This window comes from Mycobacterium sp. E3339 (assembly GCF_001666915.1).
Taxonomy (GTDB): Bacteria; Actinomycetota; Actinomycetes; order Mycobacteriales; family Mycobacteriaceae; genus Mycobacterium.
In genome coordinates this window covers 1-57671 of record NZ_LZIZ01000253.1, presented here as the reverse complement: position 1 = coordinate 57671, position 57671 = coordinate 1, and the positions used below count along the sequence as shown (strand labels likewise).

At 65.8% G+C, this 57671-nt stretch carries 53 protein-coding genes and 1 pseudogene (1 of these 54 running past the window's edge); 39 read left to right on the top strand and 15 right to left on the bottom strand.

Annotated features, from left to right (window positions below):
* Both msrA and tal read left to right on the top strand, forming a co-directional pair.
* A protein-coding gene (gene msrA, locus A5702_RS24620) for a peptide-methionine (S)-S-oxide reductase MsrA (RefSeq protein ID WP_067824252.1) crosses the window boundary here: on the top strand, nt 1-111 show its 3' end. The gene continues 438 nt to the left of window position 1, outside the view; only the last 111 of its 549 coding nucleotides appear in the window; the start codon falls outside the window, past its left edge; its stop codon occupies nt 109-111.
* A gap of 156 nt (nt 112-267) precedes the next feature.
* On the top strand, nt 268-1356 hold the full coding sequence (gene tal, locus A5702_RS24615; RefSeq protein ID WP_068224601.1) for a transaldolase: 1089 nt from the start codon (nt 268-270) through the stop codon (nt 1354-1356).
* 67 nt (nt 1357-1423) lie between these two features.
* Here tal and A5702_RS24610 read toward each other — a convergent pair whose 3' ends face one another.
* Nucleotides 1424-2023, bottom strand: coding sequence for a sigma-70 family RNA polymerase sigma factor (locus A5702_RS24610; protein ID WP_067824247.1), 600 nt, complete (start codon nt 2021-2023; stop codon nt 1424-1426).
* A gap of 447 nt (nt 2024-2470) precedes the next feature.
* Between A5702_RS24610 and A5702_RS24605 the strand changes: the two genes are divergently transcribed.
* The 8 genes from A5702_RS24605 (at nt 2471) to A5702_RS26035 (ending at nt 8913) form a co-directional block, all read left to right on the top strand.
* Nucleotides 2471-2896: a DUF5709 domain-containing protein gene (locus tag A5702_RS24605; RefSeq protein ID WP_369817976.1), complete on the top strand. Its 426-nt coding sequence runs from the start codon at nt 2471-2473 to the stop codon at nt 2894-2896.
* Nucleotides 2897-2948: 52 nt separating this feature from the next.
* Nucleotides 2949-4364 carry an NAD(P)H-quinone dehydrogenase gene (locus tag A5702_RS24600; protein WP_068224596.1) on the top strand — a complete coding sequence of 472 codons (1416 nt, stop codon included), beginning with the start codon at nt 2949-2951 and terminating at the stop codon, nt 4362-4364.
* Nucleotides 4365-4659: 295 nt separating this feature from the next.
* Nucleotides 4660-6027 (top strand): NAD(P)/FAD-dependent oxidoreductase, encoded by a 1368-nt coding sequence (locus tag A5702_RS24595; RefSeq protein ID WP_067824235.1) that lies wholly within the window; start codon nt 4660-4662, stop codon nt 6025-6027.
* A 28-nt stretch (nt 6028-6055) separates the two neighbouring features.
* Nucleotides 6056-6655 carry a sulfite oxidase-like oxidoreductase gene (locus A5702_RS24590; protein WP_067275623.1) on the top strand — a complete coding sequence of 200 codons (600 nt, stop codon included), beginning with the start codon at nt 6056-6058 and terminating at the stop codon, nt 6653-6655.
* Nucleotides 6656-6663: 8 nt separating this feature from the next.
* Nucleotides 6664-7425 (top strand): ferredoxin reductase, encoded by a 762-nt coding sequence (locus tag A5702_RS24585; protein ID WP_068224592.1) that lies wholly within the window; start codon nt 6664-6666, stop codon nt 7423-7425.
* Complete coding sequence (locus A5702_RS27100) at nt 7419-7694, top strand: DUF6510 family protein (RefSeq protein WP_082956190.1); 276 nt, start codon at nt 7419-7421, stop codon at nt 7692-7694. The genes A5702_RS24585 and A5702_RS27100 overlap by 7 nt, the downstream gene beginning before the upstream one ends.
* Before the next feature lie 252 nt (nt 7695-7946).
* A complete protein-coding gene (locus tag A5702_RS24580) occupies nt 7947-8375 on the top strand; it encodes a Rid family hydrolase (RefSeq protein WP_067824228.1) in 429 nt (142 codons plus the stop codon).
* Between the two features lie 34 nt (nt 8376-8409).
* On the top strand, nt 8410-8913 hold the full coding sequence (locus A5702_RS26035) for a DUF421 domain-containing protein (protein WP_067784451.1): 504 nt from the start codon (nt 8410-8412) through the stop codon (nt 8911-8913).
* A gap of 143 nt (nt 8914-9056) precedes the next feature.
* Here the strand turns inward: A5702_RS26035 and lpdA are convergent, their stop codons facing one another.
* The 10 genes from lpdA to A5702_RS24530 form a co-directional block, all read right to left on the bottom strand.
* On the bottom strand, nt 9057-10466 hold the full coding sequence (gene lpdA / locus A5702_RS24575) for a dihydrolipoyl dehydrogenase (protein WP_067309096.1): 1410 nt from the start codon (nt 10464-10466) through the stop codon (nt 9057-9059).
* Between the two features lie 449 nt (nt 10467-10915).
* Complete coding sequence (locus A5702_RS24570; RefSeq protein ID WP_068016956.1) at nt 10916-12157, bottom strand: thiolase family protein; 1242 nt, start codon at nt 12155-12157, stop codon at nt 10916-10918.
* A gap of 119 nt (nt 12158-12276) precedes the next feature.
* A complete protein-coding gene (locus tag A5702_RS24565; protein WP_231965200.1) occupies nt 12277-12654 on the bottom strand; it encodes a tryptophanase in 378 nt (125 codons plus the stop codon).
* 265 nt (nt 12655-12919) lie between these two features.
* Entirely contained in the window at nt 12920-13264 is a 345-nt protein-coding gene (locus A5702_RS24560) for a hypothetical protein (protein ID WP_197506687.1), read from the bottom strand.
* 157 nt (nt 13265-13421) lie between these two features.
* The gene (locus tag A5702_RS24555; protein WP_067309102.1) at nt 13422-13952 is read right to left on the bottom strand and encodes a YkgB family protein; all 531 of its coding nucleotides are present in this window, start codon (nt 13950-13952) and stop codon (nt 13422-13424) included.
* A gap of 323 nt (nt 13953-14275) precedes the next feature.
* On the bottom strand, nt 14276-16552 hold the full coding sequence (locus A5702_RS24550) for a LuxR C-terminal-related transcriptional regulator (RefSeq protein WP_068224586.1): 2277 nt from the start codon (nt 16550-16552) through the stop codon (nt 14276-14278).
* A 1015-nt stretch (nt 16553-17567) separates the two neighbouring features.
* Complete coding sequence (locus A5702_RS24545; protein WP_255378695.1) at nt 17568-18584, bottom strand: alpha/beta fold hydrolase; 1017 nt, start codon at nt 18582-18584, stop codon at nt 17568-17570.
* Between the two features lie 277 nt (nt 18585-18861).
* Nucleotides 18862-21666: an AAA family ATPase gene (locus tag A5702_RS24540; RefSeq protein ID WP_156669739.1), complete on the bottom strand. Its 2805-nt coding sequence runs from the start codon at nt 21664-21666 to the stop codon at nt 18862-18864.
* Nucleotides 21667-21729: 63 nt separating this feature from the next.
* A complete protein-coding gene (locus A5702_RS24535) occupies nt 21730-24537 on the bottom strand; it encodes a LuxR family transcriptional regulator (RefSeq protein ID WP_067824202.1) in 2808 nt (935 codons plus the stop codon).
* Between the two features lie 91 nt (nt 24538-24628).
* Nucleotides 24629-27427: a LuxR family transcriptional regulator gene (locus tag A5702_RS24530; protein ID WP_068224583.1), complete on the bottom strand. Its 2799-nt coding sequence runs from the start codon at nt 27425-27427 to the stop codon at nt 24629-24631.
* Nucleotides 27428-27883: 456 nt separating this feature from the next.
* On the opposite strand from A5702_RS24530, the gene A5702_RS24525 reads away from it, so the two are divergent.
* From A5702_RS24525 to A5702_RS24440, 19 genes are all read left to right on the top strand, one after another.
* Nucleotides 27884-28264: a phage holin family protein gene (locus A5702_RS24525; RefSeq protein ID WP_067824197.1), complete on the top strand. Its 381-nt coding sequence runs from the start codon at nt 27884-27886 to the stop codon at nt 28262-28264.
* A 115-nt stretch (nt 28265-28379) separates the two neighbouring features.
* Nucleotides 28380-28691: a protein UsfY gene (usfY, locus tag A5702_RS24520; protein ID WP_067275576.1), complete on the top strand. Its 312-nt coding sequence runs from the start codon at nt 28380-28382 to the stop codon at nt 28689-28691.
* A gap of 630 nt (nt 28692-29321) precedes the next feature.
* Nucleotides 29322-29537: a hypothetical protein gene (locus A5702_RS27095; protein ID WP_231965198.1), complete on the top strand. Its 216-nt coding sequence runs from the start codon at nt 29322-29324 to the stop codon at nt 29535-29537.
* A complete protein-coding gene (locus A5702_RS24510) occupies nt 29534-29749 on the top strand; it encodes a hypothetical protein (RefSeq protein WP_068077068.1) in 216 nt (71 codons plus the stop codon). The genes A5702_RS27095 and A5702_RS24510 overlap by 4 nt, the downstream gene beginning before the upstream one ends.
* Nucleotides 29750-30300: 551 nt before the next feature.
* Nucleotides 30301-30732, top strand: coding sequence for a cupin domain-containing protein (locus tag A5702_RS24505; protein ID WP_067275569.1), 432 nt, complete (start codon nt 30301-30303; stop codon nt 30730-30732).
* Between the two features lie 56 nt (nt 30733-30788).
* A complete protein-coding gene (locus A5702_RS27090; RefSeq protein ID WP_231965205.1) occupies nt 30789-31304 on the top strand; it encodes a hypothetical protein in 516 nt (171 codons plus the stop codon).
* Nucleotides 31294-32772, top strand: a complete 1479-nt coding sequence (locus tag A5702_RS24500; RefSeq protein WP_067824193.1) for an NAD(P)/FAD-dependent oxidoreductase — start codon at nt 31294-31296, stop codon at nt 32770-32772. The genes A5702_RS27090 and A5702_RS24500 overlap by 11 nt, the downstream gene beginning before the upstream one ends.
* Before the next feature lie 76 nt (nt 32773-32848).
* Nucleotides 32849-33790 carry an NADP-dependent oxidoreductase gene (locus tag A5702_RS24495; protein ID WP_231965203.1) on the top strand — a complete coding sequence of 314 codons (942 nt, stop codon included), beginning with the start codon at nt 32849-32851 and terminating at the stop codon, nt 33788-33790.
* Nucleotides 33791-33822: 32 nt separating this feature from the next.
* Nucleotides 33823-34209, top strand: coding sequence for a Rid family hydrolase (locus A5702_RS24490; protein WP_067309132.1), 387 nt, complete (start codon nt 33823-33825; stop codon nt 34207-34209).
* Nucleotides 34206-34871, top strand: coding sequence for a nitroreductase family protein (locus A5702_RS24485; protein WP_067309135.1), 666 nt, complete (start codon nt 34206-34208; stop codon nt 34869-34871). The genes A5702_RS24490 and A5702_RS24485 overlap by 4 nt, the downstream gene beginning before the upstream one ends.
* Nucleotides 34872-34937: 66 nt before the next feature.
* On the top strand, nt 34938-35141 hold the full coding sequence (locus A5702_RS24480) for a hypothetical protein (protein ID WP_067824190.1): 204 nt from the start codon (nt 34938-34940) through the stop codon (nt 35139-35141).
* 70 nt (nt 35142-35211) lie between these two features.
* The gene (locus tag A5702_RS24475) at nt 35212-36681 is read left to right on the top strand and encodes an MFS transporter (protein WP_156669738.1); all 1470 of its coding nucleotides are present in this window, start codon (nt 35212-35214) and stop codon (nt 36679-36681) included.
* Between the two features lie 186 nt (nt 36682-36867).
* Nucleotides 36868-37248 (top strand): nuclear transport factor 2 family protein, encoded by a 381-nt coding sequence (locus A5702_RS24470; protein WP_067275559.1) that lies wholly within the window; start codon nt 36868-36870, stop codon nt 37246-37248.
* A 62-nt stretch (nt 37249-37310) separates the two neighbouring features.
* Nucleotides 37311-38228, top strand: a complete 918-nt coding sequence (locus tag A5702_RS24465; RefSeq protein WP_067824187.1) for an LLM class F420-dependent oxidoreductase — start codon at nt 37311-37313, stop codon at nt 38226-38228.
* Between the two features lie 290 nt (nt 38229-38518).
* The gene (locus A5702_RS24460) at nt 38519-39286 is read left to right on the top strand and encodes an SDR family NAD(P)-dependent oxidoreductase (RefSeq protein WP_067824184.1); all 768 of its coding nucleotides are present in this window, start codon (nt 38519-38521) and stop codon (nt 39284-39286) included.
* Nucleotides 39287-39313: 27 nt separating this feature from the next.
* Nucleotides 39314-39844, top strand: coding sequence for a cupin domain-containing protein (locus A5702_RS24455; protein ID WP_231965196.1), 531 nt, complete (start codon nt 39314-39316; stop codon nt 39842-39844).
* 70 nt (nt 39845-39914) lie between these two features.
* The gene (locus A5702_RS24450; RefSeq protein ID WP_067779848.1) at nt 39915-40223 is read left to right on the top strand and encodes a hypothetical protein; all 309 of its coding nucleotides are present in this window, start codon (nt 39915-39917) and stop codon (nt 40221-40223) included.
* A gap of 242 nt (nt 40224-40465) precedes the next feature.
* Entirely contained in the window at nt 40466-41224 is a 759-nt protein-coding gene (locus A5702_RS24445) for an SDR family oxidoreductase (protein WP_068224580.1), read from the top strand.
* A 3-nt stretch (nt 41225-41227) separates the two neighbouring features.
* Entirely contained in the window at nt 41228-41638 is a 411-nt protein-coding gene (locus A5702_RS24440) for a cupin (protein ID WP_067275543.1), read from the top strand.
* 82 nt (nt 41639-41720) lie between these two features.
* On the opposite strand, the gene A5702_RS24435 is transcribed toward A5702_RS24440, so the two are convergent.
* Together A5702_RS24435 and A5702_RS24430 are read right to left on the bottom strand one after the other, a co-directional pair.
* Nucleotides 41721-42446, bottom strand: a complete 726-nt coding sequence (locus A5702_RS24435; protein ID WP_231965194.1) for a DUF5666 domain-containing protein — start codon at nt 42444-42446, stop codon at nt 41721-41723.
* A gap of 123 nt (nt 42447-42569) precedes the next feature.
* Nucleotides 42570-44396 carry an acyl-CoA dehydrogenase gene (locus tag A5702_RS24430; protein ID WP_067824180.1) on the bottom strand — a complete coding sequence of 609 codons (1827 nt, stop codon included), beginning with the start codon at nt 44394-44396 and terminating at the stop codon, nt 42570-42572.
* Between the two features lie 209 nt (nt 44397-44605).
* Here A5702_RS24430 and trxA point away from each other — a divergent pair, with 209 nt between their 5' ends.
* The 4 genes from trxA to A5702_RS24410 all read left to right on the top strand — a co-directional run bounded on the left by trxA (nt 44606) and on the right by A5702_RS24410 (nt 47776).
* The gene (gene trxA, locus A5702_RS24425; protein WP_055404991.1) at nt 44606-44959 is read left to right on the top strand and encodes a thioredoxin; all 354 of its coding nucleotides are present in this window, start codon (nt 44606-44608) and stop codon (nt 44957-44959) included.
* 55 nt (nt 44960-45014) lie between these two features.
* A complete protein-coding gene (locus A5702_RS24420) occupies nt 45015-45824 on the top strand; it encodes an enoyl-CoA hydratase (RefSeq protein ID WP_055404990.1) in 810 nt (269 codons plus the stop codon).
* A 24-nt stretch (nt 45825-45848) separates the two neighbouring features.
* The gene (locus A5702_RS24415) at nt 45849-47486 is read left to right on the top strand and encodes an ABC-F family ATP-binding cassette domain-containing protein (RefSeq protein WP_067824176.1); all 1638 of its coding nucleotides are present in this window, start codon (nt 45849-45851) and stop codon (nt 47484-47486) included.
* Nucleotides 47487-47569: 83 nt separating this feature from the next.
* Nucleotides 47570-47776 (top strand): helix-turn-helix domain-containing protein, encoded by a 207-nt coding sequence (locus A5702_RS24410; RefSeq protein WP_369808555.1) that lies wholly within the window; start codon nt 47570-47572, stop codon nt 47774-47776.
* A gap of 7 nt (nt 47777-47783) precedes the next feature.
* Here A5702_RS24410 and A5702_RS24405 read toward each other — a convergent pair whose 3' ends face one another.
* Together A5702_RS24405 and A5702_RS24400 are read right to left on the bottom strand one after the other, a co-directional pair.
* Nucleotides 47784-48359, bottom strand: a complete 576-nt coding sequence (locus A5702_RS24405; protein ID WP_068224576.1) for a TetR/AcrR family transcriptional regulator — start codon at nt 48357-48359, stop codon at nt 47784-47786.
* Nucleotides 48360-48371: 12 nt separating this feature from the next.
* The gene (locus A5702_RS24400; protein ID WP_197506685.1) at nt 48372-51188 is read right to left on the bottom strand and encodes an aconitate hydratase; all 2817 of its coding nucleotides are present in this window, start codon (nt 51186-51188) and stop codon (nt 48372-48374) included.
* Nucleotides 51189-51417: 229 nt separating this feature from the next.
* Between A5702_RS24400 and A5702_RS24395 the strand changes: the two genes are divergently transcribed.
* The 6 genes and pseudogenes from A5702_RS24395 to A5702_RS24370 all read left to right on the top strand — a co-directional run bounded on the left by A5702_RS24395 (nt 51418) and on the right by A5702_RS24370 (nt 57614).
* Nucleotides 51418-51966 (top strand): DUF6676 family protein, encoded by a 549-nt coding sequence (locus tag A5702_RS24395; protein WP_068224605.1) that lies wholly within the window; start codon nt 51418-51420, stop codon nt 51964-51966.
* Nucleotides 51967-52206: 240 nt separating this feature from the next.
* A pseudogene (gene ripA, locus A5702_RS24390) lies at nt 52207-53642 on the top strand (NlpC/P60 family peptidoglycan endopeptidase RipA).
* 25 nt (nt 53643-53667) lie between these two features.
* The gene (gene ripB, locus A5702_RS24385) at nt 53668-54402 is read left to right on the top strand and encodes an NlpC/P60 family peptidoglycan endopeptidase RipB (protein ID WP_068224570.1); all 735 of its coding nucleotides are present in this window, start codon (nt 53668-53670) and stop codon (nt 54400-54402) included.
* Between the two features lie 127 nt (nt 54403-54529).
* Entirely contained in the window at nt 54530-55663 is a 1134-nt protein-coding gene (locus tag A5702_RS24380; protein ID WP_055404984.1) for a MoxR family ATPase, read from the top strand.
* Entirely contained in the window at nt 55660-56610 is a 951-nt protein-coding gene (locus A5702_RS24375) for a DUF58 domain-containing protein (RefSeq protein ID WP_055404983.1), read from the top strand. The genes A5702_RS24380 and A5702_RS24375 overlap by 4 nt, the downstream gene beginning before the upstream one ends.
* On the top strand, nt 56607-57614 hold the full coding sequence (locus A5702_RS24370) for a VWA domain-containing protein (protein WP_055405819.1): 1008 nt from the start codon (nt 56607-56609) through the stop codon (nt 57612-57614). Before A5702_RS24375 ends, A5702_RS24370 begins: the two co-directional genes overlap by 4 nt.
* Nucleotides 57615-57671 lie beyond the last annotated feature (57 nt).

The following is a 57671-nucleotide window of genomic DNA, read 5'->3' as shown; positions in this document are numbered from 1 at the left end:
CAGCGCTACCCATCGGGCTACACCTGCCACTACGTCCGCCCCGATTGGACGGTACCCAACCGCGGTGACGGGGCAAAGGCCGCGGCGGCTGGACGCGACAAGCCGGCTTAGCAACGACATGGGCTCGGTAACACAAGACAGGGCGACAGCCCCGCCGCATTGGCAGGTGCTGTTGAGCGCGTACGCGCCGCTGGTGCGTTCTGGCACAGCATGCGCCGTGGGGTGGGTTCTACCGCGGCCCAGCGATGGGCGAGCGGCGGCGACGGGATGACTCAGAACCCGAACCTGGCCGCGTTGTCGGCGGCGGGAGTGTCGGTTTGGCTGGACGACTTGTCCCGCGGTCTGCTGCAATCCGGCAAGCTGCGACAGCTTATCGACACGAGAAGCGTTGTCGGCGTGACCACTAACCCGTCCACCTTTGAGCATGCACTTGCAAACGGCCGCGCCTACGATGGCCAGATCGCCGAGCTGACGGCCCGCGGCACGGACATCGACACCGCGGTCCGCACGGCGATCACCGACGACGTCCGGGCGGCCTGCGATGTCCTGCGTCCACAATGGGAAGGTTCCGGCGGCGTCGACGGAAGAGTGTCCATTGAAGTCGACCCGTCGCTCGCGCACGACACCGATGCGACAGTCACGCAGGCGGTCGAGCTGGCCAAGATTGTCGACCGGCCCAACGTGCTAATCAAAATACCGGCCACCGCCGCCGGTCTGCCCGCAATCACCGCGGCGTTGGCCAAGGGTGTTTGTGTCAACGTGACGCTGATCTTTTCCGTCCAACGCTACCGGGCGGTCATGAACGCTTATCTGGCCGGCATCGAAACCGCCCGGCACGCGGGCACCGACCTATCCCAAATCCATTCGGTAGCATCATTATTCGTATCCCGGGTGGACACCGAAGTCGACAAGCGACTCGAGGCAATCGGGACCGATGAGGCGCTCGCGCTGCGGGGACAGGCGGGCATCGCCAACGCCCGATTGGCCTACGCCGCCTATCAGCAGGTCTTCGAAGCCGAGCCGCGCTACGCGGCGTTGCGCGCCGCGGGTGCTCGCCTGCAACGACCACTGTGGGCCTCCACCGGAGTGAAAAACCCCGCCTACCCCGACACGATGTACGTCACCGGACTGGTGGCGCCCAACACCGTCAGCACGATTCCAGAGCCCACGCTGGAGGCGGTCGCCGATCACGGCGTCGTCGTCGGTGACATCGTGACCGGCAAGGCGGCGCAGGCCCAGGAGGTGTTCGACCGGCTGACCGCCCTCGGCATCGACCTGCACGATGTGTTCGCTCTCCTGGAACGCGACGGGGTGTCCAAGTTCGCTGCCTCCTGGTCGCGGTCGGTTCAACGCTAACCATGCTTGCCGTGTGCTGAGCGCTTGTTGTGTTCATCGGGCCAGCTGATCTACCGGTCGAGCAGCATCAACTCGCTACCCTCGCCTCGTGATTAGTTGGCGAGCTGGATAGCAAATCGCGCAACTGTTTTCGGCCGCGATTGAGCCTGGAACTTACGGTTCCTGGTCCGGTGTCCGTCAGGACGGCGATCTCTTTATACGTGTATCCCGCAATGTCGGCGAAATACACCGCGATGCGAAACTGCTCAGGCAAGAGCATCATTGCAGCCTTGAGGTAGGGGTCTGGCAGCATCTCGAGCGCCTGGTCCTCGGCCGACCGTAGGAACCGATGGGTGCAGGGGGCATTGACCACGAGCTGTTGATCGGTGATCTCACCAGCCGGATGCTGGGCGGGACGGCGCTTTTGCCGCCGATAACTGCTGATATGAGTGTTGGTCATGATCTGCCGCAGCCATGCCTTGAGGTTCGTCCCGGGCTCGAATGACCCGAGACCGGCATACGCGTTGAGCAGCGTTTCTTGCACCAGATCCTCCGCATCCGCTCGATTGGAGGTCATTCGAAGAGCGTGCCGATACAGCGGCTCAAGGAGCGGGGTGATGGCGCTTTCAAACTGAGCGTTCAGCGCGCCGGCTGGCGCCTTCGTCGATTCGGCTCGTACGTAACCCACGTTATTCTCCCGCTATCGCGAAATGTAGTGGCGTGGAGCGTGGCTCGCCCTCGCGCGCACCAGCCAAGCAGGCCGCGGGCGCGAGGCAAGGCCTGTCCTGCTCGACGGGCCGGCGTCTCACGGACTGCGCCAACCAAGTGCGTGAGCCGCTAGCTGCACGTGCGCCTGTCATCGCATCTAACCTCCACAGCACCTGCGCTTGCCAACCTGGTGCCAGCATCGATCACCGCGGGGTGAGCAGTCATCACCCACCGGGACATTTCATCCGGATGAGCGCCCGCGCCGCTGCCAGGTCAAGTTGGCCGCCAGATCACCCGGGTGATCGACCGAGGTGGACGACGACAGCTCACCCTTCTGCGCGCCATGATCACGACGTCGATGGCTGTGCAGCTGTGTGTTGTTGTCGAAACCTTTGCAGTTACGGAACGGAGACGGTGCCGGGTGGGGATTTCTGAATTCGATGATGTGCAGGCCCATCTGCTCGAGCCAGAAGAAAGCTTGGACTCAGAACAGACGGGCATCGACCTCGACGAAGGTTACTCGCCTCCGGAACGCCCCCGCGAACTGCGAGCGTGGGGACTGACCGCGAGGGAAGCGCGCACCCATGAAAGTCTTGCGCGCCGACTGGCCCGTGAGGTGCCCGACGTGACCGACCAGTGGGATGGCGACGGGATTGGTGATAGCGCCGACAGCGACGGTGAGCCCATCGACGATCAGGTCGGCGATATGCGCGCAGGCCGGCTTGTCGCCTTCGACGTCGATCCAGCTGATCCGGGTGCGGATTACCTTGCCCACGACGTCGGCATCGACGGCGGCGCCGCCTCGGCGGAGGAAGCCGCCATGCATATCGTCGTCGACGACGAGCGCGGGTGAGGTATGGCGTCTCCGATGACCTACCGTGCGGCCAGTGGGTGAAATCTGAGCCGTGGTAACCCGCATTGTGATCCTTGGCGGTGGCCCGGCCGGTTATGAGGCAGCGCTAGTAGCGGCGGCACGAGGTCCTGCCGTAACGCGCGTCACCGTTGTCGATTCCGACGGGGTCGGCGGTGCCGCGGTGTTGTGTGACTGCGTGCCGTCGAAGACCTTTATCACCTCGACGGGGCTGCGCACCGAACTGCGGCGGGCGACCAGGCTGGGTTTTGACGCCCACGTCGACGACGCCAAGATTTGTTTGGCAGAAGTCCACCAGCGGATCAAGGCGCTCGCCGCTGAGCAATCGGTGGATATCACGGCCCAGCTGCTGGCTGTGGACGTTGAGTTGATCGCCGGCCGCGGCGAATTGGTGGATGCGGCTCCCGGTCTGGCGCGCCACCGCGTCAAAGTCACCGCGCGTGACGGCAGTACGACGGTGCGCGATGCCGATGTCGTGTTGATCGCCACCGGCGCCAGCCCCCGGATCCTGCCGTCGGCACACCCCGACGGCGAGCGGATCTTGACCTGGCGCCAGCTTTATGACCTGGACTCGCTGCCCGACCACCTTATCGTGGTGGGTTGCGGGGTGACTGGTATCGAATTCGCCAATGCCTACACCGAGTTGGGTGTGGCGGTAACGCTGGTAGCGAGCCGCGACCGGGTTTTGCCGCACGAGGACGCCGACGCCGCACAGGTGCTCGAGGAATCTTTCGCCCAACGTGGCGTCGAAGTAATCAAGGGCGCCCGGGCAAAATCCGTGAGGCGCACCGACGGCGGGGTGCTCGTGACAATGGCCGACGGGCGAACGGTCGAAGGCACCCACGCGTTGATGACACTCGGGTCAGTCCCCAACACCGGCCGGCTAGGCCTACAGCGTGTGGGCATCGGATCAGGGCCCGGCGACTACATTGCAGTCGATCGCGTATCGCGCACATCGGTCGCGGGCATCTACGCGGCGGGGGACTGCACCGGTCTTTTGCCGTTGGCCTCCGTTGCAGCCATGCAGGGCCGCATCGCGATGTATCACGCGCTCGGTGAGGCCGTGAATCCGCTGCGATTGCGTACCGTTGCGGCGACGGTGTTCACCCACCCGGAGGTCGCGGCGGTCGGTGTCTCGCAGGCCGCGATCGACCAGGGGTCCATTCAGGCCCGCATCATTATGCTGCCGTTGAAAACCAATGCGCGGGCGAAAATGTCGGAGCTGCATCAGGGATTCGTCAAGCTATTTTGCCGACAGGACAGCGGCGTGATAATCGGCGGCGTGGTGGTCGCGCCGATCGCTTCCGAGTTGATACTACCGATCGCGATCGCTGTTCAAAACCGCATTACCGTCGATGATTTGGCGCAGACGCTTGCGGTATATCCGTCGCTGTCCGGTTCGATCACCGAGGTGGCCCGCCGGCTCGTAGCCCGCTCCGAGCTCGACTGATGCACGAATTCACCAGGTCGACGAGGTGCGCCGCTCGCACTCCCTCGAAGCACGCGTCACTCAGCCCGCACGAGCAGTCGATTCGGTGTAGCCGGATTCCGGATTGAGCATTATCACCCGGGTGAATCGGCCTGAGGAGTGATGACAGATCGTTGGCGTCGGGCGATGCTCGTGCTGGATATCTCCACAGCTGTCTACCGCGCCGCAGTCGCGTGGTCACCGAGGAGCACGACAACGTCGTGCGATCGATCGTCAACACCACGTCGCCACCCAGATGCCAAACAGGAGAAGAGATATGAAGCCGGTCTCGGACCGCCGTCAACCGCAGAAGGCGCCACCGACCACCTCGGTTGTGATCGTCGGCAGCGGCTTCGCCGGTTTCGAGTGCGCGCGGCGACTGGCCCGACGGCTTGATAAGGCGCGCGCCTCGGATGTGAGGGTGACCATCGTTTCGGCGGTCGATTATCTGCAGTACACGCCGTTGCTGGCGGATGTGGCCGGTGGGCTGGTGGACCCCCGGTTTGTCTGTGTCCCGCTGGCCGGAACGCTGACGGGCGTGCGGGCGGTGCGTGGATTGGTCGATAGCGTTGACTTCGATCGGCGTCTACTGTCGTTCACCGATCCGGAGGGTCGGCGAGGGACGCTGTCGTGGGATCGGCTGGTCTTAACACCGGGCTCGGTGACCCGGCTTTTGGATACGCCGGGTTTGGCCAAATACGCGCACGGTCTGAAGTCGACGGCCGAGGCGCTGTATCTTCGTGATCGTGTGATCGAGCAGTTGGAACTGGCTCAGGTCGACGAAAACGAGGCACGCGCCGCAGCGCGCCGCGCGATTGTCGTTGTCGGTGCGTCGTATTCCGGTTCCGAATTGACGGCGCAGCTGCGCGCGCTCGCCGACGCAGCGGCGAAGCAAATGGGTTTCGATGGGGCCTCTGTGCGGTTTGTGCTGCTCGACTTGGCGGACCGAGTCATGCCCGAGCTGGGGCAGAAGCTCGGCGACGCGGCGATGCGTGTGCTGCGCTCTCGCGGGGTCGACGTGCGGCTGGGGACGACCATCAAGGAGGTCCACGCCGATCATGTTGTGCTCAGCGATGATTCACGCATCGACACTTACACCGTGGCGTGGGTGGCCGGCGTGACCCCGTCACCGCTGATCGCCACACTGGGCTTGGAGACGGAACGGGGCCGGCTGAAAGTGCAGGCCGACTTGCAGGTACCAGGTCATCCCGAGGTCTTTGCCGCGGGCGACGCCGCCGCGGTCCCGGACCTTACCCAGCCGGGCAAGATCGCCCCGCCCACCGCCCAGCATGCGAGTCGGCAAGGTAAGACGTTGGCCCGCAACGTCGCCGCCAGCCTCGGCTACGGTGTGCGGAAGGATTACCGCCACAGCGATCAGGGCATGGTGGTCGACTTGGGTCCACGCTACGCCGTCGCCAACCCGCTGGGCATCCACCTATCGGGCTATGCCGCGAAGTTTGTCGCCCGCGCCTACCACCTTTATGCGCTTCCCCGGCTCGTCAACCGCTGGGCAGTCGCGCTGGCGTACCTCACCGACGTCTTCTTCCCCCGCACCGTGTTGTCGATGGGATTCGATCCGGGCACTGACGCCGAATACACGGCCGGCGCAGTCGTCCAGCTACCGAAGGCGGCCGGCGCGGAATGACATTCAGCAAGCAGCGTGGTGAACACCAATGACCATCGTCAACAAGGGCTTTCGCGGACGACGCGGCGAGTCGGTGCGTGAGCTCCCGCCCGGGCAGCATTTGACCGTGGACTTCCCTGTCCTGCAAGCGGGACCCACTCCGCGGATCGATCTTGATGACTGGCGATTCACCATTCGCGACGAGCGCGGCGCTGAACACTCGTGGACCTGGGCCCAGCTCAAACTCCTGCCCAGTGAGCGGCTCACCGTGGACATTCACTGCGTTACCACCTGGTCCAAGCTGGATACCGAGTGGGAAGGCGTCTCCCTGGACACGCTCTTCGAATCGATCGACACCACCGCCAGATTCGCACTGGTCGGTTCCTACGGCGGATACACCACCAATCTTCCGTTGGGCGACCTTCTCGGCGGGAAGGCTTGGATCGTCTATGTCTACCAGGGCGCACCGCTTAGCGCGGTGCACGGCGGGCCGGCACGACTGTTGGTGCCGCACCTGTACTTCTGGAAGTCCGCGAAGTGGGTGAGATCCATCGAGCTGCGCGACCGCGACATACCGGGATTCTGGGAGGGGTTGGGCTACCACAACTACGGCGACCCGTGGCAAGAACAACGCTACGCCGGGGATTGACGACGGTTGTGGATGGTCACCTGAGACCGAAGTTACGGTGGCGAGTCGCGCGTGTGGTGGACTCTGAGCCCGAGACGGAGTCTGCGCACACGATAGAGCTGACCGTGCCGGGCTGGGGCGGCCACTTGGCGGGGCAGCACATTGATCTCAAGCTGACCGCCGCAGACGGGTACACCGCGCAACGCAGCTATTCGCTGAGCAAACCACCCGACGGTGAGCGCATCGAGCTCACCGTGCAGCAGATTCCCGATGGGGAAGTCTCACCCTACCTCGTCGGGCTTGTCGCCGGAGACGAGGTCGAACTCCGAGGACCCATCGGCGGCTGGTTCGTCTGGCAGCCTGACGACGACGCCGCTCGGGTTCTGCTCATCGGCGGCGGATCGGGAATCGTGCCGTTGATGGCTATGCTTCGACAGCGGGTAGTGGCGGGCAGCGCCGACTTTCGGCTGGTCTATTCGGTGCGCAGTCCCGGCGACGTGTACTACGCCCAAGAGCTGAGCCGGCTCGAGCGCGAATGCGGCTGGCTGCAGGTTGGGCTGGTCTACACCCGCGTGGCCCCAGCGGAGGCGACTCGGCCGCCGGGGCGGGTCCGTATCGCTGACATGGCATCCGAGTGGGCGTCAATCGTCGGCACACGCGTATACGTCTGCGGTCCAACGGGATTCGTAGAATCGGTCACCGCGATGCTGATCGAGCAGGGGCATCAACCGTCAGCGATCCGGACCGAGCGGTTCGGGCCGAGCAGCCAATCCGAAAGCGAGAAGTGGTGACCGAACCAACGCACGTCGACGGTAACGCGGCCGCGGGCGTCTTCGCAGAAGTACTGGGATTCGACGTCACCACCGCGACGTTGACTTGTGGGAAATGCGGTTGCGCCAGGGCCTTCGCCGAATGTCACGTCTATCAACGCGGACCCGGCATCGTGGTGCGTTGTCCATGCTGCGGAGACGTCCTTGCCCGCCTGGTGCGAACGCCCACCGAAGTGTGGCTCGACTTCCGCGGTGCCCAGTCTTGGCGTGTCCCGATCCCGGCCCCCTGATGGAGTCCCTCGACGCACTTGCCCGCCGCGTGGGTACCGCCGACATCGTGGATGCGATGGGGCGACTGCGGCGGCGTCCACGCCATGCGCCGGTTTCCACCCGGGTGAATTACCCAGCCGGATGAGGACACCTCACCCCACGCCGACGGATAGTTGTCGTTGGATCCGGGTTGTGGGCCCCGGACCGACCGTCCTGTTCGGACAAGCAGATCGGTCGCAAGGCAACAATCGACGAGGAGAAGAGGCCGAAGCATGGCTGAACTCGAGTTCTTCGACACCCCCGGGTACGGCGAGCTAGCCCGCACTCGAAACCACTACCGCCAAGCTCTTCGCATCGGTGATCGCATCGAGATCTCCGGCCAAGGTGGCTGGGACGCGGACTTCGCCATGCCGGCCACACCCCTGGAGGAGGAGATAGTCCGGGCGTGCGACAACGTTGAAAAGACGCTCGCTGAGGCCGGCGCCAGCTGGCGCGACGTCGTGAACGTCCACTCCTACCATGTCCCCACGACCCCTGATTCCATTGGGACTGAACATATGGCGGTGATGGTGGACCAGTTCCGCAAGCGATTCGGCGCGAGTATGCCGCTGTGGACCGCGCTAGGCGTTGAAGCGCTCGCATTGCCCGGCCAGCGTGTCGAGATCGAGGTCGTCGCGATCGTCGACTCGGGCAGGAAGTAGACGTCTGCACTCAGTCGCGAGGTCGGAGGCACGGGTGGACCGAATATTTCATTCCCTGATTGGTGACCCGCCCGGCGCGGTCGATGCGGCCGTCAAAGCCTCGGCGCTATTCCTCACCGCTGCAATCCTCTTTCGTTTCATGGAGCGCCGGACCCTCGCCGAATTTGCGCCATTCGACTGGATCGCTGCGGTGGCGGCCGGAGCCATCGTCGGTCGGGCTGCAACCGCCAGCGATAGCTCATGGCTGAACGCAACCTCGGCGCTCATCAGTCTTCTCGTCGCCCACGCTGTACTAGCGAGATTGCGCTTCATTCCGGCGATTCGACGTGTCATCGATCCGCCTCTCAAAGTGCTGATCCGCAACGGACACGTCGACCGACGCAACCTTCGTCGATGCGGAATGACCACTGCCGATCTCGAGGCTGTGCTACGACAGCACGGACACGAGAGCTCCGATCGTATTCACCTGGCAATCTTCGAAGCCAAGGGCGCAATCTCAATTTTGTTGACGGATGTAAAGGGGAAACCGGCCGGATGAACCGGACAGCTACGTCCGGCTTCATGAAGAGAGATCTATCGAAGCGCTTTTCACTACGGCGTATTTCGCTGGCGACGTCGCGGACGGACACAGTTCAGGACAGATGAAGAGGAGGGATTCGATGAGCACCGTGAGCAACGGCCTCATAGGTTGATGGCGTGTCCGGTGAGTGCATGGAAGCACTCCTGTAGTCCCTCACCCAGAGTGGGATGGGTGTGCACGTTGCGGGCCAGCTCGGTGGCGGTCAGGTCCCAGAGCTGGGCTGCGGTGAGCTCGGGCAGTAGCTCGCTGACTTCGGCACCGACGAGGTGGGCTCCGAGTAGCTCGCCGTGCGCGGCGTCGGCGATGAGTTTGATGAAGCCCGCCCGTTCGCCGAGGCCGTGCGCCTTTGCGCTGGCCTGCATGGGAAACGTGGCGACGCGAATATCGCGGCCGGTGGCGCGGGCCTGGTCTTCGGTGTAACCGAAGCTGGCAACTTGGGGTTGGCAGAACGTCACTCGTGGCATCATGCGGTAGTCCAAGGGCATGGTCGGCGCGCCGGCGATGGTCTCGGCGGCGACGATTCCCTGGGCCGAAGCGACATGGGCCAGTTGCACTTTGGCGGTGACGTCGCCGATCGCGAAGATGTGGGGAGCCGAGGTGCGCATGTAGTCGTCGATGTCGATTGCCCCGCTCGTCGTGAGGTGCACGCCGAGCCTGTCGAGGCCGAGGTTCTCGACGTTGGGGCAGAATCCGATGCAGATGAACGCGCGGGCGGCGTCGACTGAGGTGGTGTGGCCGCTGCCGTCGGTGTGGGTAACGGTGACGCGGTCGCCTTGGTCGATCACCGCGTCCACCCGGGTATTGGTGTGGATGGGGATGCCGCGGCGTCGGTACTGGCGGGTCAGTTCCTTGGAGACGTCGGTGTCTTCGTTGGGGAGTGCGCGGTCAGCGTACTCGAGAATTTGGACGTCGACGCCGTAGCTGTCGAGGATGTAGGCGAATTCCATGCCGATTCCGCCGGCGCCGATGATGATGATGGACTCGGGTGTCGTCGCATCGAGGATCTGCTGTTCGTAGGTCACGATGTTCTCGCTCAGGGTGATCCCGGGCAGCGTCCGCACTCGTGAGCCAGTGGCGATGATGGCGTTGTCAAAGCGGAGGGTGCTCGTGCCGCCGTCACGCAGCTCGACGTCGAGTGTGTGGGCTCCGGTGAAGCGGCCGCGCCCGTCGATTTCGGTGATCTTGTTTTTGCGCATGAGGAAGTGCACGCCACGCACCCGGGCGTCGGCGACTTCGCGGCTGCGTGACACGGCACGGGCGTAGTCGAGGTGGATGTTGCCGCGGATGCCGAACTCGTCTGCCTGGTGCTTCAGGATGGAGGCGATCTCGGCGTTGCGCAGCAAGGCTTTTGACGGCACGCAGCCGGTGTTGAGGCAGACCCCGCCCCAGTAGCGTTCTTCGATGATGGCGACGGCCAAGCCGAGTTGGGCTGCGCGGATGCCAGCGACGTATCCGCCCGAGCCGGCGCCGACGACCACCAGGTCATATTCCGGGGGTACTGGTGCACTCATCGCGAGGTGCCTTCCTTGGGTGATAAGTAGATCGTCGGTCGCCGGCGCCGAAACCTTCCCAGGCACATCGGCATCCGACTCGGCTGTTCGTCCCACTCAATCGGCTGGGACCGCCACGAAATGTTCGATGGCGATGACATTGCGCGCGACCTGACTGGTGAGACGATGGCGCGGCAACGCTCTATCGCAAAGTCGCAGTGCTGTTCTGGGGTTCACCGGTTAGTGCCCCTTCTTTTTCGTCCGACATGCTTGCGGTTTGGCCGCGGTGTCAGTGCGAACCATCGGTGAGACACGGCGGCTTGCCCGAGAGCCGCGACCTGCGTAGAAGCATCCGCAACTCTTTATCGACCAGAGTGTCGCCGAGCCGGGCGAGATGTCATCGCCCTCGTCACCGATTCACCCGGGTGAGGGTGACCGGCGGGCGCGGCCGTTCGGTCGTTCGCGCGTTGTTACTCCGCGGCAGCAACGCTTTCCAAGACCACCGCTACTCCCTGGCCCGAGCCAATGCAGACCCCAATCACCCCGTAACGGGCGCCTCTTTCAGCCAATTCGATCGCCAACGTCAGCAGATAGCGAGCTCCGGTAGCCCCGAAGGGGTGTCCGATCGCCACCGCGCCACCATTGGGTGTCAGCTTGTCATCGGGAACCACGAAACCGTCCAGCTGGTTTGGTAATTCCCGCAACACGCCGAGTGCCTGGGCGCTGAACGCCTCATGCACCTCCCACACGTCGATCTGCTCGGGGACAAGCCCGGCCCGGCGGATCGCGGCCGGAATCGCCCATGCGGGGGCCACCCCCATAATGAGGGGATCGATGCCATAGACCGCGCTCGATATCACTCGGGCTAACGGCTCGATGCCGAGTTCGCTGGCTCGCTCTCCGGAAGCGATGACGACGGCACTGGCGCCATCACTCAAAGGCGAGGAGTTGGCCGCGGTCATTTGAGTCGTTCCGGGCTGGGCCGGTAAAGCCGCCAGCACCTCAGCGGTGGTGTCATCGCGGATGAACTCGTCATGTTCTGCTAGGCGGGCGGGCGCCTTCTTTGTCGCTGGGATCGTCACGGTCATAATCTCTTTGGCCAGTCGACCTCGATCACGAGCGGCCTTGGCGCGTCGCTGGGATCGCAGCGCAAAGGCGTCGATCTCCTCGCGGTTCAGCGAGTAGCGGTCGGCGACATTTTGCGCGGTCTCGATCATGCTGATGTAAGCGTTGCGGGCCAGTAGTACCGCATTGGGCGGTCCTCCAGCACCGCTCCACATGGTGTCGAGCATGACAACCGGACCTCGGGGGCTGAACGCGGCTTCGCCCTTCATCAACGCCCACCCCGACCGCGACATCGACTCGACGCCACAGGCGATACCTAGCCCGAGGTCGCCGGCCTTGATCGCATGGCTGATCGTCACCGCCGCGCTGAGCGATGATCCGCAAAATCTGTTCACGGTGGCCCCGGCCGCGGTGTCAGGAAACCCCGCGGCCAACGCCGCCCAGCGGGCGATGTCGCCCATGCCCTCGTGAGCCGGGTTCACGCACCCCGCCACGATGTCCTCGACGGCATCGAGCGGCACACCCAGCCGGTCACACGCGCCCTTCATCGTCATGCCCAGCAGGTCGTCGGCCCGAATACCCGACAGCGTGCCGCCATAGCGGGTGAACGGGGTCCGTACACCCCCCAACACATAGGCCTCAGTCATCGTCGTACTTTTCGAATGCATCGGGTCCGCAAGGCCTCGTGTGGGTGAGGTGAGCCATCCCGCCGGCTCACCCGGCCACGCTTCCCGAGATTATTCGAGGCGATTCTGACGCACACCACCTAAACCGCCTTGAACTGCTGCAGTCGAATGACGTCAAGCATCATGCGCAGTTGTGATTCCTCTGGGTTGCCGGCGTAGCTATTCAGCCAGACCGCCAGCTTCGAGAATATCGATACCGGCAACGGGATCGGGTTTGACAAGAGCGTGGTGAGGATGCGCTTGATCGCGAGATAGCCTTCCCCGCATCCCAACTCGACGAAGACAAGCGTGCGTTCGTAGCCGGTCAGACCCGACGTCACCGCATCGGCCAGTAGCCACGCCATGTCTTCATCGGAGATGGTCGGCCCGGAATTCGTGGGACGCGATTGCGCACGCGAAATGCAACTCGCCGGGTGAAGAGTCGTCGACGACGCCAATCGGGCCAGGGCACGTTTCATGTCAGAAACCACCTGGGTCGATAGTCTCTTTGGTCTCAAAACCTGTGCCCACGTGTTGGTTTCCTTCCCGGGCTCCGCCGGCGGCGGCTGGACGACTCGTTTTTGGCTATGCTTCCGGTCCAGTCGCCACCTACGTGGGCCTAGGCTGCGCCCCGCTGTGTGGCCATGAACCCGGCGACATCTGCTCTTCGATAAGCATGTCCGCACGCGGGGTGAATCGTCATCACCCAGCTATCTGCTCGCCCGGGTGATTCGTGCGATGCGTTCAGACGGAACGGAACCGGCGCAGCGGCATTCGTCTGGTGACCACTGGTGATTGTGCGGTGAGGCAGACCCCTCCGACATCATGATGAAATGTCAAGGTGCGCGGTGTGAATCGGTCTTCGGCCTCGAACCGCAGGGACACCGCGAGCTCAGTGCGTTCGGCGATACCGGTGTAGCGGATAACCACCGTCGGATCACCGCTGATCGTATCCAATCGGATCGGGGCCGTGACCATCTCATACCTGCGTTGAGCGAACCGGGAGCCGGAGGGGGTGGCCCCGATGATATCGACGCAACACTTGGCGATCAGAAGATCGATCTCGGCTAACACCTTCGCGGTGACCATGATCGACGCGCTGCCCGTCGGACGCGTCCCGCGCGCCGCGGCGCTCACTAGTGCGCACGCGCCCGTCAATACGACACCCTCACCCATCGTTAATCACGCCCTGGATTCGGCTTTTACCGGTACAGCCGCCAGCGGTAACACCGAGTGAGCGGCAACCTCATCCGCAGAATGTGTCAGTCCGTTTGACCGGCTCCGCCTGTCCGCGGGTGGCGTCGATCGAGTCCGCAAGCAGCCAGAGCGCCAAGCCGATGAGCGCAATGTCCTTCATCAAGAATTCCCCGTCGGCGGACAGAACGGGAAAGCCGCCAGCAGACGCCTCGCCGACTCCGGGAGTGGTGATCATGAAACTCAGCGTGATCACGAAGAACAGTGAGGCGAATAGGCCGCCCACCACGGACGCCTTCGGGAACCACGGCTTGACGGCAAGCAATGCTGCGGTGATCAATTCTATTGATCCGTTCAAGCGACCAAAGGCGTCGATCGACATGATTTCGTACACCCAACTCAGGAGCGGGCTATTGGCCACCCAATGTGAAATGCCGTGGGATTCATAGTAAGTGAACTTCATGGCGCCGAACCAGGCCAGGACTATCACCAGACCGTATCGTGCGGCCACGGGCGCCATGTGAATCGCTCGAAGCCTTGCCCGGCCGCCGGTCAACGTGGTGGTGGCCTCATTGTGTGACATGCGGTCTCCCGTCCTGACTGTGTCATTTCACCGCATGGCCGGTGCCGAACTGACCGCCTTGGTTGGCGGCGCAGTTGGTCGAGACGTTGATCCAGGCGGTTATCAGTGACCACTATCTCTGCGCAGTGGGCGAGCTGTCTTCATCCGCGCGCACAATTCACCCGGGTGAGACGCCGACGAGGAAACCTCCTGCGGCACGGATTCTCTTCGATCGCCCGGGTGCACCATCCGTCGGCTCGCCGAGGTGATCACTGGAGGCGTTCTCGGATGAGATGATTCCCGGCCGGCCGGCCGGCCGGTCCGGTTTGGGGCGGGAAGGCGGATTACAGCAGGCCGAGTTCTCGCGCCCGGCCGACCGCCGAGCTGCGTTGCTCGACGCCAAGCTTGCGGTAGATGGCGCGCTGGTGGGTCTTCACGGTATTGAGCGAGACGTATAGCCGCTCGCCGATTTCACGTCGCGATAACCGGGTTGCGAGCAGGCGAAGAACCTCGAACTCTTTGGGGGTCAGCTCCTCAGTGACCGGGCACCGCTCATGGCGCGACGTCACCGCGACGCCCGCCCTTCGCTCTGCCGGAGCCAGCAGTGTCGAGGCGATGCCGGTGTCCGTGCAATCGCGCACCAGTGTGCCGACCTCCTCGAGGATTGCCCTGGCGGTCTCGCGGTCGCCGAGATGCTCGATGATCTCCGCTTTGATCGACAGCGCCTTGATCACCTCGGGGATTGCTCCTCCTTGGCGCGCGGACATGACGGCCATGTCGGCGGCGGCGAGTGCTGCAGCCGCGTCACCGCGCACCCGGAGGAGTTTGGCCGTGGCGAGAGACACCATCACGTCGACGAGGTGTTCCGGATCCGCCAGGTCCCGGGCGCTGCCAGAGGCCCGGCGGATCTGACGTTCGGCGTCCGCCAGCTGGCCATCTTCGGCCGAAATCAGTGCCAAATGGCCCAACGCGTATGTGCGGACGCGACGATCGCCCACCTTCTCGGCCAGGTGTGCGGCCCGCCGGAAGGCGGCTTGCGCCTCACGGGTGCTGCCAGAGAAGTACAGCGCGGCTCCATATAAGCAGTAGGCGCTGGATTGGCCCAGCGGTCCTTCGGCGAGATCGAGGGTGATAGCCCGCCGAGCGGTGTTCAGCGCCGCGCCGACGTCCGCCGTCTTCAGCGAGTGAATCGCGCGCAACACGACGACCTGAGCGCAGATAGCGCTGTCATCCGCGCCGTCGGCCGGCTGTCGGCCTTCAATGGTCCGGATCCACTCGGCCGCGCCGTCGAGTTCACCAACGCTGAGGGCGATCCACGCGCGGGCCACGCTCAGCCTCGGATCCTGTCGAACGGTTTCTTCGGGCAGCAGATCAAGCATGCCCGAGACGGTCGAGACGCCGCCCCCGTTGAATTCGTCGACCCAGTCCGCGGCGATCAGGTCTGCGCTTCGCGCGATATCACCGCCGGCGACCAGGTGGCGGACCGCCTCGTCGATGAGGCCCTCGCTCTCAAACCAGGTTGCGGCTCGTCGGTGCAGATCGGCGACGAGGTCGGGCTCGCTGCGACGCAGTTCGGTGCGCAGCAACTCTCCGAACAGCTGGTGGTAGCGATACCAGTTACGCGAGCTGTCCAGTGGCACCAGAAACAGGTTTTCACGTTCGATCTGCTGCAACACCAATGCTGAGCCAGACGTTTGCAGCAACGCATCGCACAGCGCAGCGCTCAGCCGTCCCAAGATCGACGTGCGTAACAGAAAGCTGCGCAGCTGGGGTGGCTGACCGTCGAGCACCTCGGCCATCAAGTAGTCGACGATATGGCGATTGTCGCCGGCGAACGTCCGGATGAACGCGGCGGCATCAGCGCGTCCGGCAAGCGAGAGAGCGGCGAGGTAGAGGCCGGCAGCCCAACCCTCGGTGCGTTGGTGCAACAGTTGAATATCTGCGTGGTCTAAGTCCAGTCCGAGCACGTCATTCATCAGATGGGTCGCCTCGATAGCCCCGAACCGCAAATCGTCGGTGCGGATCTCAGCAAGCTCACCGCTCGCCCTGAGTCGCGCCAACGGCAACGCCGGATCCGATCGGGTGGCCAATACCAAGTGCAGATTCGCCGGCATCCGGCTGATAAAGAACGCAAGCTGTTCATGGACTGCTCGATTTGCCACCAAGTGGTAGTCATCGAGGATGAGCGCCGTCGGGCTTTCGATCGTGTCCAGATCATTCAGCAGCGTAGGCAGAACCACCTGCACTGGGTCGGCGCCCAACGCGAGGAGTTCGACCGCGCGAATCCCCACCCCGGGATTGGTCTTCTGCAGCGCGGCGACCACGTACATCCAAAACCATACTGGGTCGCTGTCAGCGGGATCGAGTGACAGCCAGCCAAATCGCCTGTCCTCACCCGCAGCCAGGGCCCACTGCGCCAGCAATGTCGTCTTGCCCCATCCCGCCGGCGCGCTCAGTAGGGTCAGCTTGCAGCGGCGCCCCGCCGACAGTGCGTCGAGCAAGGCGGTGCGGTGAACGAGCTTGGCCGCAATGGCCGGGACGTGCAGTTTGGTGCCGAGGAGAATCGTGCGGGCGGCGGCTTCTCCGACCCCGTTGTCGCTGTCGTTAGCTGACCCAGTCATGTCCGAACTCCGCGAATGCGTTGAATCCACCAGCCGGGGTGGAAAACTCGGTGTTGAGGCCTCCGGAGTGGGCGCTCGCGTCTCGGTATCCCAGTTTGTCCCGGCGGGGGCGGCCAGGCTCGTCGTGACCGGCAGTAGCCGTGAACCCGTTGAGTCAGATGCGTTCCCCGTGATGACCTCCGGCGTGCGTCGCCGGTGGCCGTTTGGGCCGGCGGGCCCTCGTCCCACCACCGGCACAACGGTTTTCTCGCGAGCCACGCTAATGCTGTGTCCGCTCACCGCAATTTCCCTCTTCTCGCATCGATGCGATGACTCCGCGTCTCGACATGGGGTGACCGAGGTCTCAACATGAAACGCCGTGAGAGCGCCGGGGTGCTCATGGTCGTCGGGTAACCAACACGTATCCACCGACGCCGAATACGACTGGCAACATCATCAGCATCCCCAACAGTGTGCTCATCATCGTTTTCTCGATTCCGCTGTGTCGTTTGCTCTCGGCGCCACTTCCCGGTTGAGCGGCCGCGGTCACGGCGTTCCAAGAGTCCAATGACTACGTTGGCAGCGGGGGAGCGCGGTCACCATCGCCCAGCGGGTGATGTTTAGAACCGGGTCGGTGTATACGTAGTGGCTTCGATATTTGACAGCCCTGTCAATCCGACCGCCGCATGAAGGTGAATCACGCCCGACCCCGTCGGCCTAAGTGTGCGTGCAGACGGACAAAGAACCCCATTCGAGACAGCGATGTGGGGACATCCGAGCAACTCTGTGAGACGAAGGCCTGACGCGATCAAAGTCATTGCTGGGAAATGGTTCTCGTTCTTCAGGGCGATCCGTGCGGCGAACAACTGCGGCGATGCGATCGGCCGGCCGCGGCGGGTCGTGATGTTGGGTACTTTGCATGGTGGTCGGCGGGCTGAGACGCGCTTGCCGCAGCCCCAGCCCGCCGAACGGTCAGCATGAGGATCGCGTAATCCCCAGTGAATCGTGTGCGCAAAGGGGAACCGGACCAACCGGGTCACGACACTCGCTCCTCACCTGCCACGGGTGATGTATTACGCGCCGAAGTGGCATGGCTCATAGGAAAGTCATCGTCTGGCGGCGGGTCTGACGCCGCGCATGCGCCTGCTTCATCGGCCCTGAAATGGTGATAGTCGGCGGCGACGCTGGAGCTGATCGCTTCGGTGACCACCTGCGGGACTTCATGCAAGAGCGTGTGCCCGGCGGCGTGCCGGTGAATGAGAGTCGCCGCCGGGATACCGTCGGCCAACTTGCGGGCATGCCACATCGGCGTGAGCTTGTCCGCTCCTCCGCTGATGATGGTTGTCTTGGCCGTGATGGAGCTCAGGGTCTGAGAGCAGTCGTACTCCCTCAGACCGAGCAGGAAGCCGACTTTGGTCGCCGACGGGGTCGCGTTGACGGCGGCCGCGGACATAGCCACCAACGATTTCGGTGCGGATTCACCGTATCCGCCGTGCCTGGTCAGTGCCGCGCACACCGGACGGGCGAGCAATTGAACAACCTGATCGGTCCCCGCGCGCGGCATGCGGTGTACGAGGTTGTAGATCATGCTTGTCGCCGGGGTGTTCAGCAGCCGACCGAGGCCGTGTGAACCAAGGCTCCCCGCGGCGGTCGCGACGAGAACGAGGCTTTCCGGCTCAACGGGACGCGAGCTGGCTGGCCGGCGTAGATAGGCCAAGGCTGTCATTCCGCCCATCGAGTGTCCCGCCAGGGTGAGAGGGCCTGTAACGCGAAGCGCCACCAGCACCTCGGCGAGGTCGTCAGCGAGTCGGTCGATCCGGTACGTGTGCATTGGCGCATCGCCGGAGTCGCCGTGGCCGCGATGATCGTAACTGATGATCCGGATATTGTTGCCCCAGAGGCGAATTAGCTGCGTCATCTGGATATTCCACGACTCTTTGTTCAGGCAAAAACCATGAAGGAGCACGACCGTATGGCCGGCGGCGTGAGATCCCCAGTCCCGAACGGACAGCGAGACGCCATCGCTCGTGGTAACCGTGCGGTTGCAGGCCAGTGATCGGCGTGTGCCCAGCGTTCGCCTCCGGCCGCGCCGCGGTGCCTGCGTGTGGGACCGTCGCTGCACTCCAAGCGTCGTGTTCAACATTGTCTCGGTCTTTCGCTTGTGTGCTCACCGGCACGGTGTCTGGCCTAGCTGGACCGCCGGGCCGGCGGAGTACGTGATCAGGGTCGACTACTACGGTCGTCGTGCGGCCAGCGCAAAACCATCGCCCGGAGGTTGATGTTTAGGCCCGGATGGATGCAGTACTAGGCGGTCCCGTATTTGGCGCCGGTCAATCGGAGCCGCGCATCAGCTGCGCCAACTCGCCACGGGAGGCAATTCCCAATTTGGCAAACGCGTTGTGCACGTGTGTCTTCACCGTATGCGGGGAAAGATGCAGTTGCTGCGCGACGGAGCGGTTGGTCGCGCCCTGGGCGATGAGGTTGACTACCGTAAGCTCGGAGTCGGTGAGGCTGTCCCAGCCCCTTTTCGCCCGCGGCTGGGCGACGATGCGCCGTTCCACGCCTAATCGGCGCAACTCGCGGCCGACCCGACGGGCATCTGCAACCGCTTCGCATTGCACAAAGGTGTCGAACGCCTTGTTGAGGCCCTCGATCGCCTCCGCATCGCGTCCGGCGCGCACGAGTTCACCAGCGGCGTCTTCGAGGGCACCGGCGTGGAGAAGCGGACGCCGCGTACTAAGCGCGCCGGCAGCCTCCAAAAGCGCATCGGCGTCACTTTCCAGGATTCCGCGGGCCTGCTGGGCGACCGCCGCGAACAACGCCACACCGGGCCGCTCGCGTTCCAGCACCTCGATGCTCTGCAGCACTCGCGCGCGCAGCCCGGCGTCCCCGGCTGCCGAAGCCACCCGCGCTGTCAGCGTCAGCTGATCGAACACGTTAGGCCACAGCGGTGTGATGACACGCGCGTTCTTGCCGCCGAGCCAGCGCGCCGCGTCGCCAACGTCGCCGCGGTCCCACGCGGCAAGGGCGACCACATAAGCCGCGCCGCCGGACAGCAAGGGCGAGGTGCTGGAATACAGGGCTGTCGACTCAGACACCAAGTCTTGCAATAACTTTCGGTCACCTGTTCGCGTCGCTACCTCAGCCAGAACAAGAATGCGCTCAACGTTGACCTCGGTACCGTTGGCCCATTCACGCCGAGGCAGCGCCTCGATGGTGTCGCGCGCCGCGGCCAAGCGACCCGCCGCCGCATGAACCATCCCGCCGAGATGGGTCCAGCCGGGAAGCGCCATCGCGTTGCGTTCGCGACGGGCCTTCTCGGTGCCCTCGGCGACCTGCACGCTGGCCTCCTCCAAGCTGCCCACGCAAACAATCAGGCCTGCGCGCCGCTTGGCGGCATATATGCCGCCGAGGCTTGCCTTGCCCCCGCGCGTCAATACATCGACCTCGTCCATGCGCCGAAGTGCGCGCACCGCATAACCGTCCTGGTAGTCGTTCAGGGCAACCGCGGTAGCGCTGACGATCCGGGCTTCCACATCACCGGTCGCGGCGGCTTCGGCCGCGGCCGCTTCCGCGGCCGAAGCGTCCGCATGCAGGCCGTTGACCACCTCGAAGTAGGCCACCCATGCCTGATGGCGCGCCCTGATGATGTCGTTGATGCCGACCAACTGCAGCGCGCGACGTAACTCGGCAATGCGTTGCGCCGGATCCTCGGTGCCCGCGGCGATGCCCAGCCGAATCTCGGCTTCGTCGTCTTGGGACAGCTGCGTTGCGAGCGCGCTGTCGGCAAGCGCCTGAGCCTCGTCATAACGGGTCGCTCGATTCAGTAACTCCACCGTTTCGGCGACCAGTGGGCCGTGCTCAGCGTCGTTGGCGGGCAGTAGCTCTAGTGCGCGCTTGCTCAAGTCCGCGGCCCCGCTGGCATCGCCGCGGCCGACCGATTGGGCGGCTAGGCGCAGGGCGTCGATCGCCTCGCGGTCTCCGGGTTCGGCGCTGCGTGCCAGCTGGGTGGCGACCTCGGCTGGGGCCGCGCCCATCCCGAGCATGACCGAGGCGGCTTGGCGCTCCATGGCCCGCCGCAGGGACTGCGGCAACGACTGGCGGGTGGCCTCGCGCAGCAAGTCGTGCCGAAACCTCAACCGCTCGCCGTCTTCGATGAAAAGATCCGCGCGCACCGCCTCCTCGAGCGCCGACAGCAACGAGGCGGGTGAGCGTTCCAGCATCGCGGCCAGCAAGCCAGCCGAGAACCGGTCGGGCAGCACCGCGGCCACCCGCACCACTTCCGAGGCGCCATTGGAGAGCAGGTCAAGTCGCTGCTGCATACCGGCGCCCAGCCGCCGCGGCAACCCCTGTCCGGTGACCATCGCGCGCCCGCCGGAGAGATTGAGCCTGCCCTCCTCGCCGAGCCCCCCGACAAGCTCGCTGACCAAAAACGGGTTCCCGTGCGCCTTGGCGGCCAGATTCAGCAGCGACGCATCCGCCCGCGCCCGCACCGCGTCTTGAACCATGTCGGCGACCGCATCCGGCGTCATGGCCCCTAATCGCAAGAATGTGGCATTCGCGCGTTGCAGCACCGACAACGTCTGCTGCACCGCCGGCCGACTGGCCCCGGTGCGGGCCGTCAATACCCACAACACAGCGACATCGGGCCGCATCGCGGCCAGCGACCGCAGCGCCAACAGAGTGGCGCTGTCGGCCCAGTGAATGTCCTCCAGGACGATGACCAGCGGCGTTTTCGCGGCCGCCGCATGAATGGCTTCGGCCAAATCGTGGACCACCCAGTAGCGGAGATCCGCCGAGGTGCCCAAGCGACGCAACGCCTCCGCATCACCGACCGGGGGCTCCGCGCGCAGGGTTGCCATGAACAGCGAGAAAAACGGCACCGTCTGCTGATATTCGAACGCCTCACCGAACAGTGCCCGAACACCGGCCTTCTCGGCAAGCAACAAGACCTCGGTGAGCAACCGGCTCTTGCCGATGCCTGGTGGGCCCTCGATGACGAGCACACCCCCGCGCCCCCGGGCCACCGCATTGACCCGCGCGCCAACCGTTTTCAGCTCGTCTGCCCGCCCTCGAATCGGCGGGGTGATCAAGCGTTGGCCGCCGACATCAAATAGGCCGGTTGAAGACCCCACGGGAATCCCTGTCTTCCATCTACCGGACTGCCACTGCAGTGCACACCATTCTAGGTGTGCACGTCACCCAGGGTCGCGCATGAGCCGCGCCAGTTGGGAACGGGAAGTGATGCCCAACTTGGCGAAAGCGTTGTGTACGTGGGTTTTCACGGTGTGGGGGGAGAGATGCAGCTGCGTGGCGACGTCGCGGTTGGTCGCGCCCTGTGCGATGAGGTTGATGATCTTGAGTTCGGAATCGGTGAGGCTGTCCCAGCCGGTTTTTGACCGCGGGTGAGCCACGATGCGCCGTTCCACGCCTAATCGGCGCAATGTGCGGCCGACCCGGCGGGCATCGGCAATCGCCTCACACTCGATGTAGGTGTCGAACGCCGCGTTCAGTTCGTCGATCGCCTCGGCGTCGCGCCGTGCGCGAGCCAGCTCGCCGCCGGCGTCCTCGGCAGCACTGGCGTACAGCAGCGGCCGCGGAAACCCGCGAAGCGACTCCGCAACGGCCACCAAGGTTTGGGCATCGTGTTCGAGGATGCCACGGGCATAGGCGGCCACCGCCGCGAACAGCGGCAGCGCGGGCCGTTCACGTTCCAGCACTTCGGTGGCCTGCAGAACCCGCGCGCGCAAGCCGGCGTCACCGGCGGCCGAGGCCACCTTCGCACCCAGGATCAACCGAACCAACGCATGGGGAAAAAACGGCGTCGCCAGCAGGATGACGTCGCCGAGCCAGCGCATTGCGTCATGAACATCGTCCCGCTGCCACGCCGCCCGCGCGAGCACATACGCCGACCCTCGACGTATGCCGGCGGAGCCCGTGGAGTGGGCGGCACGGGCGTCATTCACCATCTGCTGCAGCAAGTTTCGGTCATCGGTGTGTGCCGCCACCTCGGCGAGGATCACCATGCGAAGTACGTCGTGCTCGGTTGCCCCCGTCGGCTGGGGCGGCGGAAGGCGCTCCGTCGCATCGCGAGCGGCTGACAGCCGGCCCGCGGCGAGGTGGACAAGCCCGCTAAAGACGGCCCACATGGCGAGAGCCATCGCGTTGCCTTCCCGGCGGGCTTGCTCTGTTCCGTCGGCGATGCGGGCCGTCGCGTCGTCCAACCGGCCGACGACTGCCAGGAGGTTTGCGTTGTACATTCCGGCATACGCATGCGCCAACGCTGTTTCATTCGTGTAAGCAAGCGGGCGGAGCTCCTCGAAACGGCGTAGCGCGCGGGACGCGTACCCCTCACCAGCATCGAGCAAAGCGTGGGTGAGGCCGGCCATGATCGTGGCCTCGATATCACCGGTGACTTTCGCGGCTGCGGCCGCCTCGTCGGCGGCCGCGCGTCGTTGGCCGCCTTCGTCGAATATCAGGTTGTACGCCAGCCAGGCCAGGTGCCGGACCCGGGTGACCTCGCTGATGCCGCTCAACTCAAGCGCCCGTCGATTCTCTTCCACCCGCCGCTGGTCGGTGTGCTTGGTGTGCACCGGGAGCCGAAGACGGATCTCGGCCTCTACTTCCGGCGATGCCGCCTCCGCGAGCGCCGAGTCGGCCAATTCTTCGGCCTCGCCGTAGCGGCTGGCCCGGTTGAGCCACCCCACCGTTTCCGCGACCAACGATCCATATTCGGTGTCGCCGGCGGGCAGTAGTTGCAGTGCGCGCTTGCTCAAGTCCGCGGCCGCGCTGGCATCGCCGCGGCCAACCGCTTGCGCGGCCTGGCGCAGTGCGTCAATCGCCTCTCGATCTCCCGGCTCGGCGCTGCGCGCCAGCTGGGTAGCCACCTCGGCCGGGGCGGCCCCCAGGCCAAGCATGGCCGATGCCGACTGACGCTCCATCGCCCGCCGCAAGGACTGCGGCAACGACTGCCGGGTGGCCTCGCGCAGCAGGTCGTGCCGAAACCTGAGGCGCTCACCGTCTTCGACCAATAAATCCGAGCGCACCGCCTCCTCCAGCGCCGAGAGCAACGACGTCGGTGGCCGGTCTAGCATCGCTGCCAAGAGCTCGGCCGAGAACCGGTCCGGCAGGACCGCCGCCACCCGCACCACCTCCGACGCACTACCGGAGAGCAGATCCAGTCGCTGCTGCATGCCGACTCCCAGACGGCGAGGCAGCCCGTGTCCGGTGGCCACCGCCCGGCCGCCCCTGACGTTCAGTCGGTTCTCCTCATCCAGGCCGCCGACAAGCTCGCTGACCAAGAACGGGTTCCCATGCGCCTTGGCGGCCAGATTCAGCAGTGACACATCGGCTTCCGCACGCACTGCGTCTCGGACCATGTCGGCGACCGCATCAGGTGTCATGGCCCCCACTCGCAGAAATATGGCATCCGCGCGTTGCAGCACCGACAACGTCTCTTGCACCGCAAAGCCGCCCGCCCCGGTGCGGGCAGTCAATACCCACAACACCGCCGCATCCGGCCGCGCGGTGGCGAGCGACCGGAGCGCCAACAGCGTCCCGTTGTCGGCCCAGTGGATGTCCTCCAACAGAATCGCCAGCGGGGTCCGAGCGGCCGCGGCATTAATCGCGTCGGCCAAATCGTGCACCACCCAATACCGCAGATCGGCCGAGCCACCTAGCTGGCGCAACGCCTCTGCGTCTCCGACCGGGGGATCGGCGTTGAGGGTGGCCATGAACAGCGAGAAAAACGGCACCGTCTGCTGGTATTCGAACGCCTCCCCGAACAGCGCGCGCACGCCGCACTTCTCGGCCAGCACTAACACCTCGGTCAGCAACCGACTCTTTCCGATGCCGGGTGGCCCTTCGATGACCAGCACGCCGCCGCGGCCCTGCGCCACCGCGGTAACCAGTGCGCCGATCTTTTTCAGCTCGTCCGCCCGTCCTCGAATCGGAGGTGTGACCAGGCGTTGGCCGCCGGTGTCGGATAGGCCGGCTGGAGGCCCCATCGGGTGTCCTGTCTAGCGTTTGATTACCGGACTGCCATTGCAGTGCACGTCATTGTAGGCCGTGCACGGCATCAACGAGATTTGCTGTCGATCAATCGGCGCTGCGGATGCGCTGGCTCAGTTGGGCTCGGGAAGTGATCCCGAGCTTGGCAAAGGCATTGTGCACGTGTGTCTTCACGGTGTGCGGGGAGAGATGCAATTGCTGCGCGACTGAGCGGTTGGTCGCGCCCTGTGCGATGAGGTTGATGACCCTGAGTTCGGAATCGGTGAGGCTGTCCCAGCCCGTTGCCGCCCTCGGGTGCGTGACGATGCGGCGCTCCACCCCTAGTCGGCGCAACATCCGGCCGACCCGGCGGGCATCGGCAACCGCTTCGCACGCGACGTAAGTGTCGAAAGCCGCGTTCAGGTGGTCGATGGCCTCAAGGTCGCGCTCTGCGCGAATCAGCTCGGCGCCGGCATCCTCGGCAGCGCCGGCGTAGAGAAGCGGCCGCGCCGACGAGTGAAGCAACTCCGCGGCAGCCACCAATGCTATGGCGTCACGCCCGAGTATGCCGCGGGCATATCCGGCAACCCCTGAAAACAGCGGGACCGCGGGCTGCTCGCACTCCAGCACCTCGGTGGCCTGCAGGACCCGTGCGCGCAAGCCGGCGTCACCGGCGGCCGAGGCCACCCGCGCACTCAAGATCAGCCGATCGAAGGCATAGACCTGTAGCGGTGTTCCGAGCAGGGCGATGTCGCCACCGAGCCAGCGCACCGCTTCATGGACGTCGTCGCGCTGCCAGGCCGCCAGCGCGAGCACATACGCCGCTCCTCGACGGATCGCAGGTGAGCCGGTGAAGTAAGCTTTTTGTGCCTCATTGGCCATCTGCTGCAACACGTTTCGGTCATCCGTGTGCACACCCACCGAGGCCATCACCACGATGCGGAGCAGGTCCGGCTCGCTCACGCCCGTCGGCTGTGGGGGCGGCAGGGACTCAGCCGCATCGCGAGCGGCCGACAGCCGGCCCGCAGCGAGGTGAACGATCGCACCAATGACAGTCCACATATTGAAGACCATCGCGTTGCCTTCGCGGCGGGCCTGCCCAATGCCGTCGGCAATCCGGCCCGCCGCGTCGTCCAACCGCCCGAACACTGCCAGCAGGATGGCGTAGTACATCGCCGCATAGTGATGCGCCAAGGCCGCATCATTCGTGTAGCCGAGCGAATGAAGCTGTTCGAGGCGGCCTAGAGCGCGGACCCTGTGCCCCTCGCCAATGTCGAGCAAAGCGAGGGTGACCTCGGCCATGATTGTGGCCTCGAGATCACCGGTGGCCGTCGCGGCGGCGGCAGCCTCGTCGGCTGCCGCGCGCTGTTGCCCTCTCTTGTCCTGCAACACAAGGTTGTAGGCCAGCCACGCCAGATGCCGTGTACGGGTGAGCTCGCTGATGTCGCCCAACTCGAGCGCTCTGCGATTTTCCTCCGCCCGCCGTTGGGTGCTGTGTTTGGTGTGCGCCGGGAGCCGGAGGCGGATCTCGGCCTCAACTTCGGGCGAGACCGCCTCCGAGAGCGCCACGACGGCCATTTCTTCGGCCTCGCCGTGGCGGCCGGCCCGGTTGAGCCACTCCACCGTTTCCGCGACCAGGGATCCACGCTCAGCATCTTCGGCCGGCAACAGCTCCAGCGCGCGCTTGGTCAAGTCCGCGGCCGCACTCGCGTCGCTGCGGCCAACCGATTGCGCGGCTTGCCGTAATGCCTCGATCGCCTCCCGATCTCCGGGTTCGGCGCAGCGTGCCAGCTGGGTGGCCACCTCGATTGGGGCCGCGCCGATACTCAGCATGACCGACGCCGACTGGCGTTCCATCGCCCGCCGCAGCGACTGCGGCAATGACTGGCGAGTGGCCTCGCGCAACAAGTCGTGCCTAAACCTCAGCTGCTCACCGTCTTCGACGAATAGATCCGCGCGGACCGCCTCCTCCAGCGCCGAGAGCAATGAGACCGGCTGACGGCCCAGCATCGCGGCCAGCAAGCCTGCCGAAAACCGGTCCGGCAGCACTCCGGCGACCCGCACCACCTCCGAAGCAGTGTCGGAGAGCAGGTCGAGTCGCTGCTGCATACCCACGCCCAACCGTCGCGGCAGCGCATTTCCGGTGGCCATGACTCGCCCGCCGCTTGCGTCCAGCCGATCTTCCTCGGCCAGGCCCTGCACAAGCTCGCTGACCAGGAACGGATTTCCGTGCGCTTTGGCAGCCAGATTCAATAGGGACTCATCCGCCGGCGCCCGCACCGCGTCGCAGACCATTTCGGCGACCGAGTCCGGCGTCATGGCCCCCAATCGCAAAAATGTGGCATTCGCGCGTTGCAGCACCGACAGCGTTTCTTGCACCGCCGGCCCACCGGCGCCGGTCCGGGCGGTAAGCACCCACAGCACCGCGGCATCGGGCCGCGTAGCGGCCAGCGACCGCAACGCCAGCAAGGTCGCGTTATCGGCCCAGTGCACGTCCTCGAGAACGATCGCCAACGGTTTTCGGGATGCGGCGGCGTATATGGCGGCCTGCAGGTCGCGCACCACCCAGTAGCTGAGATCGGCCGACGTTCCCAGGCGGCGCAACGCCTCCGCATCACCGACAGGAGGATCCGCACGCAGGGTCGCCATGAACAGTGAGAAAAATGGCACCGCCTGCTGGTACTCGAACGCCTCGCCGAACAGCGCCCGAACACCGGCCTTGTCGGCCAGCGCCAAAACCTCGGTCAACAATCGGCTCTTCCCGATGCCCGGCGGCCCCTCGATCACCAGCACGCCGCCGCGCCCCTGAGTGACCGCGGCGATCAGCTCGGCGATCTCCTTCAGCTCGTCCGCCCGCCCCCGAATCGGCGGTATGCGGAGCTTCCCCGATGGCCTTGCGATGCTCACGCGAACCGGCGCCCCCCGACGTGCAGTAGGCGGGCTGTAGGCCTCTCAGTCGTGTCGTCCACAGATTCTCGCAACCGCTAGCGCTGGTAGTTAGTGTATGCGAATAGCCAGGACACCGATCGGGCCGTACGTGCCCACCCTCGATGCTGGGCGCCCAGCGACGCCGACACCGCGCTACTCAGCACCGCGATTGGCGATGGGCCCAGCGTGCGCGTTCGGGGAGCCTAGTCATTTCCTCACCCGGGTGATTGATGCCGCGGGGTGAAGACAGCTCACCCGCAGGGCGCCCAAGCTTGACTCCGGCAGGACCTACGCCCCAATGGCCGGGCGAATGCCAGACACGCAGCACGCCCCAGCAGTAGGTGATTCGGGAAAGGACTAAGCGATGTGCGCTGAGTCAGCCGGCAACAACATCGGATTGGGCGGCGGACCCGGCTCGGCGACCTACACCTCGGCATGAGGCAAATCCTGCGGTTCGCCAGCGTGCTCCTGACATCGTGGGGGATCGGACTACTGGTTGCGGCGTGGATTGTTCCCGGAGTCGTGGTCTCGATACCGGGATATGTCGTCGGAGTGCTGGCGTTCACCATAATGCAAGCAAGCCTGTCCTTTTCGATCATGCAGATGTCACGCGAGTACGCGTCATTGCTGCTTGGAGGCGCGGGCTTGGCATTGACGATCGTCGCGTTGACCCTCGCTTCGCAATTGACGCACGGGCTCACCATCGATGGCGCGCCATCCTGGCTGGCGACGACGGTGGTGGTGTGGCTCGTGACCACCATTGGGGCGATTACGCTGCCCGAGCTGCGCAACCGGGCCGGGGCAGGCTCGACCTGAATCGCGCATCCAAGCGGTCGCACGCCCCGGTGGTCCGCATAGAGGTCGGGCATTTCGTGCGGGTCCGCCATGGATGGATTGTTGGTCACCGGCGAGACGACGAAGGGGAGTGCTAATGGGAGACACGCATGATGATCCGACGGATCACTGCCGCACCACGCAACCCCACGCGGGTATCGCCGTGAAGGACAACTTCTTCTGGCCGGGTTTGGTTCTGCTGGCCGTGGCCACGTGCGGGCTGATCAGCTCGGCAGCAGAAGCCGCCTATGGGCGCTACGAATGGCTCTGCACCTCGGTGCTCGTTGCCGTTCTCGCCACCGTCGCCGCGACGCTGTGGCTCACCATAGAGCTTCGTCGCGTCACGCGCATCGATGCGCGGTGGGACGCTGCGCACACAGGGAGTCGTAGACCTCCGCCCATACGCTGATCACCACTTGCGAGCATCCCGGCGACATTGACGGGCAGGGGCGTCCTATCCCGCCGTCATTGTGTCATGTTGCGCAACAACACAAATAGCTCGTCCCTGTCTTGGGTCAAGAAGTTCGCGTGCGCTCGTGACACGAGCAGCACTCATCAAATCGCCCGGGTGAATGAGCCGACCGGGTGATGACCACTCGTCCCGGGTCGATAAATGCTCGCATGACAGATCGCGAGCGGACGTACGTGGAATCGGCCAAATGCCGACCCCAAGGGCCGCATCAGCGAGCAGCGGGTCGCGATGACGGGACGCGCTGCTGCGTGATCGCGCGGAACTCCATAGCCACGAATTGGAGAAGACCAGATGAAGCGCCGCCCATCCCAACGATCACCTGCCGAATACGGCCCGGGTACCGGCCGGTCATCGCGGCTGCTGCAACGAATCTGGGACGCCGCCGCCCTTGCCCGACGGTGGGCGCACCGGAACGGAGATGACGCGGTGGACGCCGCCCTCGGAATCGAGCAGCAGCTGAACACGTTGCGGCCCATTTGTACTGCCCAAGGGCTGTCGAGCGGCGAAACATGCGGCGCGCCCGCAGTAGCGGTCGCCGAGATACATGCTGTCGACGGATGTGACCAGGTGGGGCTAAACACGGACGGCGACCTCGTTGAGGTGCTGTGTGAGGTCTGCTTGGAGATGGTCCGATGGGCGATGGCGACCTACGTGGACGACAAACGAGAGATGGCTTCCCGACGAGGCGCCAGCCCGGTGTGTGCGACCTGCGGACGTCCCACTGGATACCTGCGCAGCATCCTCGCTGTGCGTCCGATCGGGGCGGAGTGGCTGGCGTTGTGAATCGCCTACGCAACGCTTTCCTGTTCGTTGCTGTGGTCTCCGGTGACTACGCCGTTCTCACGTTGATCGACGGTCAGCCAATCGATTTCGGTGTCACCGCCGCGGGCTGCGCGGGAGCCGTGGCCACGGCGAGGTTGATCGCCCTCGCCGACAGCCGGCGCCGCCGAGCGGTGGCGCGAGGACGCACGGCCGGCTGGCTGCACCGTGGCTAGCGGCTCAGGAGTGGCGCCGACAGGCATGGCCCGTCATGCCGGGGCACACACAACAACGTGCACGACCAGATTCGCTGAGTGCCGGGCGCGCCAGGAATCGGCTCCGGCCCGTGCTTCAGGTCCGGCCGTTGGCAGCCGTTCACAGACGCCGGCCATGGCGTCTCCGCGCTCACCCGGGTGAATCGGCCCGCCGGGTGATGACGACTCACCCCCCGTCAGTGAAGCCTTAGTCAGGAGCTGACGAGCGGAGGCTAAGTGCGGTCGACGATGTATCGGATCTGCATTCGAGGCCGCCTGACGGAGCGCCTCGGGTCCGCTTTAGAAGGGATGCGCCTCCAGCCCGGTGTGCACGAAAGCATGTTCACAGGTGAAATCCGCGACCAATCACAGCTTTACGGGCTTCTCGACCGGGTCCGTGATCTCGGCCTTGAGCTCGTCAGCGTACAGCCCGAGCCCGGGGCTTCCCCGACAACCAAAACCCGTACCGGCAAGCGCGTCACTGGCAACACGATCTTGCGTGTAGCGGAAGACGAAAAAGGGAGGCAACCAAGATGTTTCTGAAAGCAGCACTTGCCGCGCTGACAATCGCTATGACGCTCGCACCCGGGGCCCAGGCCGAGCCGGATCCGGAGAACTTGGATCAAAAACCGGTTGTCCGAACAGTTTTCAACCAACCTACCAATGTCCCGGGCAAATCACTGCAAGCAGTGACCGTCAGCTACCCGCCCGGAGCCAAAAGCGGAGCGCACCACCACGCGAAATCGGCGTTCATCATGGCCTACGTCATCTCCGGGGCGATCCGCAGCCAAGTCGAGGGCGAGCCTGCTCGCGTCTATCACGCCGGTGAGACGTGGCGTGAAGCTCCCGGCGCGCACCACACCATCAGTGAAAACGCCAGTGCCACCGAACCCGCCGAATTGCTAGCAGTTTTCCTGTTAGACACCGGAGACGGACCGCTCACGACCGACGACAACGCAGAATGAACTTGCCGGGGCGAACCGCCATGAAACCGTTTGGAATGATCCGCTCTTGGCCAATCATGCCCATACATGATCCGATTCGCATTGTCCGAATCGCGCTACGCTTTTCGCTGGCAACGGCCTTCCTGTCGGCCGTAGCCGATCGATTCGGTTGGTGGAAGCCGTTCGGGCAGGGTAGCTGGGGGAGCATGGGCTCCTTCGCCGACTACACCCACCAACTTATTCCGTTTGCTTCTCGTCGTTTACTGACCGTCATTGTGTGGGCTGCCACCGTAACCGAGGCGACGCTGGGACTCTTGCTCCTGACCGGGTGGCGGCCGAAGCTTGTCGGTGCAGCGACTTCCCTGGTACTCACAATATTTGGCATCGCGATGGCTGCATCGCTCGGCGTGGAAGCGCCGCTTAGCTACAGTGTCTTCTCCGCGGCCAGCGCCGCAGCGGCTTACGCGGTCCTCGGCACGTTGAGCCGGTTTGGGAGTGCGTGCCCCGACGCGAGCCACCTCTGTCAGACGGGCGAATCAGCGAAACGCGACCGGACGTACCCATCTTCGGAAATGAGGCGAGATGAAGGCTAGTAAGCAATTTGACGTGATCGTCATAGGCGGCGGGGTGGGCGGTGTGGCCGCCGTGCGGAAGCTGGCTTCGGTTGGCCTTTCGGTAGCCCTCGTCGAGGATCGCCTCGTCGGCGGCGAGTGTCATTACTGGGGCTGCAACCCGAGCAAAACCCTACTTCGCCCAATCGAGGTGTTCAACCTCGCGAAGTCGGTTCCTGGTGTGCGAGAAGCTTTCTCGGGAACGAAATTAGATCTTACGGCCGTCTTCTCGAAACGAGACGAACTCATCGAGCACCTCTCGGACCAAGAGCGGACGGCATCATTGCAGCAAGCTGGTGTAGCAGTGTTTCACGGGTTCGGCCGGTTGAGCGGCGAACGAACGGTGCGCGTGGCCTACGCCCTCGGAGATACCACCGAAGTCGTCTTGACTGCACGCCACGCGGTCGTGCTGGCCACTGGCACGCGTCCGTACGTGCCGGGGATACCTGGTCTGGCGCAAGTGCGTGCGTGGACCAATCGGGAGTTGACGACCATGACACGGGTGCCACCACGCGCTCTGGTGGTGGGTGGCGGCCCCGTCGCCGTCGAGTTCGCGACCATCCTGAGCGGGTTGGGGTCATCGGTAACGCTTGTGGTGCGCGAGGACACGCTGCTGTGCAACTGCGAACCCGAAGCTCGCGATCTGGTCGCGCAGTCACTGCGCAGCAGTGGCGTCAAGATTCATTTGGAGACACAGTTGTCGGCGGTGGCCCGACCCGTGGCGGGCGGACCCGTCACCGCGACTTTCAACGGCCGCACCATCGAGATAGACGAGGTCGTCTTGGCCGCCGGACGACGCAACAACACCGACGGCATCGGACTGGAAACCATCGGCCTGACGGGCGGCGAAAGCGTTTGCGTCAACGACCATCTCCAGGCGGTCGGTGTCACGGGCGACTGGCTATACGCTCTCGGAGATACCACTGGGCGTGCGCGGTTGTCTCACATCTCCACCTACCACGGACGTCTCGTGGCCGAAATCATCGTCGCGCGGGCCGCGGGACGGGAGCTGGCCGACAACGAATTGGCCGCCCGTGATGCCGGCAGCCTGGCGCAGGTTATCCACACTGACCCTCAGGTCGCCTGGGTGGGCCGCACCGAAGGTCAAGCCCGGGCAGAAGGGTTCGCGGTACGGACGCGAACGGCCCGCTACCCCGGCGCCGTGTCATTCCTCGCCTTATACCGTGATGGGTTTCAAGGCTGGGCGAAACTGGTCATCAACGACGAGACCAACACACTGCTCGGAGCGACATTTGTCGGCCCACAATTCTCCGAACTGGTTCAAGCGGCCACGCTGGCCGTCGTCGCGAAAATCCCGGTCACTCTCCTGCGCCATGCGGTCGCGCCGCATCCGACGGTCAATCAGGTTTGGGATCCGCTACTCGCGGAAGAGTCGGAACTTTCGGCGTTGCTGAGCACCGCGGCGCAGAAAGCGCAGAAAACCGCTTAGGCGCATCAACCCGTCAATCTCGGTGTTCGAGAGGAACCACGATGACCTACAACTGGCCGGTCGTCTGACCGTGACCATGCTGGTAGCGGGGGTCCGCACCCCCGGCGGCAATGTGGAGACGTTCGAAGTGGCCGACCCGCGACCTTTGGCGTCCGACGAGGTTCTGATCGCAACTCGTGGCGCCGGGGTTGGGAACTGGGACAACATCGTTCGCTACGGCGGTTGGGACGTCGGCAGGCCTCCCCCGCTGGCGCTCGGCGTCGAGGCCGCCGGCGTCATCGAGGCCGTCGGTGACAATCGCCAGAACGGATTCAGCGTGGGCGATGCAGTGCTGTGTCACCCCGTGCCGCTGCGCGATCAAGGCACTTGGGCGCCGCTTCTGATCGCGCCGGTGGGCTCGCTCGCCCGCAAACCGCGCGAGATTCCGTGGGGGACCGCAGCGATCTTTCCGGTGCCGGCGTTGACCGCCGACCAGGTGGTCGGCGAGGCATTGGGCCTGCACCGCGGAGAAACGTTGCTCGTTCATGGCGCGGGCGGAATCACCGGCGGCCTCATCGTCCAGCTGGCGGCCATGCGCGGGGTCGACGTGCTCGCCACCGCCGGCCCGAGCAGCGCCGACCGAGTCCGACGGCATGGCGCCCGCGAAGTGCTCGATTATCGCGATCCGCTGTGGCCACAGCACGCGAAGGCGTTGGCGAAGGACTCGATCGACGCCGTCGCCAACGCCGCCCCCGGCGGTGCTGCTGCGGCGATGACCGCGCTTGCCGGCGGCGGCCGGCTGGCGACCATCACCCCCGACCTACCCGCATCGACCCGCGGGATCGGCGTGACGGCGGTTTACGTCCGCTCGGATGGGCCCCAACTCGACCGCCTCACCGCGCTTCTCGCGTCGGGCAGGTTGACCATGCCCACCCCGCGGTCTTGCGGCCTGGATCAGGCCGCCGCCGCCTTGGCGCATGTTGTGGCGGGCCACGAGCCCAGCGGAGTCGTCCTCACGACAGACAACCCCGGAAGCTAACCGAAAATCGCACAGCAACAAGGAGTCTCAAGATGACAACTATTACCCCGATCCTAACCGGAGTGGCGGCACACATCGGACACTACGCCGACGCCATCGCGGTATCCGGCGGGACACAGATCTTCGTTTCCGGAACACCAGGGGTGCGTGAAGACGGCACACTGCCCGAGGACTTCACCGACGAGGCCCGGCAGTGCTGGATCAATGTGGAAAACGCGCTCGGCAAGGCCGGCGCCAAGCTCACCGACATCGTCTACATGCGCCAATGGGTCACCAGCCGTGCGTATGCGTCCGCCTACCTGGCGGTGAGCAAGGAGATCATCCGCCACCAACCCGCCGCCATGTTCAGCATCATCGACGGGCTGGTGTGGCCCAACATCCGCGTGGAAGTCGAAGTCACCGCCATCCTGCCGGCATGACCGATTACCCCGTCGTCGAGTTGTCGATCGACGAGTTGCTGACCACGACCCGCTCGGTGCGCAGACGCCTCGATCTGACCAAACCCGTGCCCATCGGGCTGATCCGGGAATGCCTGGAGATCGCGGTGCAGGCACCGACGTCGGCCAACGTGCAGAACTGGAGTTTCATCGTCGTCACCGACGAAAGACAGCGACGCGCGATCGCCGACGTGTATCGGCGCACATGGGAGCTGATCGTCGCTTCGCCTTTCGCGGTCGCCGATCGGTTCAAGGACGACCCTGTGCGCAACCGCGAGCAGCGCAAGGTGTCCGACAGCGCGGCGTATCTCGCCGAGCACATCGGCGAGGTCCCTGTTTTGATGATCCCGTGCGTCGAGGTCATCGACGGTGACGGCGTGCTGACGGCCGAAAACGCCAACCAGTATTGGAGTTCGATCATGCCCGCCACGTGGAGCTACATGCTCGCCGCGCGGTCCCGGGGCTTGGGAACGACGTGGACCGGGGTGACCATCATGGCCGACGGCGACATGCGGGCGATTCTCGGACTACCCGACAACGTCTACCACGCGACGACTGTTCCCACCGCGTACTACACCGGCACCACATTCCGGCGCGCCAAACGGATACCGCTCGACGATGTGCTGCATTTCGACCGGTGGTGAGCACAGCACCGGAATCAAGCCGCGGGACTACCGCCCGTTCGGAAGCGAAATTCCAAGGAGGACAATGTGGAAGGCGACTGCGGCGGTCGAAGCCCCGGCAACCCCCAAAGCTCCAAGCGATCCGTCGGTTCCGGTGACATCGGCGCCAACGAGGTCGAGGCGACCATCCCCGTCGACGACCACAGCGCGCAAACCAACCGGCACAAGGGGATCACCAGGAGCGACATCGATGCGTTGGCGCAGCTGAAGAGTCTGAGAAAGGCGCTCTGAAACCGCCGATGACCCTCGCAAGCAAGGGATCTGGCGCACCGCCATCGTCACCCGCGGGACGGCCCCGGCGGTGAGCTTGCGCGACGCGGCGCCGACCAGCCGCGCGATGGCGGTCGCGGTGATGGTGTCAATGGTCGCGTTCCTCGACTCCACCGTCATCAACCTGGCGTTGCCTGCCACCGAGCGTGACCTCGGCGGTGGCCTAGCGCTGCAGCAATGGGTCATCGAGGGCTACCTGCTGGCGATGGCGACCGTGATTCTTCCCGCCGGGTCCATCTCGGATCTGTTCGGACGCGTTCCGGTAATGCGGTTTGGGCTGATGACTTTCGGGGCGGGCTCGGTTCTGGCGGCGGTTGCCAATTCACCGGGGATGCTTATCGCCGGGCGCATAATCCAGGGCCTGGGTGCGGCGTTCCTCGTGCCGGGCTCACTGGCGCTGATCAATACGGTGTTCGACAAGGCGCACCAGTCCGCTGCGATCGGCGTCTGGACCGGGTGGACCGGAACCGCCTTCGCGTTGGGCCCCCTGCTGGGTGGATTGTGCGTCGATTTGCTTGGCTGGCGCTGGATTTTCGTGTTGTCGGCGATCCCCATCGCGGCCGGGTTTGCGCTGACATTCTGGCTGTGCCCGATGTCTCGACGGGTCGCAGGCGCACGCGTCGATGTCGCGGGGGTGGGCCTATCGGCGGTCGGGCTGGCCGGGACCGTGTATGCGTTGATCGGATCGCAACACGACGGCTGGACCGAACCGCGGGTCATCGCGCCGCTGGTGATTGGGGTGGCCGCGCTGGCAGCCTTCGTAAGCTGGCAGCGCCGCAGCAGGAATGCGATGGTTCCGTTGCCGCTGTTCACCTTTCGTAATTTCGGCGCCGCCAATCTCGTCACCGCATTCATCTATGCCGGGTTGACGCTGGCTTCGCTGGCCATCGCCCTCTACACCCAAGAAATCGGCGGCTACTCAGCAACCGCGGCCGGATTGACCACCCTGCCGATTCCGGCGCTGTCGTTGGTGTTCGCCCGCCATGTCGGCCGGATTGCCGCACGGGTGGGCCCGCGCACATTCCTGATCGGCGGGCCCGCCTTGGCGGGCATCGGGCTGCTGCTGATCCGTCCGAAAGCCCAGGATTTCCATGCGATCACCGACGTAATTCCGGGAATAACCGTGCTGGCCATCGGGCTGGTTGCGACTGTCACGCCACTGACATCGCTGACGCTGGCATCGGTGCCGTCAGAGCACAGCGGTCTGGCGTCGGCGATCAACAACGCCGTCTCGCGGCTGGGCGCGCTGATGTCGATTGGGTCCATGGGGCTGATCAGCGTTGGCGCGGCGAGCGCCACCGGATTCGCCCACGTGTTTCAGGTGAGCGCAGCGCTATTCACCATCGGCGCGTTGTGCGCCGCCGTGTTGATCACCAATCCGCCCGACGGATGCCAGCCCGTGCCGGGCGCGATTGCCGCACTGTGCCGCGACCGGCCCGGTGTGCAACCGGCCCTGGCCAGCAGCGCTTCGGCCGCAACCGATCCATCGTCTCCGCGCTAACCGTGCACCGCTCGGTCGCCAGACGTCTGGGCGCGAATTCGTCTTGATGGCAGGTCTGTTCACCCGGGTGAATGCACGTTTCGGGTGATGACAGCTCCTCAAGGCGCTCCAAGGATGCAATTTGGGACCAAGCCCGTCTCGACGACGCCGCCGTCGAGCTGACACCGCACGGAGAGGGAACAGAAGATGCACCATGCCGAGCAACCGGCCGAAGATTTGGCGATCCTCGCGCAGCTCAACAACGACTACGTCCACTCCGACCAGTTCAACGACGTCCGGCGCTTCCGCGAGTTCCTTGCTGAAGACTTCATCGTGCAGACGCCGGGCGTAACCCGAAACCGCGAAGAGTTCCTCGAATACATCGCTGAGCCGCGTCCCTTCAAGGATCTCGCTGTCCACGACGTCAACATCCGCATCCTCAGTGACGTCGCTCTGATCCACGCGCGCGCCACCTACACCATGCTCGCCGATGGCGCGGAGCAGGAAGCTCTGTACACGGACACATATCAAAAGCGTGATGGCACCTGGGTCTGTGTCGCGGCCTGCGCGATCGCCCCGGGCGCTTAACACCACCCGGGATCGATCCGAACAGATCGAAGAGGTCAGTTCAGCCTGCGATTGGATCCACCATGCCGACCGGAATCGTGTTGTTCCCCAATCCTCAAGCAATCAACGTCGTCGATGACGTGGTTGCGCAGGCCGGCCGTGCGCGTTCGCTCGGCGTCCGGCAGGTCTGGCTGGGCCAGCAATTCGACCTTGATGCGATTGCCCTCGCCGCGTTGGTGGGTGCGGCCGTACCGGGGCTCGGGGTCGGTACGGCGGTGGTGCCGATCAACCCGCGTCATCCACTGATCGTCGCGTCGCTGGCGCAGACGGCGCAGGCCGCATCGCACGGCGCCTTTAGTCTTGGTCTCGGGTTGGGTGCGCACGAGCCGGAGCGACAGGCCTTCCGGACGTCGTGGCCCAACACGATCACACGCCTTCGTGAGCACCTGACGGTGCTGAAGTCCATCTTCGACACCGGCGCGGTGGACTTCAGCGGCAACGAGATCAGCGCGCATCCTGGATGGCCGGTGCGGGTCGCCGGGGGCACGCCCATTCCGGTGTATGTGGCAGCGATGGGCCCGAAGGCGTTGCGGGTCGCCGGCGAGCTGGCCGACGGCACTCTGACATATCTCGCCGGTCCGCGGACAATCGCAGAGTTCATCGAACCGGCCATCGCGAAGTCAGCCGCCGCCGCTGGACGGCCGAAACCCAGGATCATCGCGCAGGTGCCAACACTGGTGTCCGACAACGTCAATTCAGCAAGGAATTTCGCGGCCCAGCAATTAAGCTTCTACGAGACCATTCCGTCTTATCGGAAGGTGATCGCCCGCGAAGGTGTTCGCGATGCGGCAGACCTCGCAGTGGTGGGTTCAGCGAAAACACTCAGGCGTCAGCTTCGGAGTTATCTGGATGCGGGTGCGACCGATGTGGTGCTGAGCGGACTGGGCTGGGCGGACGCTCCGGTGGCCGAAGAGCTATGGGCTGTCGCGGCCTCGTTGTGACGGACCAGTGGCGGCGAAATCTGGCGAGTGTCTCCGGAGCCGCAATGATCAACCCAGGCCGGGAAACGAAACAAACTCGTGCACAGAAAGTTTCAGCTAGCCGGGGCTTTCCAAAGCACGATTCGCGCTTAGCGTCGCGCAGTCTCACCCGGGTGAACAGGTGGTGGGGGTGATGACAGCTCACCTCGCTCGACAGCAGTCTCGGTACGACCAGTCCGGTGGAACGCGTTACAGCCGTCGTCACCACGAAGCGGTCCAGCACAGCCGCAACGAGAACCAGGAAGGCGCACATGCATTTTGAGGGCAAGAAGGTTGTTGTCATCGGCGGCAGTGCCGGCATGGGTCGGCAGGTTGCGATCGACATCGTCGATCATGGCGGGAGCGCGGTGATCGTGGGTCTGTCGAAGAACCGCGTCGACGAAACCGTCGCCGAGCTGAGCCGGCGTGGCCATGCTTGGGGTATCTCCGCCGAGCTGACGGATCGCGACGCGGTCGCCGATGTGCAGCGGACGCTTTCTGAGGAGCACGGCCAGGCGACACTGTTGGTCAACGCGGCCGGATTCTTCATCCCCAAGCCTTTTCTCGAGTACGAAGCGCAGGACTACGACTCGTACATGGACCTCAATTACGCCCTGTTCTTCCTGACCCAGACCGTTGTCGCGGGCATGATCGCCCGCGGTGAGGGCGGGGCCATTGTCAACATCGGCAGCATGTGGGCGCATCAGGCGATCGGTGTGACCCCGTCGTGCGGGCACTCCATGCAAAAAGCCGGCCTCCATGCGCTGACCCATAACCTGGCCATCGAGCTTGCCGGGCACAAGATTCGGGTGAACGCCGTGGCACCGGCCGCCGTCAAAACCCCGGCACTCGAGCGCTGGGTACCCAAGGACGAGATCGATTCGACGCTCGACACTTTCGCGCCCTTTCACCCTTTGGGGCGAGTCGGCACACCAGCCGACGTGGCCAATGCCGTGACATATCTGCTGTCGGATCAGGCCAGCTGGGTCACCGGCGCGATTCTCAATGTCGATGGCGGCGTCATGGCCGGCCGCAATTAGACAGAAAGCCTCAAAGGAGAGATTGCAGTGACAATAAACATCTTCAGGCCCGGCGGGCCGCCGGCCAAGTCTGTCGGGCGCACCGAAGGCAAGTCCGTCTTCAATGGGACCGTCGGTGTGCGCCACATCCTGGATAGATTTGGGGCTGACGGTCGCTTCTCCGTCCTCGAGCATCCCATGTCACCCCGGGCGCTTGCCGCACCCCTTCATCGCCATCACAACGAAGATGAATACAGCTGGATCATCGAGGGGCGCGTGGGCGCCTTGCTCGGCGATGAGGTGCTCTACGGCGGGCCCGGCGACTTCATCTTCAAGCCTCGAGGCCAATGGCATACGTTCTGGAACGCGGGCGACGAGCCTGCCCGCATCCTCGAGATCATTTCCCCCGCGGGATTCGAGCAGTTCTTCGACGAGCTTGCTGATCTCGGCGGTATCGCGACGATATCGCCCGAAGTCCTGGATGAGCTCTGTGCGCGCTACGAACTCGAGATGGATGTCGACAGCGTCGCCGAACTCTGCAAACGCTTCGACTTGAAATTCCCAGGTGAACCTCTTTGAGGACGCGGCGGGTTCGCAAATCGCGTGCGTAGGGCGCGCTCGGGCTGAGACCCGCGTGGAGGCGAGGAATATGATCAGCGACGGCGACTACGACGACACCCGGCCCGATGGCACATTAGGGCCCAGCGAGTCGTTGGACTCCGACGAAGTACGCAATGACGATGGCGACATCGTGGTCGATGCGCCGTTGCGCTGGATCTCTGCCGACGAGCACCTGACGCTGGACGAGCGTCTGGCCGCTGAGGAGCCGGAACTTGGCTACCCGGACGGCCTTCCGCTGCGCGCCGGGCGGCACCACGGTCAGATCAGTGGCAGCCCAAACGACGGCATGTCGTTCTACACGGTGGCGCGCGAAGAGTTCGATGCGGACGCTGAGTGACCGGGCACACGGGGTCCTCACCCGGGTGAAGAGGTGGCCGGGGTGATGACAGATCACCCCGTTCGGCCACAGGCTGAATGGACCGAGACGGATGGCCGGTCTGCTTGCAGGGCGCCTCGGCGAGCGAACGTCATCCGGTGGAACGTCGATCGCAGGACCCACGTCCCCGATGCCGGCAAGCGTCTCCGATCGTCCCGGCGGGGCTCGATCACCGGCCAGACTACAACGCTGAAAGGTTCATCATGAAGATCGTAGTCATCGGCGGGCGTGGCCTCATTGGCTCGAAAGTGGTGGCCAATCTTGGCGCGCAGGGACACGACGTGATCGCCGCTTCACGCCGATCCGGTGTCGACTCACTCACCGGCGAAGGCCTAGCAGTCGCCGTCACCGGCGCGGATGTCCTTGTAGACGTTGCTGATTCACCAATTTTCGACGACGAGCCTGTGATGCACTTCTTCACGACCGCGACCAAGAACCTTCTTTCTGCCGAGCGGGAAGCGGGAGTCAAACACCATGTCGCGTTGTCCGTCGTCGGATCGCAGAGCATGCCAGACAGCGGCTACAACACCGCCAAAGCGGCTCAGGAGGAGCTGATCAAGGATTCGGGCCGGCCGTACTCGATTGTGCGCGCGACGCCGTTCTACGAGTTCGCGATTGGCTTGGCCGATTCCGCGACAGACGGGGAGATTGTGAGATTGCCACCCGCATCGTTCCGCCCCATCGCCGCCGACGATGTCGCCACCGCCGTGGCTCGCGCGGCGATCGGACCTCCCATCAACGGCGTCGTGGAGATCGCGGGACCCGAAGCAATGGGCATGGACGACTTCGTTCGCGCGGGCCTCGCCGCCAACGGCGATCGACGCCGGGTCGTGACCGATCCCCAGGCTCCGTATTTCGGTGCGGTGATCGACGATCACAGCCTCGCGCCCGACGAGAACGCGACGATCTTCACGACTCGATACTCCGACTGGATCGAAGCACGCCCCGCCAGGACGGGATGACGAATGTCGTTGGAAACGTCCGAGTCCGCACCCGAGTCAACCGTCCAGGTGCTTCAGGAAGTGCGATTACCGTCCATTCCCGACGATGCCCATGTCGTGACCGTTCTCATCACCCATCCGCCGGGCGCCTCTGGGTACCCGCCGCACCGCCTTCCCGGGGGCCCCGGATTCGGTTACATGATCGGCGGTGAGATGTTGTTCGAGCTCGAGGGTGAAGCGCCACGCGTGCTCCGTGCTGGAGAGGCTTTTTGGGGGCGCGGCGGCGACGTGATCCACTATCGGGACGCCAACAACCGCACCGATATTCCTTGTAGCTATGTCCTCACCCTGCTGTGCGCGCCCGGGAAACCGATGCGCGAATGGGTGACCGACGGCGAGCTCACGGCGCGAAAACACCTGCGTGTGACGGGCTGATTGCTCGCAGGCCCAGGCGGGCGCGGTGGCGGCACCGCGCCCGCCTGGTAGGAGCGGTTAGCTCAGCCGCCCTGGGCCGGACCTACTTGGGCTTGCCGCACCTGCCGTCGGTGGCCTGCCGCACGTTGATGCTGGTCGCCTGCAGGGTGCCGTTGTCCATCGTCCCGCGCGCCCATAGGCACTTGCCCTGTGTGATCGCGTCGGTGGCGGCGGTCGTCTGCTTGCTGTACTTGGTCTTGTCGTCGACCGTCACCGCGGTCTGCGTGGTGTTGCCGCTGGGGTCGGTGCCGCCGACGTTGATGGTGTTGCCCGACACGGAGGCCACCGAACCACGAACCGGGCCGGGCTTCGGGGCCGGCGCCGGCGAGCCCGGGGGCGGCGGGGTGGTCGAGCTCGGGGCCGAACCCTGCCCCGCCGGCTTGGCCGGGCACGCGCCGTTGACGGAGGGGCTGATCTTCACCGCCGCCGCAGTGACCGGCTGCCCGGGCTGAGCTTCCTGGGTGGGCCGCACGGTGACGCAGCTGCCCGCGGTGACATCGGTCAGCGCGGCCGGGACGGTTTCGGTGACCTTGGTGGTGGAGGTGAAGTTCACCGCAGCGGTCGAGTTGTCCTCCTTCGTGACCTGAATGGAGTTGCCCGCCACCGACGCGATCAGACCGCTGACCCGCGCCTCGCCGCTCGCCGGGGCCGGCGATGTGGTCGTGGAGGTCACCACCGAGGTGGACGTCGACGTCGAGGTCGGCGGGCTAGATTGGTTGGACGAACTGCACGCGGCGACCGACAGCGCGGCGGCAGCGACAGCCGCCAAACGGGTGAGCCGAGGCGCTGGACAGCTGGCAGACATCAACGTATCTCCAATCGTGGTGGGACCCAACGGAATGGGTATTACCAGTTGGAGCTGTGGCTAACCTGTGCGTAATCCGCGCCGCGGTCAGAACGCTTGCTCGGGGATGCGCATGATTTCGCCGTCGATGGACTCGATGACTTTGCGCAGCGACGTGAGCTTAGGCAGCATGTTCTTGGCGAAAAAGGCCGACGTCGCCACCTTGCCCCGATAAAACGCGGCGTCGTTCCCGTCCGCGCCCGCCAGCGCGGCGTGCGCGATCCCGGCCTGCACCAACAGTCGCCAGCCGATGAGCAGGTCGCCGACCGCGAGCAGGTACCGCACCGATCCGAGCCCGACTTTGTAGATTTCGGTGGGATGTTGCGCGGCGGACATCAGGTACCCGGTCAACGCACCCGTCATCGACATGACCTCGTCGAGCGCCGTCTGCAGCAGCTCGGCCTGCGGCTTGAGCTCCTCGTCGCACTCATCGATTGTCGCGCTGATCTGAGCCGTCACGAACTGCAGGGCCTCGCCGCGGTCGCGAACGATCTTGCGGAAGAAGAAGTCCAGCGCCTGGATCGCCGTGGTGCCCTCGTAGAGCGAATCGATCTTGGAGTCCCGGATGTACTGCTCCAGCGGGTAGTCCTGCAGGAAGCCCGAACCGCCCAGCGTCTGCAACGACTCGGTCAGGATCTCGTAGGCGCGTTCCGAGCTCACGCCCTTGACGATCGGCAGGAGCAGGTCGTCCACGCGGTGGGCCATCTGGTGGTCGGCGCCCGAAACATGTTGGGCGACAGCGTCGTCCTGGTGCGCGGCGGCGTACATGTACAGGGCCCGCAAACCCTCGGCGTACGCCTTCTGCGTCATCAGGCTGCGACGCACGTCGGGGTGATGCATGATGGTCACCCGCGGTGCCGTCTTGTCCGACATCTGCGTCAGGTCCGCGCCCTGCACCCGCTCCTTGGCGAACGCCAGCGCGTTCAGGTAGCCGGTGGACAGCGTGCCGGCGGCCTTCACGCCGATCGTCATGCGCGCGTGCTCGATCACGGTGAACATCTGCGCGATCCCGTTGTGCACGTCGCCGACCAGATAGCCGACCGCGGGCAGATCCGTTGCGCCGAAGGTCAATTCACACGTGGGGGAGGACTTGATCCCCATCTTGTGCTCCAGCCCCGTGACGAAAACCCCGTTGCGGGGGCCGAGTTCGAACGTTTCGGGGTCGAAAAGGTACTCGGGCACGTAGAACAGGCTCAGTCCCTTGGTGCCCGGCCCGGCGCCCTCCGGGCGGGCGAGCACCAGGTGGAAGATGTTGTCGGCGGTGTTGCCCACGTCGCCGCCCGAGATGAACCGCTTGACGCCCTCGATGTGCCAGGTGCCGTCGGGTTGGGCGATGGCCTTGGCGCGGCCGGCCCCGACGTCGGAGCCCGCGTCGGGTTCGGTGAGGACCATGGTGGCCGCCCAGCCGCGCTCCACGCCCTCGGCCGCCCAGCGCCGCTGCTCCTCGTTCCCCTCGACGAACAGGGCCTGCGCCATCAGCGGGCCGAGGCTGAAGAAGTTCGCCGACGGGTTGGCGCAGATGATCATTTCGTTGACGCCCCAGGCCAGCGGCGGTGGCGCGGCCATGCCGCCGATCTGTTCGTCCAGCATCAATCGCCACCAGCCGGCCTCTTTGATCGCCTGCACCGTCTTGGCCAGTTCGGGCGCCACGCTGATGGTGTGGGTGGCCGGGTCGAACACCGGCGGGTTGCGGTCGGCGAAGGCGAAGGACTCGGCCACCGGGCCTTCGGCCAGGCGGGCGGCTTCCTCGAGGATCGTCCGCACCGTTTCCGCGTCGAGGTCGCTGTAGCGTCCGGTGCCGAGCACGGCGCCTACGTCGAGCACTTCGAACAGGTTGAACTCGAGATCACGGACGTTAGCGATGTAGTGGCCCAACGCGATTCCCTCACTGGTCCCTTGACGCGGCGGATCGTCCGCTCAGTGTCTCCGACGTGGGAAAACGTACGCAACCGTAACCTACGGTCGGCCGCCGCCGGGTTACGCGACGGTTGCGGCGGGGAAAAAGCGGAGCGGGCACCTCGAGCGGTCCCGCCCCGCCGCCAAACCCCGGGAACACCACGTCGCGCCCCCGCGTTACAGCAAACGTGACAACACTCGATCTCACCGCTGAGAAGTTCAACGAAACCATCGAGGGCAACGACATCGTGCTCGTCGATTTCTGGGCGTCCTGGTGCGGCCCATGCCGCCAGTTCGGGCCCACTTTCCAGGCGTCCGCCGAGAAGCACCCCGACATCGTGCACGCCAAGGTCGACACCGAGGCCGAACAACAGCTGGCCGCGGCCGCCCAGATTCGCTCCATCCCGACGCTGATGGCGTTCAAGAAGGGCAAACTGCTGTTCAACCAGGCCGGGGTGCTGCCGCCGGCGGCCCTCGAAGACCTCGTGCAGCAAATCCGGGCCTTCGACGTCGACGCGGCCCAGGCCGGCCAGGCCGAATAGGACCGGCGCCGCGGCGCGCGCGGGGCGGCCCCCGGCAACGCGCTAGGTTGCTTGGGTGAGTTTGGTACTGGTAGAGCACCCGCGACCCGGTGTCGCGCTGATAACCCTCAATCGGCCCGAGCGGATGAATTCCATGGCGTTCGACGTCATGGTGCCGCTCAAGGAGGCCCTGGAGCAGGTCCGGTACGACAATTCCGTGCGCGTGGTCGTGCTGACCGGGGCGGGCCGGGGTTTCTCCTCGGGCGCCGACCACAAGTCCGCGGGCTCGGTGCCCCATGTGGAGGGGCTGACCCGCCCGACGTACGCGCTGCGCTCCATGGAGGTCCTCGACGAGGTCATCCTGGGGCTGCGGCGCCTGCACCAGCCGGTGATCGCCGCGGTCAACGGGCCCGCGATCGGCGGCGGGCTCTGCCTGGCGCTGGCCGCCGACATCCGGGTCGCCTCGACCGGCGCGTACTTCCGCGCGGCCGGCATCAACAACGGCCTGACCGCCAGCGAACTGGGGCTCAGTTACCTCCTGCCCCGGGCCATCGGCGCGTCGCGGGCCTTCGAAATCATGCTGACCGGCCGCGACGTCACCGCCGAGGAGGCCGAGCGCATCGGCCTGGTGTCGTGCCAGGTGCCCGACGAGCAGCTGCTGGACACCTGCTACGCCATCGCCGCGCGCATCGCGGCCTTCTCGCGGCCGGGAATCGAGTTGACCAAGCGCACACTGTGGAGTGGACTGGACGCCGGTAGCCTGGAGGGGCACATGCAAGCCGAAGGCTTGGGTCAACTGTTCGTTCGTCTGCTCACCGCCAACTTCGAAGAAGCGGTCGCCGCGCGCGCGGAGAAGCGGCCGCCGGTGTTCACCGACGACAAATAGCGGCGGAGCAAAAAGGGAGAAGATGTGATCACGGCCACGGACCTCGAGGTCCGCGCTGGTGCGCGCATTCTGCTCTCGCCCGACGGGCCGGACCTGCGCGTGCAGCCGGGCGACCGCATCGGGCTGGTCGGCCGCAACGGCGCCGGCAAGACCACCACCCTGCGCATCCTGGCGGGGGAGACCGAACCGTATGCCGGATCCGTCGCCCGCGCCGGCGAAATCGGTTATCTGCCACAGGATCCCAAAGAGGGCGACCTGGACGTGCTGGCGCGCGACCGCGTCCTGTCGGCGCGCGGCCTCGACGTCCTGCTCACCGACCTGGAAAAGCAGCAGGCCTTGATGGCCGAGGTCGCCGACGACGCGGCGCGCGACCGCGCCATCCGCCGCTATGGGCAGCTGGAGGAGCGGTTCGTCGCGTTGGGCGGCTACGGCGCCGAGAGCGAGGCCAGCCGCATCTGCGCGAGCCTGGGCTTGCCGGACCGGGTGCTGACGCAGCAGCTGCGCACGCTGTCCGGTGGGCAGCGCCGCCGGGTGGAGCTCGCTCGCATCCTGTTCGCCGCGTCGGAAGGCGGAGCGGGCGCTTCAGGTTCAGAGACCACATTGCTGCTGGACGAGCCCACCAACCACCTGGACGCCGATTCGGTTGGCTGGCTGCGGGATTTCCTGCGGGCCCACACCGGCGGGCTGGTGATCATCAGCCACAACGTCGAGTTGCTCGCCGACGTCGTGAACCGGGTGTGGTTTCTCGACGCCGTGCGCGGCGAGGTCGACGTCTACAACATGGGCTGGCAGAAGTACCTCGACGCCCGGGCCACCGACGAGCAGCGTCGCCGCCGGGAACGCGCCAACGCCGAACGCAAGGCCGCCGCGCTGCGCACGCAGGCCGCCAAATTGGGCGCCAAGGCCACGAAAGCCGTTGCGGCGCAGAACATGTTGCGTCGCGCCGACCGGATGATGGCCGCGCTCGACGAGGAACGGGTCGCCGACAAGGTGGCGCGCATCAAGTTCCCCACCCCGGCCCCGTGCGGGCGCACGCCGCTGATCGCCAAGGGGCTGAGCAAGTCGTACGGGTCGCTGGAGGTGTTCAGCGGGGTCGATCTGGCCATCGACCGCGGGTCGCGGGTGGTGGTGCTGGGCCTCAACGGCGCCGGCAAGACCACGCTGCTGCGGTTGTTGGCCGGCACCGAGCAGCCCGACACCGGCGGGCTGGAGCCCGGACACGGTTTGCGGATGGGCTATTTCGCCCAAGAGCACGACACGCTCGACAACGACGCGAGCGTGTGGGAGAACATCCGGCACGCCGCACCCGATTCGGGCGAGCAGGATCTGCGCGGCCTGCTGGGCGCGTTCATGTTCAGCGGGCCGCAACTCGACCAGCCGGCGGGCACCCTGTCGGGCGGCGAGAAGACCCGGCTCGCGCTGGCCGGTCTGGTCGCCTCCACGGCGAACGTCCTGCTCCTCGACGAACCGACTAACAACCTCGACCCCGCGTCGCGCGAACAGGTGCTCGACGCGCTGCGCAGCTACTCCGGCGCGGTGGTGCTGGTGACGCACGACCCGGGCGCGGCCGAGGCCCTGGACCCGCAGCGCGTCGTGCTGCTGCCCGACGGCACCGAGGACTTCTGGTCCGACGAATACCGCGATCTGATCGAGCTCGCCTGATTTCTGGTTGAAATCACCCCCGCGGGTGGCGGCGGGTTCTTACTCTGGGTGCTTGCGATCGTGTCGAGGCGCGGAGGCCAGCCATGAAAAGGACACTGCAAAGGTCCAAGACCCGCGACCAGTTGCTGGTCGAGCTGCGCAACGCCTATGAGGGCGGCGCCAGCATCCGCACCCTGTCCGCCCGCACGGGCCGATCGTACGGCTCGATTCACAGCCTGCTGCGGCAGGCGGGCACCACGATGCGCGGCCGGGGCGGCCCCAACCGCACCGCGCGGGTCGCCCGGGTGTAGCGGCGCGCTACGACCCGGAATCGTTGCGGCGCACGGACTTTTCGACGAGGTCGAGCACGGCGGACAACCGCCGCGGGTCTTCGCCCGAGGCGAGCCGGGCCACCAGGCCGTCGAGCACCAATTCCAGATAGCACTGCAACACGTCACCGGGGACGTCGTCGCGCACCCGGTGCGCCTCCTTCTGGCGGCGCAACCGATCGGTCGTCGCCGCCGCCAGTTCCGCGGACCGCTCCGCCCAGCCGTGGCTGAAGTCCGGGTCGTTGCGCAGCTTGCGCGCGATCTCCAGCCGGGTGGCCAGCCAGTCGAACTGGTCGGGCGCGGCGAGCATGTCGCGCATCACCTGGATCAAGCCCTCGCGCGACGCGACGTCGGCCATTCGCTCGGCATCCTCGTGCGCCAGCGCGAAGAACAGCGCGTCCTTGTCGCGGAAGTGGTGGAAGATCGCACCGCGCGACATCCCGATCGCCGTTTCCAGCCGCCGCACCGTGGCCTTGTCGTAGCCGTATGCGGCGAAGCAGCGGCGGGCGCCGTCGAGGATCTGGCGGCGGCGAGCCGCCAGATGGTCCTCGCTGACTTTTGGCACAGGCGGTGGCGGCTACGACTTCAGCATGTTGCGCAGCACGTACTGCAGGATGCCGCCGTTGCGGTAGTAGTCGGCCTCCCCGGGGGTGTCGATGCGCACCACCGCGTCGAACTCGATCGGGTCGCCGCCTTCCTTGGAAGCCTTGACGCGCACCGTCTTTGGCGTCTTGCCGTCGTTGAGCTCCTCGATGCCGGTGATGTCGAACACCTCGGTGCCGTCCAGCCCCAGTTCCTTGGCCGACTTGCCTTCGGGGAACTGCAGCGGGATCACGCCCATGCCGATCAGGTTGGAGCGGTGGATGCGCTCGAACGACTCGGCGATCACCGCGCGCACGCCCAGCAGCAGCGTGCCCTTGGCCGCCCAGTCGCGGGATGACCCGGACCCATATTCCTTACCGCCCAGGACCACCAGCGGGATGTCCTGCGCCGCATAGTTTTGCGCGGCGTCGTAGATGAACGCCTGCGGGCCGCCGTCCTGGGTGAAGTCCCGGGTGTAGCCGCCCGAGACGTCGTCGAGCAGTTGGTTGCGCAGCCGGATGTTGGCGAACGTGCCGCGGATCATGACCTCGTGGTTGCCGCGGCGGGAGCCGAAGGAGTTGTAGTCCTTGCGCTCGACGCCGTGCTCGTCGAGGTACTGCGCGGCCGGGGTGCCCGGCTTGATCGCGCCGGCGGGGGAGATGTGGTCGGTGGTCACCGAGTCGCCCAGCAGCGCCAGCACCCGCGCGCCGCTGATGTCGCTGACCGGCTCGGGTTCGGCCGACATGCCCTCGAAGTACGGGGGCTTGCGCACGTAGGTCGAATCCTGGTCCCACTCAAAGGTATTGCCGCTCGGGGTGGGCAGGTTGCGCCACCGCTCGTCACCCTTGAACACGTCGGCGTAGTTCTTGGTGAACATCTCCTGGCTGATCGCCGAGGCGATGGTGTCCGAGACGTCCTTCTGCGACGGCCAGATGTCCTTCAGGAAGACGTCGTTGCCGTCCTCGTCCTGACCGAGCGGCTGCGACTCGAAGTCGAAGTCCATGGTCCCCGCCAACGCGTAGGCGACCACCAGCGGCGGGGACGCCAGGTAGTTCATCTTCACGTCGGGGTTGATCCGGCCCTCGAAGTTCCGGTTGCCGGACAGCACCGCGGACACCGACAGGTCGTTGTCGTTGATCGCCTTGGAGATCTCCTCGGGCAGCGGGCCGGAGTTGCCGATGCACGTGGTGCAGCCGTAGCCGACCAGGTAGAAGCCCAGCTTCTCCAGATACGGCCACAGGCCGGCCTTGTCGTAGTAGTCGTGGACCACCTGCGAGCCCGGCGCCATCGTGGTCTTCACCCACGGCTTGGACGCCAACCCCTTCTCGACGGCGTTGCGGGCCAGCAGCGCCGCGCCCAGCATCACCTCGGGGTTGGAGGTGTTGGTGCACGACGTGATCGCCGCGATCACCACCGCGCCGTGGTCGAGCTCGAACTCGCCGCGGTCGTCGGAGCGCACCCGCACCGGGTTGCTCACCCGGCCCTTGGCATGCGCCGCGGCCGATTCGAACTTCGGGGCGTCGTCGGCGTGGCCGTTCTCCAGCGCCCCGGGGTCGCTGGCCGGGAAGGACTCGTCGACGGCCTCGTCGAGCTTGGAGTACTCCTTCTTGTCGGGGTCGTCGCCGACGTAGTCGCCGATCTGCGCGCGGAACGTGGATTTCGCGTCCGACAACGCGATTCGGTCCTGCGGGCGCTTCGGTCCCGCGATCGAGGGCACCACGTCGGACAGGTTGAGTTCGAGGTACTCAGAGAAGGCCGGCTCGTGGGAGGGGTCGTGCCACATGCCCTGCTCCTTGGCGTACGCCTCGACCAGCGCCAGCTGCTCGTCGGAGCGGCCGGTGAACCGCAGGTAGGAGATGGTCTCCTCGTCGATCGGGAAAATCGCTGCGGTGGAACCGAATTCGGGGCTCATGTTGCCCAGGGTGGCGCGGTTGGCCAGCGGCACCTCGGCCACGCCCTCGCCGTAGAACTCGACGAACTTGCCGACCACACCGTGCTTGCGCAGCATCTCGGTAACGGTCAGCACCACGTCGGTGGCGGTGACGCCGGCCTGGATCTCACCGGTCAGCTTGAACCCGACGACGCGCGGGATCAGCATCGACACCGGCTGACCGAGCATCGCGGCCTCGGCCTCGATGCCGCCGACGCCCCAACCCAGCACGCCCAGGCCGTTGACCATCGTGGTGTGCGAGTCGGTGCCCACGCAGGTGTCGGGGTAGGCCACCCCGTCGCGTTCCATCACCACGCTGGCCAGGTACTCGATGTTGACCTGGTGCACGATGCCGGTGCCCGGGGGCACCACCTTGAAATCACGGAAAGCGCCCTGGCCCCAGCGCAGGAACTGATAGCGCTCCCCGTTGCGCTGGTACTCGATCTCGACGTTGCGCTCGAAGGCGTTGGCGGTGCCGAACAGGTCGGCGATCACCGAGTGGTCGATCACCAGGTCGGCCGGCGCCAAGGGGTTGACCTTCTCCGCCTTGCCCCCGAGGTCGCCGATCGCCTCGCGCATGGTGGCCAGGTCGACGATGCACGGGACCCCGGTGAAGTCCTGCATCACCACGCGGGCGGGCGTGTACTGGATCTCAATGCTGGGCTCCGCCTTGGGATCCCAGTTCGCGATGGCCTCGATGTGGTCCTTGGTGATGTTGGCGCCGTCCTCGTTGCGCAGCAGGTTCTCGGCGAGGACTTTGAGGCTGTAGGGGAGTTTCTCGGTGCCCCGGACGGCGTCGAGCCGATAGATCTGATAACTCTTGTCGCCGACCTCGAGGGTGTCGCGTGCTCCGAACGAGTTCACAGAATCTTCTTTACTCACTTCAACTCCCGGGATTAAGTTCTTCCGCCCACGGGCCGTGTCGGCGGCGCTTACCACTTTAACAGTACGCTTGTCCTGTATTACGGCGGGGTCCCCGCCAGTCCCAGTCTTGTCGCGGAAGTCGACGGTTTAAACCCCTTGCGGCCCCCCAATGCTGGCCCGCGGTCACGCTAGAGTGACCGCGGTGGCCGAGCGCCACGCCAGTGTGACGGCGCAGCAGGAGGGACACATGACCGGGCACGACTCCTTCGTCCTGCCGCTTTACATCCCGCAAGACGTCGACATGGCAGCGATCAAGGCGCAGGTGGCCGCCGACGGGGTGAGCGCGCCGCCCGCGGCCATGCCCGGGCTGCTCGACGTGGTCAACCAGGCGCGCGCCCACGGCATCAACCTCAAGATCGTGCTGCTCGATCACAACCCGCCCAACGACACCCCGCTGCGCGACATCTCGACCGTGGTCGGCGCCGACTACCACGACTCCACCGTCCTGACGCTGAGCCCGAACTACGTCGGGAGCTACAGCACGCAATTCCCGCGGGTCACCCTCGAGGCCGGTGAGGACATCGCCAAGACCGGCAACCCGGTGGTCTCCGCGCAGCACTTCGTGGGCGAGTTGGAGGGCCACGAATTCCCCTGGACGGGGCTCACCATCTTCCTGCTGATCGCCGTCTTCGTGGCGGCCGTCGGGACGCGGCTCCTGCAGTTGCGCGCCCGGCGTTCAGCAACCCCGACCGAATCGGCCGGAGCGCAGGAAGTGACGCCCACCAACACGGCCTAGCCACCTCTGTCGGGCCTGTCCCACCCCGCAGGTCGACCGCCGGCGCGCCCTGGCGGCAAACACCGTAGGTCACCGTTCGGTCACATTAAACGCACGTAGAGAGTGCGATTTCGGTGGAGCGTTTGCGCGCCAAAGAGTGTGACGTACGGTGCAAATGATGCTGGTGTTGTCTTTGGCGCCTTTACCGGATTCTGTGGCCGGCGCCGCCCGTCGCGTTGAGCCGTAGGAGACCTGAGTCGAATGAGACGCACACGTCGGGGCTCCGCTGCGCGGCCGGTCGCGAGGCTGGTCCGGCCGGTCGTGCCCTCCGTCGTGAGCGTGGCCCTACTGGTATGCACGCCGGGGCTGGCGCCGGCCGACCCCGGCGCCGACAGCCTGGCCGGGTTGATCGCAAACGTGGCCAAGGCCAACCAGCGCCTGGAAAACCTGAGTGCCGAAATCCAGACCGAACAGGAGAGCGTCAACAAGGCCCTGGTCGACGTCGAGACCGCCCGGGACAACGCCGCCACGGCCCAGCGCGACCTGGACGCCAGCCAGCAGGCCGTCAAGGAGGCCAACGCCGCGATCGCCGCCGCGCAACAGCGGTTCGACACGTTCGCGGCGGCCACCTACATGAACGGTCCCTCCAGCAGTTACCTGACCGCCGCCAGCCCCGACGACATCATCGCCACCGAGGCCGCCGCCAAGACCCTGTCGGCGAGCTCGCAAACGGTGATGGCCAAACTGCAGCGGGCGCGCACCGAACAGGTGAACAAGGAATCGGCGGCGCGGCTGGCCAAGCAGAAGGCCGACAAGGCCGCCGCCGACGCCAAGGGCAGCCAGGACGCCGCCGTGGCGGCGCTGACCGACTCCAAGCGCAAGTTCGACTCTCAGCGCGAGCAAGTCACTCGCCTGGCCGCCGAACGCGACGAGGCGCAGGCGAAACTCGAAGCGGCGCAACGGCAATGGTCGGCCGGAGCCGGCGGCCCCGCCGCGCCGGCGTCCGGTGACCGATGGGAGACCGGCTCGCCGGGCGCGCCCGCGCCGCAGGGCGGGCCCCGACGCTGGGACGGCGCCTGGGACCCCACCTTGCCGATGATCCCGAGCGCGAACGTCCCGGGCGACCCGATCGCCGTCATCAATCAGGTGCTGGGCATCTCGGCGACCTCGACCCAGGTCACCGCCGGTCTGGGCCGCAACTTCCTGCAGCAACTCGGCATCCTCAAGCCCGACGACACGGGCATCACCAACGCGGCCCCCGGCGGGACTTCCGGGCGGATCCCGCGGGTCTACGGGCGGCAGGCCACCGAATACGTGATCCGGCGCGGCATGTCGCAGATCGGCGTGCCCTACTCCTGGGGCGGCGGCAACGCCGCGGGCCCAGCAAGGGCATCGATTCGGGGGCGGGCATCACCGGCTTCGACTGTTCGGGCCTGGTCCTGTACTCGTTCGCCGGGGTCGGCATCAAGCTGCCGCACTATTCGGGCTCGCAGTACAACCTGGGTCGCAAGATCCCGTCATCGCAGATGCGTCGCGGCGACGTCATCTTCTACGGCCCCGGCGGCAGCCAGCACGTGACGATCTACCTCGGCGACGGCCAAATGCTGGAAGCCCCCGACATCGGTCTGAAGGTCCGCGTCGCGCCGGTGCGCACCAGCGGCATGACACCCTACGTGGTCCGCTACATCGAGTGGTAAACGAATGAGAACCGAACGGAAAGCCATGCGCCGCAAGCGGATTCGCCTGTTTAACTTCGCCTGGATCACCGCCGTGGTGGCCGGGTTGACGCTTTCGGTGGCCGGCCCGGCTCCCGTCGTCAGGGCCGAACCCGGCGCGTGGGATCCCACCCTGCCGGCGACGATCAGCGCGGGCGCCCCGGGTGACCCGCTCGCCGTCGCCAACGCCTCGCTGCAGGCGACCGCCCAGGCCACCCAAACGACGATGGACCTCGGCAGGCAATTTTTGGGCGGCCTGGGAATCAACATCCTGGGGGATCCCGCCCCCGCCGCGGCCAGCCCCACCAACCCGGGCGGCAAGATCCCGCGGGTCTACGGCCGGCAGGCCATCGAGTACGTGATCAAGCGCATGGGTTCGCAGATGGGCGTGCCGTACTCGTGGGGCGGCGGCTCGCTGGAGGGCCCGAGCAAGGGCGTCGGCGACGGCGCGAACATCAACGGCTTCGACTGCTCCGGCCTGATGCGGTACGGCTTCGCGGGGGTCGGCGTGCTGATCCCGCGGTTCTCCGGCGACCAGTACAACGCCGGCCGGCACATCCCGCCCGACCAGGCCCGGCGCGGCGACCTCATCTTCTACGGGCCCAACGGCGGCCAGCACGTCACGATGTACCTGGGCAACGGCCAGATGCTGGAGGCGTCCAGCCTCGCGGGGCATGTCACCGTGAGCCCCGTCCGCACGCCCGGCATGACGCCGTTCTTGACTAGGATCATCGAGTACTGATCGGCGGTGCGATGCCCCGGCCGAGCGCGGGGCTAACCGCCAGCGTCGACGGAATCCGACGGGCCTGGAATAGTTGGACGCGGGCACGTCGCTGCCCGGCAGTCGTGTCCGAACGAGAGGGTTATTGATGACAGCAGCAGGTGGGCCGCCTCCGGGCGCCAGCGGTTACTCGGGCCCGGGTGGTCCTCCGGGCGCGCCGGCCCATGAAGCGCCGTCCGGCGGCGGGAACGGCCTGGCCGCCGAGGTCCACACGCTCGAGCGGGCCATCTTCGAGGTCAAGCGCATCATCGTCGGCCAGGATCAGCTCGTCGAGCGGATGCTGGTCGGCCTGCTCTCCAAGGGCCATGTGCTGCTCGAGGGTGTGCCCGGCGTGGCCAAGACGCTGGCCGTCGAGACCTTCGCCAAGGTGGTGGGCGGCACGTTCGCCCGCATCCAGTTCACGCCCGACCTGGTGCCCACCGACATCATCGGTACCCGCATCTACCGGCAGGGCAAGGAGGAGTTCGACACCGAGCTCGGCCCGGTGGTGGTGAACTTCCTGCTCGCCGACGAGATCAACCGCGCGCCGGCCAAGGTGCAGTCGGCGCTGCTGGAGGTCATGCAGGAACGCCACGTGTCGATCGGCGGCAAGACCTTCCCGCTGCCCAACCCCTTCCTGGTGATGGCCACCCAGAACCCGATCGAGCACGAGGGCGTGTACCCGCTGCCCGAGGCGCAGCGCGACCGCTTCCTGTTCAAGATCAACGTGGGCTACCCGTCGCCCGAAGAGGAGCGGGAGATCATCTACCGGATGGGCGTGCGGCCGCCCGAGCCCAAGCAGATCCTGAACACCGGCGACCTGCTGCGGCTGCAGGAGATCGCGGCCAACAACTTCGTCCACCACGCGCTGGTCGACTACGTGGTGCGCGTCGTGACCGCCACCCGCCATCCCGAGCAGCTCGGCATGAACGACGTGAAGACCTGGATCTCGTTCGGCGCCTCCCCGCGTGCCTCGCTGGGCATCATCGCCGCGTCCCGGTCGCTGGCGCTGGTGCGCGGCCGCGACTACGTGATCCCGCAGGACGTCGTCGACGTCATTCCCGACGTCCTCCGCCACCGCTTGGTGCTCACCTACGACGCGCTCGCCGACGAGATATCGCCGGAGATCGTCATCAACCGGGTCCTGCAGACGGTCGCCCTGCCCCAGGTGAATGCCGTTCCGCAGCAAGGGCAATCGGTGCCCCCGGTGATGCAGGCCGCGGGGGCGGCTAGCGGTCGGTGACCGAACCCCGGCCGGCGGTGTCACACCCGCCATCGATGCAGCGCGGGCAGATCGTGGACCCGAAGCTCGCGGCGGCGCTGCGCCAGCTCGAGCTGACGGTCAAGCGCAAGCTCGACGGTGTCCTGCACGGCGACCACCTGGGCCTGATCCCGGGGCCGGGCTCGGAGCCGGGGGAGTCGCGGGAGTATCAGCCCGGCGACGACGTCCGCCGGATGGATTGGGCCGTCACCGCGCGCACCATGCACCCGCACGTGCGCCAGATGATCGCCGACCGTGAGCTGGAAACCTGGCTGGTGGTCGACATGTCGGCCAGCCTGGACTTCGGCACGGTCGGGTGCGAGAAGCGGGACCTGGCGGTGGCGGCCGCGGCCGCGATCACGTTTCTCAACAGCGGCGGCGGCAACCGGCTCGGGGCGCTGATCGCCAACGGCCAGACCATGGTCCGGGTGCCGGCGCGCTCCGGGCGCCAGCACGAGCAGACGCTGCTGCGCACCATCGCGACCACCCCCCGGGCGCCGGTCGGGGTGCGCGGGGATCTGGCGACGGCCATCGACGCGTTGCGCCGGCCGGAGCGCCGCCGCGGCATGGCGGTGATCATCAGCGACTTCTTGGGGCCGATCAACTGGATGCGTCCGCTGCGGGCGATCGCGGCCCGGCATGAGGTGCTGGCCATCGAGGTGCTGGACCCCCGCGACGTGGAACTGCCCGACATCGGTGACGTCGTGCTGCAGGACGCCGAGTCGGGCGTCACCCGCGAGTTCACCATCGACGCCCAGCTGCGAGACGACTTCGCCAAGGCGGCCGCGGCGCACCGTGCCGAGGTGGCGCGCACGATCCGCAGCTGCGGGGCTCCGGTGCTGACCCTGCGCACCGACCGCGATTGGATCGCCGACATCGTCCGTTTCGTCGAGTCCCGCCGGCGCGGTGCATTGGCGGGGCGGCAGTGACATTGCCGCTGCTCGGCCCGATGTCGTTGTCGGGCTTCGAACACTCGTGGTTCTTCCTGTTCCTGCTGGCCGTCTTCGGGCTGGCCGCGATGTACATCCTCATGCAGCTCGCGCGGCAGCGGCGGATGCTGCGATTCGCCAACATGGAACTGCTGGAAAGCGTTGCGCCGCAACGCCCGTCGCGGTGGCGACACGTCCCGGCGATCCTGCTGGTGGCATCGCTGGTGCTGTTCACCATCGCGATGGCGGGGCCCACCCACGACGTGCGGATCCCCCGGAACCGCGCGGTGGTGATGCTGGTGATCGACGTCTCGCAGTCGATGCGTGCCACCGACGTGCAGCCCAACCGGATGGCGGCCGCCCAGGAGGCGGCCAAGCAGTTCGCCGACGAACTGACTCCCGGCATCAACCTGGGGCTCATCGAGTACGCGGGGACGGCGACCGTGTTGGTCTCCCCGACCACCAACCGCGACGCCACCAAGAACGCGCTGGACAAGCTGCAGTTCGCCGACCGGACCGCCACCGGGGAGGGCATCTTCACCGCGTTGCAGGCCATCGCGACGGTGGGCGCGGTGATCGGCGGCGGCGACAAACCGCCGCCGGCGCGCATCGTGTTGTTCTCCGACGGCAAGGAGACGATGCCGACCAACCCGGACAACCCGAAGGGCGCCTTCACCGCCGCGCGTACGGCCAAGGACCAGGGGGTGCCGATCTCGACGATCTCGTTCGGCACGCCGTACGGCTTCGTCGAGATCAACGACCAGCGCCAACCGGTGCCCGTCGACGACTCCACGATGAAGAAGGTCGCCGAGCTGTCCGGCGGGAGTTGGTACAACGCCGCCAGCCTGGCCGAGCTGAAGGCCGTCTACGCGACGCTGCAGCAGCAGATCGGCTACGAGACAATCAAGGGCGATGCCAGCGTGGGCTGGGTGCGGTTGGGCGCGCTGGTGTTGGCGTTGGCGGCGCTGGCGGCGCTGCTGATCAACCGCCGCCTCCCGACGTGATCGTCCCGTCGAGCGTCACACTGGCGTGGCAACCGAGGCCCGCCGTCACGCTGGCGT

Coding starts and splice junctions, on each gene's coding strand:
- tal (WP_068224601.1), top strand. CDS start 268: ATGACTCAGAACCCGAACCTGGCCGCGTTGTCGGCGGCGGGAGTGTCG.
- A5702_RS24595 (WP_067824235.1), top strand. CDS start 4,660: ATGAAGCCGGTCTCGGACCGCCGTCAACCGCAGAAGGCGCCACCGACC.
- A5702_RS24590 (WP_067275623.1), top strand. CDS start 6,056: ATGACCATCGTCAACAAGGGCTTTCGCGGACGACGCGGCGAGTCGGTG.
- A5702_RS24580 (WP_067824228.1), top strand. CDS start 7,947: ATGGCTGAACTCGAGTTCTTCGACACCCCCGGGTACGGCGAGCTAGCC.
- lpdA (WP_067309096.1), bottom strand. CDS start 10,466: ATGAGTGCACCAGTACCCCCGGAATATGACCTGGTGGTCGTCGGCGCC.
- A5702_RS24570 (WP_068016956.1), bottom strand. CDS start 12,157: ATGACTGAGGCCTATGTGTTGGGGGGTGTACGGACCCCGTTCACCCGC.
- A5702_RS24565 (WP_231965200.1), bottom strand. CDS start 12,654: ATGAAACGTGCCCTGGCCCGATTGGCGTCGTCGACGACTCTTCACCCG.
- A5702_RS24560 (WP_197506687.1), bottom strand. CDS start 13,264: ATGGTCACCGCGAAGGTGTTAGCCGAGATCGATCTTCTGATCGCCAAG.
- A5702_RS24555 (WP_067309102.1), bottom strand. CDS start 13,952: ATGTCACACAATGAGGCCACCACCACGTTGACCGGCGGCCGGGCAAGG.
- A5702_RS24550 (WP_068224586.1), bottom strand. CDS start 16,552: ATGACTGGGTCAGCTAACGACAGCGACAACGGGGTCGGAGAAGCCGCC.
- A5702_RS24535 (WP_067824202.1), bottom strand. CDS start 24,537: ATGGGGCCTCCAGCCGGCCTATCCGACACCGGCGGCCAACGCCTGGTC.
- A5702_RS24525 (WP_067824197.1), top strand. CDS start 27,884: ATGAGGCAAATCCTGCGGTTCGCCAGCGTGCTCCTGACATCGTGGGGG.
- usfY (WP_067275576.1), top strand. CDS start 28,380: ATGGGAGACACGCATGATGATCCGACGGATCACTGCCGCACCACGCAA.
- A5702_RS24505 (WP_067275569.1), top strand. CDS start 30,301: ATGTTTCTGAAAGCAGCACTTGCCGCGCTGACAATCGCTATGACGCTC.
- A5702_RS27090 (WP_231965205.1), top strand. CDS start 30,789: ATGCCCATACATGATCCGATTCGCATTGTCCGAATCGCGCTACGCTTT.
- A5702_RS24500 (WP_067824193.1), top strand. CDS start 31,294: ATGAAGGCTAGTAAGCAATTTGACGTGATCGTCATAGGCGGCGGGGTG.
- A5702_RS24495 (WP_231965203.1), top strand. CDS start 32,849: ATGCTGGTAGCGGGGGTCCGCACCCCCGGCGGCAATGTGGAGACGTTC.
- A5702_RS24490 (WP_067309132.1), top strand. CDS start 33,823: ATGACAACTATTACCCCGATCCTAACCGGAGTGGCGGCACACATCGGA.
- A5702_RS24485 (WP_067309135.1), top strand. CDS start 34,206: ATGACCGATTACCCCGTCGTCGAGTTGTCGATCGACGAGTTGCTGACC.
- A5702_RS24470 (WP_067275559.1), top strand. CDS start 36,868: ATGCACCATGCCGAGCAACCGGCCGAAGATTTGGCGATCCTCGCGCAG.
- A5702_RS24465 (WP_067824187.1), top strand. CDS start 37,311: ATGCCGACCGGAATCGTGTTGTTCCCCAATCCTCAAGCAATCAACGTC.
- A5702_RS24460 (WP_067824184.1), top strand. CDS start 38,519: ATGCATTTTGAGGGCAAGAAGGTTGTTGTCATCGGCGGCAGTGCCGGC.
- A5702_RS24450 (WP_067779848.1), top strand. CDS start 39,915: ATGATCAGCGACGGCGACTACGACGACACCCGGCCCGATGGCACATTA.
- A5702_RS24445 (WP_068224580.1), top strand. CDS start 40,466: ATGAAGATCGTAGTCATCGGCGGGCGTGGCCTCATTGGCTCGAAAGTG.
- A5702_RS24440 (WP_067275543.1), top strand. CDS start 41,228: ATGTCGTTGGAAACGTCCGAGTCCGCACCCGAGTCAACCGTCCAGGTG.
- A5702_RS24410 (WP_369808555.1), top strand. CDS start 47,570: ATGAAAAGGACACTGCAAAGGTCCAAGACCCGCGACCAGTTGCTGGTC.
- A5702_RS24395 (WP_068224605.1), top strand. CDS start 51,418: ATGACCGGGCACGACTCCTTCGTCCTGCCGCTTTACATCCCGCAAGAC.
- ripB (WP_068224570.1), top strand. CDS start 53,668: ATGCGCCGCAAGCGGATTCGCCTGTTTAACTTCGCCTGGATCACCGCC.
- A5702_RS24380 (WP_055404984.1), top strand. CDS start 54,530: ATGACAGCAGCAGGTGGGCCGCCTCCGGGCGCCAGCGGTTACTCGGGC.